Annotated in this window: 41 protein-coding genes (1 of these 41 cut by a window edge); 18 read left to right on the top strand and 23 right to left on the bottom strand. The window is 44.8% G+C overall.

Annotated elements, in window-relative coordinates; genetic code table 11:
• Positions 1-277: 277 nt before the first annotated feature.
• Positions 278-1,378, bottom strand: a complete 1,101-nt coding sequence (gene pdxA, locus EGI32_RS16675; protein ID WP_255156489.1) for a 4-hydroxythreonine-4-phosphate dehydrogenase PdxA — start codon at positions 1,376-1,378, stop codon at positions 278-280.
• A 285-nt stretch (positions 1,379-1,663) separates the two neighbouring features.
• On the opposite strand from pdxA, the gene EGI32_RS16680 reads away from it, so the two are divergent.
• From EGI32_RS16680 to acs, 6 genes are all read left to right on the top strand, one after another.
• The gene (locus tag EGI32_RS16680; RefSeq protein ID WP_255156490.1) at positions 1,664-4,192 is read left to right on the top strand and encodes a GEVED domain-containing protein; all 2,529 of its coding nucleotides are present in this window, start codon (positions 1,664-1,666) and stop codon (positions 4,190-4,192) included.
• A 33-nt stretch (positions 4,193-4,225) separates the two neighbouring features.
• Positions 4,226-7,021: a M14 family zinc carboxypeptidase gene (locus EGI32_RS16685; RefSeq protein WP_255156491.1), complete on the top strand. Its 2,796-nt coding sequence runs from the start codon at positions 4,226-4,228 to the stop codon at positions 7,019-7,021.
• 163 nt (positions 7,022-7,184) lie between these two features.
• Positions 7,185-7,949, top strand: a complete 765-nt coding sequence (gene rsmA / locus EGI32_RS16690) for a 16S rRNA (adenine(1518)-N(6)/adenine(1519)-N(6))-dimethyltransferase RsmA (protein WP_255156492.1) — start codon at positions 7,185-7,187, stop codon at positions 7,947-7,949.
• A gap of 21 nt (positions 7,950-7,970) precedes the next feature.
• Positions 7,971-8,801 carry a hypothetical protein gene (locus EGI32_RS16695; RefSeq protein WP_255156493.1) on the top strand — a complete coding sequence of 277 codons (831 nt, stop codon included), beginning with the start codon at positions 7,971-7,973 and terminating at the stop codon, positions 8,799-8,801.
• A gap of 184 nt (positions 8,802-8,985) precedes the next feature.
• Positions 8,986-12,390 (top strand): methylmalonyl-CoA mutase family protein, encoded by a 3,405-nt coding sequence (locus EGI32_RS16700; protein WP_255156494.1) that lies wholly within the window; start codon positions 8,986-8,988, stop codon positions 12,388-12,390.
• A 236-nt stretch (positions 12,391-12,626) separates the two neighbouring features.
• Complete coding sequence (gene acs / locus EGI32_RS16705; RefSeq protein ID WP_255156495.1) at positions 12,627-14,564, top strand: acetate--CoA ligase; 1,938 nt, start codon at positions 12,627-12,629, stop codon at positions 14,562-14,564.
• 158 nt (positions 14,565-14,722) lie between these two features.
• On the opposite strand, the gene EGI32_RS16710 is transcribed toward acs, so the two are convergent.
• From EGI32_RS16710 to EGI32_RS16725, 4 genes are all read right to left on the bottom strand, one after another.
• Complete coding sequence (locus EGI32_RS16710; protein WP_255156496.1) at positions 14,723-15,424, bottom strand: FAD-binding oxidoreductase; 702 nt, start codon at positions 15,422-15,424, stop codon at positions 14,723-14,725.
• A 74-nt stretch (positions 15,425-15,498) separates the two neighbouring features.
• Complete coding sequence (locus EGI32_RS16715; protein ID WP_255156497.1) at positions 15,499-16,068, bottom strand: Crp/Fnr family transcriptional regulator; 570 nt, start codon at positions 16,066-16,068, stop codon at positions 15,499-15,501.
• A gap of 44 nt (positions 16,069-16,112) precedes the next feature.
• Positions 16,113-16,337, bottom strand: coding sequence for a DUF2798 domain-containing protein (locus EGI32_RS16720; RefSeq protein ID WP_255156498.1), 225 nt, complete (start codon positions 16,335-16,337; stop codon positions 16,113-16,115).
• A gap of 253 nt (positions 16,338-16,590) precedes the next feature.
• The gene (locus tag EGI32_RS16725) at positions 16,591-19,515 is read right to left on the bottom strand and encodes a pitrilysin family protein (protein ID WP_255156499.1); all 2,925 of its coding nucleotides are present in this window, start codon (positions 19,513-19,515) and stop codon (positions 16,591-16,593) included.
• 109 nt (positions 19,516-19,624) lie between these two features.
• Between EGI32_RS16725 and EGI32_RS16730 the strand changes: the two genes are divergently transcribed.
• Together EGI32_RS16730 and EGI32_RS16735 are read left to right on the top strand one after the other, a co-directional pair.
• Positions 19,625-20,560, top strand: coding sequence for an alpha/beta hydrolase (locus EGI32_RS16730; protein ID WP_255156500.1), 936 nt, complete (start codon positions 19,625-19,627; stop codon positions 20,558-20,560).
• Entirely contained in the window at positions 20,560-21,786 is a 1,227-nt protein-coding gene (locus tag EGI32_RS16735) for an S-adenosylmethionine:tRNA ribosyltransferase-isomerase (protein ID WP_255156501.1), read from the top strand. The genes EGI32_RS16730 and EGI32_RS16735 overlap by 1 nt, the downstream gene beginning before the upstream one ends.
• A gap of 239 nt (positions 21,787-22,025) precedes the next feature.
• Here the strand turns inward: EGI32_RS16735 and EGI32_RS16740 are convergent, their stop codons facing one another.
• The 5 genes from EGI32_RS16740 to EGI32_RS16760 form a co-directional block, all read right to left on the bottom strand.
• The gene (locus tag EGI32_RS16740) at positions 22,026-22,574 is read right to left on the bottom strand and encodes a murein L,D-transpeptidase family protein (RefSeq protein WP_255156502.1); all 549 of its coding nucleotides are present in this window, start codon (positions 22,572-22,574) and stop codon (positions 22,026-22,028) included.
• A 399-nt stretch (positions 22,575-22,973) separates the two neighbouring features.
• A complete protein-coding gene (locus EGI32_RS16745) occupies positions 22,974-23,858 on the bottom strand; it encodes an outer membrane beta-barrel protein (protein WP_255156503.1) in 885 nt (294 codons plus the stop codon).
• Between the two features lie 23 nt (positions 23,859-23,881).
• Positions 23,882-24,979 (bottom strand): anti-sigma factor, encoded by a 1,098-nt coding sequence (locus tag EGI32_RS16750; RefSeq protein WP_255156504.1) that lies wholly within the window; start codon positions 24,977-24,979, stop codon positions 23,882-23,884.
• 26 nt (positions 24,980-25,005) lie between these two features.
• The gene (locus EGI32_RS16755) at positions 25,006-25,491 is read right to left on the bottom strand and encodes an RNA polymerase sigma factor (protein ID WP_255156505.1); all 486 of its coding nucleotides are present in this window, start codon (positions 25,489-25,491) and stop codon (positions 25,006-25,008) included.
• A 93-nt stretch (positions 25,492-25,584) separates the two neighbouring features.
• Complete coding sequence (locus EGI32_RS16760; protein ID WP_255156506.1) at positions 25,585-25,800, bottom strand: hypothetical protein; 216 nt, start codon at positions 25,798-25,800, stop codon at positions 25,585-25,587.
• Between the two features lie 265 nt (positions 25,801-26,065).
• Between EGI32_RS16760 and kbl the strand changes: the two genes are divergently transcribed.
• Positions 26,066-27,253, top strand: a complete 1,188-nt coding sequence (gene kbl / locus EGI32_RS16765) for a glycine C-acetyltransferase (protein WP_369681679.1) — start codon at positions 26,066-26,068, stop codon at positions 27,251-27,253.
• Between the two features lie 67 nt (positions 27,254-27,320).
• Here the strand turns inward: kbl and EGI32_RS16770 are convergent, their stop codons facing one another.
• A complete protein-coding gene (locus tag EGI32_RS16770) occupies positions 27,321-28,799 on the bottom strand; it encodes a T9SS type A sorting domain-containing protein (RefSeq protein WP_255156508.1) in 1,479 nt (492 codons plus the stop codon).
• 392 nt (positions 28,800-29,191) lie between these two features.
• On the opposite strand from EGI32_RS16770, the gene EGI32_RS16775 reads away from it, so the two are divergent.
• From EGI32_RS16775 to EGI32_RS16785, 3 genes are all read left to right on the top strand, one after another.
• Entirely contained in the window at positions 29,192-32,236 is a 3,045-nt protein-coding gene (locus tag EGI32_RS16775; RefSeq protein ID WP_255156509.1) for a TonB-dependent receptor, read from the top strand.
• Positions 32,237-32,264: 28 nt separating this feature from the next.
• Complete coding sequence (locus EGI32_RS16780; RefSeq protein ID WP_255156510.1) at positions 32,265-33,608, top strand: RagB/SusD family nutrient uptake outer membrane protein; 1,344 nt, start codon at positions 32,265-32,267, stop codon at positions 33,606-33,608.
• 125 nt (positions 33,609-33,733) lie between these two features.
• On the top strand, positions 33,734-36,271 hold the full coding sequence (locus EGI32_RS16785) for a M14 family metallopeptidase (RefSeq protein WP_255156511.1): 2,538 nt from the start codon (positions 33,734-33,736) through the stop codon (positions 36,269-36,271).
• Between the two features lie 251 nt (positions 36,272-36,522).
• Here EGI32_RS16785 and EGI32_RS16790 read toward each other — a convergent pair whose 3' ends face one another.
• From EGI32_RS16790 to EGI32_RS16805, 4 genes are all read right to left on the bottom strand, one after another.
• A complete protein-coding gene (locus EGI32_RS16790) occupies positions 36,523-37,917 on the bottom strand; it encodes a hypothetical protein (RefSeq protein ID WP_255156512.1) in 1,395 nt (464 codons plus the stop codon).
• A 179-nt stretch (positions 37,918-38,096) separates the two neighbouring features.
• Positions 38,097-39,035, bottom strand: coding sequence for a DUF6607 family protein (locus tag EGI32_RS16795; RefSeq protein WP_255156513.1), 939 nt, complete (start codon positions 39,033-39,035; stop codon positions 38,097-38,099).
• Between the two features lie 137 nt (positions 39,036-39,172).
• The gene (locus EGI32_RS16800; protein ID WP_255156514.1) at positions 39,173-40,573 is read right to left on the bottom strand and encodes an HmuY family protein; all 1,401 of its coding nucleotides are present in this window, start codon (positions 40,571-40,573) and stop codon (positions 39,173-39,175) included.
• 53 nt (positions 40,574-40,626) lie between these two features.
• Complete coding sequence (locus EGI32_RS16805; protein WP_255156515.1) at positions 40,627-42,639, bottom strand: TonB-dependent siderophore receptor; 2,013 nt, start codon at positions 42,637-42,639, stop codon at positions 40,627-40,629.
• Positions 42,640-42,822: 183 nt separating this feature from the next.
• Between EGI32_RS16805 and EGI32_RS16810 the strand changes: the two genes are divergently transcribed.
• The 3 genes from EGI32_RS16810 to EGI32_RS16820 all read left to right on the top strand — a co-directional run bounded on the left by EGI32_RS16810 (position 42,823) and on the right by EGI32_RS16820 (position 46,131).
• Positions 42,823-43,344 carry a GNAT family N-acetyltransferase gene (locus EGI32_RS16810; protein WP_255156516.1) on the top strand — a complete coding sequence of 174 codons (522 nt, stop codon included), beginning with the start codon at positions 42,823-42,825 and terminating at the stop codon, positions 43,342-43,344.
• A gap of 115 nt (positions 43,345-43,459) precedes the next feature.
• Positions 43,460-44,836 (top strand): LutB/LldF family L-lactate oxidation iron-sulfur protein, encoded by a 1,377-nt coding sequence (locus tag EGI32_RS16815; protein ID WP_255156517.1) that lies wholly within the window; start codon positions 43,460-43,462, stop codon positions 44,834-44,836.
• An 8-nt stretch (positions 44,837-44,844) separates the two neighbouring features.
• The gene (locus tag EGI32_RS16820) at positions 44,845-46,131 is read left to right on the top strand and encodes a polysaccharide deacetylase family protein (protein ID WP_255156518.1); all 1,287 of its coding nucleotides are present in this window, start codon (positions 44,845-44,847) and stop codon (positions 46,129-46,131) included.
• Here the strand turns inward: EGI32_RS16820 and EGI32_RS16825 are convergent.
• The 3 genes from EGI32_RS16825 to EGI32_RS16835 form a co-directional block, all read right to left on the bottom strand.
• A complete protein-coding gene (locus tag EGI32_RS16825; protein WP_255156519.1) occupies positions 46,109-47,029 on the bottom strand; it encodes a DMT family transporter in 921 nt (306 codons plus the stop codon). The genes EGI32_RS16820 and EGI32_RS16825 overlap by 23 nt on opposite strands.
• Before the next feature lie 75 nt (positions 47,030-47,104).
• Positions 47,105-48,619, bottom strand: coding sequence for a bifunctional phosphoribosylaminoimidazolecarboxamide formyltransferase/IMP cyclohydrolase (gene purH, locus EGI32_RS16830; RefSeq protein WP_255156520.1), 1,515 nt, complete (start codon positions 48,617-48,619; stop codon positions 47,105-47,107).
• A gap of 71 nt (positions 48,620-48,690) precedes the next feature.
• Positions 48,691-50,796: a ComEC/Rec2 family competence protein gene (locus EGI32_RS16835; RefSeq protein WP_255156521.1), complete on the bottom strand. Its 2,106-nt coding sequence runs from the start codon at positions 50,794-50,796 to the stop codon at positions 48,691-48,693.
• Positions 50,797-50,919: 123 nt separating this feature from the next.
• Between EGI32_RS16835 and EGI32_RS16840 the strand changes: the two genes are divergently transcribed.
• Positions 50,920-51,174, top strand: a complete 255-nt coding sequence (locus EGI32_RS16840; protein WP_255156522.1) for a GlsB/YeaQ/YmgE family stress response membrane protein — start codon at positions 50,920-50,922, stop codon at positions 51,172-51,174.
• A 105-nt stretch (positions 51,175-51,279) separates the two neighbouring features.
• Positions 51,280-52,101, top strand: coding sequence for an N-acetylmuramoyl-L-alanine amidase (locus EGI32_RS16845; RefSeq protein WP_255156523.1), 822 nt, complete (start codon positions 51,280-51,282; stop codon positions 52,099-52,101).
• A 110-nt stretch (positions 52,102-52,211) separates the two neighbouring features.
• Here EGI32_RS16845 and EGI32_RS16850 read toward each other — a convergent pair whose 3' ends face one another.
• Genes EGI32_RS16850 through arfB form a run of 5 tightly spaced genes read right to left on the bottom strand, consistent with a single transcriptional unit; the run spans position 52,212 to position 56,946 of the window.
• Entirely contained in the window at positions 52,212-53,231 is a 1,020-nt protein-coding gene (locus EGI32_RS16850) for a metallophosphoesterase (protein WP_255156524.1), read from the bottom strand.
• Complete coding sequence (locus EGI32_RS16855) at positions 53,228-54,739, bottom strand: oligosaccharide flippase family protein (protein WP_255156525.1); 1,512 nt, start codon at positions 54,737-54,739, stop codon at positions 53,228-53,230. The genes EGI32_RS16850 and EGI32_RS16855 overlap by 4 nt, the downstream gene beginning before the upstream one ends.
• A 42-nt stretch (positions 54,740-54,781) precedes the next feature.
• On the bottom strand, positions 54,782-55,846 hold the full coding sequence (locus EGI32_RS16860; protein ID WP_255156526.1) for a cytochrome-c peroxidase: 1,065 nt from the start codon (positions 55,844-55,846) through the stop codon (positions 54,782-54,784).
• A gap of 1 nt (position 55,847) precedes the next feature.
• Positions 55,848-56,552: an MbnP family protein gene (locus EGI32_RS16865; protein WP_255156527.1), complete on the bottom strand. Its 705-nt coding sequence runs from the start codon at positions 56,550-56,552 to the stop codon at positions 55,848-55,850.
• Positions 56,545-56,946 (bottom strand): alternative ribosome rescue aminoacyl-tRNA hydrolase ArfB, encoded by a 402-nt coding sequence (gene arfB / locus EGI32_RS16870; RefSeq protein ID WP_369681678.1) that lies wholly within the window; start codon positions 56,944-56,946, stop codon positions 56,545-56,547. Before arfB ends, EGI32_RS16865 begins: the two co-directional genes overlap by 8 nt.
• A gap of 93 nt (positions 56,947-57,039) precedes the next feature.
• Here arfB and EGI32_RS16875 point away from each other — a divergent pair, with 93 nt between their 5' ends.
• Positions 57,040-57,671: the 5' portion of a geranylgeranylglyceryl/heptaprenylglyceryl phosphate synthase gene (locus EGI32_RS16875; protein ID WP_255156528.1), read on the top strand. The gene runs 148 nt beyond the window's last position; the window shows 632 of its 780 coding nt (coding positions 1-632); its start codon is at positions 57,040-57,042; its stop codon lies off the right edge, out of view.

Consider the following 57,671-nt stretch of genomic DNA (forward strand, 5'->3'; position numbering starts at 1 on the left):
ATTACGAATTACGAATTACGAATTACGAATTACGAATTACGAATTACGAATTACGAATTACGAATTACGAATTACGAATTACGAATTACGAATTACGAATTACGAATTACGAATTACGAATTACGAATTACGAATTACGAATTACGAATTACGAATTACGAATTACGAATTACGAATTAATTTTTAGCGCCGCAAGGTAATTAGATTCCAAAGAAATTAATAAATACCAAACTGAACAAACCCATTCGTAATTCGTAATTGCCCATTTTTAATTGACTTAGTTTTCATCCAGCGCAATCTTCTCATCCACCGCATTCCTCAGTACATTTGCACTCAGCTTCCTCAATGGATTGGCTTTTTGCGTAGTGATCTCCTTGCGCATATTGATGATGTCGATACATTTGTAAATGGCTTCCCTGAAAGACGATTCATCAACAGTGCCTTTGCCGGCGATATCGAAAGCGGTGCCATGATCCGGCGAAGTGCGTACCACACTTAACCCGGCAGTATAATTAACCCCTTCGCCTATGGCGAGCGATTTGAAAGGGATCAGCCCCTGGTCGTGGTACATGGCCAGCACAGCATCAAATTTTTCGTGTTGCCCACGGGCAAAGAATGCATCGGCGCTGTAAGGCCCAAAGCAGAAGATGTCTTTTTTGCGGGCTTCTGTTACGGCCGGCTTGATGATCTCGATCTCTTCCTTGCCGATCAATCCTTCATCACCTGCATGCGGGTTAAGCGCGAGCACGGCAATCCTGGGCTTGGTGATGCCGAAGTCTTTCTTCAGGGAATGGTTGATGATCTGCAGTTTGGTGTGAATATTTTCTTTGGTGATATATTTCGCCACATCGTGCACAGGTACATGTTCGGTCAATAAGGCGATCCGCATATTTTCCGCTACCATGAACATCACCACATCCTTTGCCTGGAAACTGTGCTTCAGGAAAGGAGTATGTCCGGTGAAATTAAATTCTGCCGATTGCACGTTCATTTTATGAATAGGGGCGGTTACCAGCCCGTCGATCTTTCCGGCTTTCAACGCTTCGGTGGCGATGGAAAGGCTCATTACGGCATATTTTCCGCCGAGCTCGTTCAACTGGCCGGGTGTAACCGCGATCTCTTCTTCCCAGCAATTATATACATTCACCTGCTTATGGTTGATCTTCGTAGAATCTTTGGCTGCGCTGAAACTGAAGTTGAGATCGGGCAATCCTTTGCGGTAAAAGTTGATGACTTTATTATTGGCGAAAATAACCGGCGTGCAGAATTCCAGCAGCCGTGAATCGCTGAGGGTTTTTATGATCAGTTCGATGCCTACTCCGTTTATATCTCCGCTGGTGAAACCGATGACCGGTTTGTTATCAGGTATGTTGCTCATTCTTATTCTTTTCGGGCATAAAAGTACGACTTTTCGAGTTGACATCCCGCTCTCATGAGTTGACTACTCGCGGGAGTTGTCAACTCATGGGAGTAGTCAACCCGGAACCTCGTACTTACCCCATTATTTACCAGCATTCAGCATAGTAATACTACTGCGCAATTTTACTATAAAAAAATAAATGTAGTTTTTTAGCCACAAATAAACAATAATATGCTAAAAACCACGTATTTATATTATCCAAAATTCTGTGTTCAAAAATTAATAAGTCCAAATTAATAACAAATGAGAAATCTTTACGTATCCATCATTCTCTGTTTGCTCTGTAACAGCAGCCAGGCGCAATGCCCGACCGGTTACACGAATCATACACTGGATTGGGATTATGCAGACTTCATGGTGTCTGATGGCGACTACAATGGTTATGTATCATTGGCGCAGGCCCAGACCCAGCGTTTTGCTTTTGGCACACAGCGCCTTACCATCACACATAATTACGCCGCAGGCAGTAATAAAGGGGATAATACCACCAATACCGGTGAAACAGGTTCTTATGGAACCGGCGCCGATGTGAACTTCAGTGGTGATGGGACTATCACCCTTACCTTCGATGTAGCAGTGCAGAATGTGAAATTTTCGATGTATGATATAGATCGTAATCAAAGGGTAGTATTTGGAGCCACAGATGGTGCTACCCAAAGAAATATTGCACTGACGAGGTTGGGGGGAGGGTCTTCCGTGCTTACAATCAGCAACAATAACTCTACCAATGCAAGGGTGGATGCCAGTAATACTTCTGTGAATAATACAGACAACTTCGGTACTGTAAACGTAGATATTGCCGGACCGGTAAGAACTATCACCATCACTGTAACGAACACCGGCACCAGTGCCGACTTCTGGGTTTCTGATATCACAGCCTGTACAACAGGGTCCTTCACCAATAATTATTACAACACTTCAAGGCCATTTACCGGCCAGCCAGCTTATGTATTGGCTTCACGAAACGACAGCGTGTATTATGTGAACGTTACCAACGGCGCTTCCAAATTCCTTTTTGCGGATTATGGTCACGACAGGATCAATTCCATGGCATATGATCCATACAGGCACCTGGTATATTATACTTACAGCCTCAGTGGCCCGGGAGGCACTATCAACCCCAATGAAAGGGCGTTGCGCCGTTATGATTACGAAAACAATACCCTGAGTGTTGTTACAACTGATGTACGCACACTCGGGATACCGGTATTCGACCAGGGGGTCGAATCCGGAGGAGCTGCTTTTTACGATGGTAAACTTTATCTGGGAATTGAAGGTGGTACCTCCTCTAATCGCGAATCCGTGATCTGGAGGATAGACTTCAACGGTTCATACGTTCCGCAAAATCCCGCTTCACAATTGTGGGCGGTAGAAGGAACTACGCATGACTGGTCCGATTTGGGAATCAACGATGGTATGCTGTACGACTTTGATGGTGATGCCGGAAGTGGCTTCCAGGAAGATTTTTATGTGATGAACATGGCTACTGGTGCCAACACCAATTATAAACCTAACCCTACTACATTGGTGCCACGCCAGACAGGGGTAGATTGGAACGGTAATGTATATAATATCGGTTCGCCAAACGCAATTGCTGCGGCAACTTTACAGATGTATAATAAAACATCCGGTGTTACAGGTACGGCATATAATATCACCTTCAATGGCGTAGCCGAAGTAGGTAGCTGGGGTGATGCTGGTGAAGCTTTCAAACCGAAAACGGATTTCGGAGATGCTCCGGCGTCTTATGATCCTTCCGGTGTAGATCCTGCCACACACGAGATCGTTTCAAATCTGCGCCTCGGTAATGCGGTGGGGATCGAATTTGCGAAAAAGACATCTGCCAATGCAACAGGAGATGGCTCTGAAGAAGATGGTATCTCCGGCACACCTGCGATCGGAACAATGATCTCGAATTTCACTTTACCGGTATCGGTATTCAACAATACAGGCACAACCGCTACATTAGCCGGCTGGATCGACCGCAACGGTAATGGTGTATATGAGGCTGTTGAAGGAACTACTATTACGGTGCCATCAAGCGCCAGCCAGCAGACTGTCAACCTTCTCTGGAATAATATCAACGTGACCCTGCCTCCCGGAAGTACTACTTTCCTGCGTTTGAGGATCACTACCGGTACAATGACCACCGCGAACATGACCGGTTATTACGAAAACGGGGAAGTGGAAGATCATGTGATCAACGTGACATTCGTGTTGCCTGACCAGAAAGTTTCCCTGGATGCGCAAAAGACAAACAGCGATAAAGTAACACTTACCTGGAAAGTAAGCCACGAAGAAGGGTATAAAACGTATGAGCTTCAAAAAAGCAAAGATGGTTCTACCGACTGGAACGACATCCATACACGGCCTGCAACCGGCAGCCTTACAGCGCTCAACTTCAGCTTTATTGATGTATCCCCGCTGCAACCGGTTTCTTACTATCGGGTAAAGATCACCAGCAATACAGGAGCCATCACTTATACCAACATCAGGAGAGTCGACTTCAGTACGGCCAACTCTATGACCATTTCGCCGAACCCGGCAAATAGTTATGCTGTTGTAAATATTCATGCGGCCAAGGCCGGCACCACACAATTGAACATCATCGATTTCTCCGGCCGCACCGTGCATTCGGAAAATCTGAAACTGGTTGCAGGCAGCAACGATATAAGGTTGCCCGTGATACAGAAATTGAGTGATGGTATTTACAAAGTGAGAGTGATGGTAGACAAACAGGTGATGGTATCATCGCTTGTAGTCATCAAATAATACTTCCAATAAATCCTAATAAAACCACTGTTTATGAATTTCAAAAAGAAATGGCTGCTCTCGGTGTGTGCCGCCGTCCTTTGTATCTCTTCAAACGCACAGGAAAAATATACCAAAGTAAAAATTGCCACGCCAACTCAGTCTGTAAGAAGCCTGATGATCAATTCGCTTGGTCTTGATCACTATGAAAGAGATGCTACCTCCATTACCGCTGTCATCAACAGCAGCGAGCTGGAAGATCTGCGTCACACGGGCCAGTCTTTCGAAATATTGGTAGACGATGTAGTTAAAAATACTATCGAAAGAAATAAGAATGCAGTACCTTCTATCGACAATGACCTCATGCCGATACAGGGTTCCAGCTGCCAGAAAATTGGTGTCATTGTGAAAACCCCTACCGCTTTTGGTACCGGAGGTTCATTGAGGCTTGGTGCAGCAGCAGGAAATCCCGGGTACCTTACCTATGCGGAAATGTACAATGCGATGAATGCGCTTGCTACCGCAAACCCAAACCTGGTAAAGCTTTACAGCATCGGTAAATCGGATGGGGGCCTGGATATCTGGGGAGTAAAAATATCTGACAATGCCGGTTCGGATGAGAGTGAACCGGAAGTTTTATACACAGGATTGCAGCATGCAAGGGAAGCCATCGGCGGAACCAGCCTGGTCTTTTTCATGCAGTACCTGATAGAGAATTATGTTACAAATCCTAATCCACGTATCAAAGAATTGGTTGACAGCCGGGAAATTTTTATCATACCATGCCTGAACCCCGATGGTTATACTTTTAACTACGGCGGTTCAAGCGGCTCTTATCCTACAACGGGCGGCGGACTCTGGCGCAAGAACAGGCGTAACACCGGTGGGGGCGCTTCCAACATCGGGGTGGATCTGAACAGGAACTACGGTGTTGACTGGGGTAACTGTGCAGGCGCGAGCAGTTCCTGCGGTTCTACCAACAAAACGGCGGATACTTATTTTGGTACAAGTGCGTTTTCTGAACCTGAAACACAGGCACTGCGTGCTTTCGTTTACTCACATAGCTTCGTAAATGCGATCGATCAGCATTGCTTCGGTCCATACTATTCTCTGCCTTACGGAAGGCCTTCCCTGCACACACCATTGAACCATGCTGACTCAGCTTATTATACTTATATACCTGCTTTGATGGGTATGTACAATGGCCACAGGGCAGGTAACAGCCCCGAAACAGTGAATTACGAAGTGGCAGGTGGTATCAAGGACTGGTTGCTGATGGGCGACATCGGCGCAGGTACTGTTCCAAAAACAAAGATCTACGGGATGACCGGTGAAGCAGGTGGTGGCGAGTTCTGGGCACCCGTGGCAGAACTTATCCAGCTTTGTAAGGAAAATACCTTTCAAAACCTGCAACTGGCATACGCTGCCGGCGCTTACTTCGATCTGCAGGATAAAAACGATATCAGCATCAGCGCATACAACGGCAACTTTTCTTTCATCGTAAAAAGAGTTGGTCTTAAAAACAGCCCTTTTACAGTTTCTATCGTTCCACTGGAAAATATAGAAACGATCGGTGCACCGGTTACCGCTTCTATCCCGAATTACTATGATAGCTATACAGGAAATATCAGTTACGGATTGTCAAGCAATTTCCTGGGCGGACAAAAGATACGTTTCGTGTTGAAGCTGGAATCAGACGGCATTTCTATTGTAGATACAGTAACGAAATTCTTCAACCCGCTTACATTGTTATCGGATGATATGGAAGGTTCGTTCGCCACCAACTGGACAGCCACCATTTCTCCTTCAGTTGCAGGCGGATGGGGCTTTACCAACCTGTCGGCTTTTGAAGGAAACAATTCCATGACCGAATCGCCGAATGGCAACTACACTGCCAGCAGCACACGTACCGTTACCTGCAAAACCACTTTCAACATGGCAGATGCTTCTACGGCATACCTCAGCTTCTGGACCAGGCACCGGGCAGAAAATTTCAGGGATAAGTTACAGGTGCAGGTAACTACCGATGGCGGTACCACCTGGTTGCCGATCTGCGGATCAAATATGGTATCGGAAGACAATACCACCAACGACGGTTCTCTCGGCGGCAAGCCTGCACTCACCGGTATCAGGGATACCTGGACAAGGGAACTTTTTGACCTTACAGCCTTCAAAGGTACTGCAACACTGCAGTTCAGGTTCCAGTTCACTTCTGATAACGACGCCAGCGCTTTCGCTTTCGAAAAAGACGACGGGTTCTATATCGATAACGTTAAGCTGATCAAAACCGCGAAGATCACCACACTCAATGTTAAGTTTGTAAACTTCTTTGCGAAAATGCTCGCCAACAATACCGTTCAACTGGATTGGGAAGCATTTACAGATCTGAACCACTCCTATTTTGAAGTAGAAAAAGCAACTTCCGCAAACGGTACGTATACTGTTATTGCAAAAGTGCCGGGGCTGCCTCCTTATAAATCTTATGACCTCAATCCAACTGAAGGAAATAATTTTTACAGGATCAAACAGGTGAATAAAGATGGAACTGTTACCTATAGTAAAGTGATCACGATCAACTATACAAAAGGTAAAACATCTACCATCATCTATCCGAACCCGGTAAAAGACATACTTTCTGTAAAGATTGCCAACAGCGTGAAAAGGGAAGAGGTGGTATTGAGGTTGACCAACGTATCCGGACAAGTAGTGATGCAGCAGCCTGCGGTCATCAAAACCGGTGAAACCGAGATCAGGATGAACCTTTCAACATTGCCGGCGCAGGTTTATTTCCTCAAAGTGGTGAACAGCAATAATGAAACGCTGAGTATTGAGAAGGTGATAAAACAATAAGGTGGTGAATGGTGAAACATTCGAAGGTCTTCAGCTTTTCGAATAAATAATTACAACAAAAGGGGTGAAATTTTTTTCACCCCTTTTTCTTTTCAATATTAAGTAGGTTTGCATAACTATTAAAGTTCAAAGGTTTCACCATTCACTATTCACCATTCACTTCATGTACACACTCAAAAAATCACTCGGCCAGCATTTCCTGAAAGACAAAGACATCATCCACAAAATTGTTGATGTGCTGAAGGAAGACGCTTTTACGCAATTGCTGGAAGTGGGCCCGGGTGGTGGTGCATTGACCAATGAGCTGATAAAGATCCCGGGTGTAGATTTCCTGGCGGTGGAACTCGATGAAGAAAAAGTGGCTTATCTGCAAAAGCAATATCCTTCGCTGAAAGATAAGATCATCAGCCGCAGTTTTCTCGATATCGATCAGCCTTTTAAAACCACTTTCACCATCATAGGCAATTTTCCTTACAACATTTCTACACAGATACTCTTCAAGATACTCGATTGGAAAGACGATGTGCCGGTCGTGATCGGCATGTTTCAAAAAGAAGTGGCCGAAAGGGCCGCCGCCAGGCCTGGCAGCAAAACTTATGGCGTGTTGAGTGCGTTACTGCAGCCGTATTACGAGATCGGGTATCTGTTTGATGTTCCTCCCGAAAGTTTCAATCCACCACCAAAAGTGATGAGCGGCGTTATCCGCCTGCGGCGGAAAAAAGAAATGCTGAATGTGAAGTCGGAAAAAGCATATTGGCTGTTGGTGAAAACCGCTTTCAACCAACGGAGAAAAACATTGCGGAACGCTACCAAAAGCCTTTTCTCGCCTGAAGTACTCACCGATGAGATTTTTATGAAAAGGGCGGAAATGCTCAGCATAGAAGACTTTGCGGCGCTTACTTTTAAAATGACAGGATTTGGGAACTGATTCACCTACACCTACAACCCGATGAAAATACTGCCTGTTTTATTTTTGATACTGGTATTTACAAGTTGTTATTCACCACGATACGTATACAGTCCGGCAGCGCATAATGTGCCTGTGCTGACTGCAAAAAAAGACAGCAAACTGGGAATCAATTATTCCACAAACATTGCGCAAAGAGCAAGGAATTCCGAAGATAATCACGCCAGCACTGGGGCAGGGATAGATGTACAAGGCGCTTATGCATTCAGCAAACATATGGCAGTACAGGCCGCTTATTACTGGCGTAAAGAAATGAATGAAGGCAATTTTACTTTTACCGCTGTTGATAATTCTATCTTACGTTACCGTCGCAATCTCACAGAAGCAGGGCTCGGTTATTATACCAAAATGAACGATAGCGGTACTTCATGGTTCCAGCTTTTTGGCGGCATGGGGGTTGGCGATTTCAGGTTTACGGACAAACCGATACCTGGTTCTGCAAACACGAATGAATTTTTTTACAAGACGAAACTCACTAAATTTTACATCCAGCCTGTAGTGATGGTTTTATATGATAAGTCGATATCGCTCTCCTTCTCTTCAAGATTCAGTTTTCTGAAGTTTCATCATGTGCGAACCGATTATTCCTCTACGGAGTTAAACAATTATAAACTCGACAGCATCACCCATCGTCCTGTTATTTTCTGGGAACCTGCATTTGTCAACTCTTTTGAATTCAAAAAGCTCAAAGGAGTAAAATTTGAATACCAACTCGGATTGAGCCTGCTGATGAGCAAAAGCTTTGTAGATGCCCGTGCATTTAATTTTTCCGCCGGGGCATTCGTGGATATTCCCAAAATGCTGAGGAAATAGTTGTTGCATGCCGGATGTTAGTTGTTAGAAGTTTATTCGGCAGCAGGAAGCCGGTCGTCTGTTGTCTGTTGTCTGTCGTCAGTTGTCTGTCGTCTGCCGTCTGTCGTCTGTCGTCTGTGGTCTGTGGTCTTTTTTCTGTAAATTTGCCTGCCCGATTGCACTATCAAAGTAAAATAAAGTTCATATGAGTTTTTCTATTCAGAATAAGGTAAGGATCGTAACGGCTGCGGCTTTGTTCGACGGTCACGATGCCGCTATCAATATCATGCGCAGGATACTGCAGAGTAAAGGCGCGGAGATCATCCATCTCGGCCACAACAGGAGTGTAGCGGAAATTGTGGAATGTGCCATCGAGGAAGACGTTCAGGGGATTGCTATTACCAGTTACCAGGGCGGACATGTGGAGTTTTTTAAATACATGAAAGATTTGCTGGAAGAAAACGGTTGCGGCCACATAAAAATATTCGGCGGTGGCGGTGGTACCATCCTTCCCTCGGAGATAGAAGAGCTGCAGAATTATGGCATCACAAGAATTTATAGTCCGGACGATGGAAGAAAAATGGGCCTCGAAGGAATGATCGAAGATGTGGTGCAACAATGTGATTTTGTATTGAACGGTACGGGTGATTACAAAACACCCATGACATTGGGCGAAGTGAAAGATGTTCGCAGGATCGCCAGAAAGATCACCAATGCGGAGAACGGAGTGGCAAATGAAACAGAAATTACAAAAGAAAATACCGAAAAAAAATCGCCTGTTCTTGGTATCACCGGAACGGGTGGCGCAGGTAAATCTTCGGTGACTGATGAGATCGTCCGCCGCTTTTTAAATGAATATGAAGACAAGACCATCGCTGTGATATCAGTCGATCCCAGCAAGAAAAAAACCGGCGGCGCTTTACTCGGCGATCGTATCCGGATGAATTCCATTTCCAACAACAGGGCCTATATGCGCAGCCTTGCTACCCGCGAAAGTGATAAGGCGCTCAGCCAGTATGTGGAAGAGGCGATCAGCATTTGCAAAGCAGATGAATACGATTTTATCATCTTGGAAAGTGCCGGTGTAGGGCAAAGCGATGCTTCGATCCTCGATTATTGCGATATCAGCATGTATGTGATGACGCCTGAATATGGCGCACCATCGCAGCTGGAAAAGATCAACATGCTTGATTATGCCGATGTGATCTGCCTGAATAAATTTGATAAAGCCGGAGCCCTCGATGCATTGCACGATGTACGCAAACAATACAAACGTAATCATGGATTGTGGGATGCAAAGGATGGCGAACTGCCCGTAGTTGGTACCATTGCTGCGCAATTCAACGACGCGGGTGTAAATGAATTATTCGAAAGGCTGATGGAAAAAGTAGCCGAAAAGACCGGTGTGAAATTCCACGGCGATATCGAACATCACGCACATACAACTGAAACTGCCAGCCAGTCTACCATCATTCCGCCAAAGCGTGTACGTTACCTGTCGGAAATTGCCGAAACTGTCTCCGAATATGATGCGTGGGTGAAAGAACAAAGTGAGATAGCGACTAAATTATACCAGGTCGATGGTGTTGAAAACATCCTTTCGGGATTACAAACCCCAAAAGAGGTGGAAGCTGAATTAAAAAAACTAAAAAACGCTCTCGAAGAAAAACTCGATATACCTAATAAAAAACTCCTCGACAACTGGGCGGCTACCCGTGACCGTTATAGTAAAGAATTTTATGAATTTACGGTACGAGATAAAGTGATCAGACAACCGCTTACCTACAAAAGCCTTTCCGGCAGCGTGATCTCGAAAGTATACCTTCCAAAATACAGCGACTGGGGAGATATTTTAAAATGGCAGTTACAGGAAAATGTTCCGGGAGAATTTCCTTTCACCGCAGGTGTGTTTCCACTCAAGCGTGAGGGTGAAGACCCTACGAGGATGTTTGCCGGTGAAGGTGGCCCCGAAAGGACGAACAGGCGTTTTCATTACGTGAGCGTTGGGCAACCTGCAAAGCGCCTCAGTACAGCATTCGACAGTGTTACGCTTTATGGCGAAGACCCTGCTTACCGTCCCGATATTTATGGAAAAGTGGGTAATAGCGGGGTGAGTATCGCTACCGTGGATGATGCGAAAAAATTGTACAGCGGTTTTGATCTGTGCGATCCCAAGACATCCGTAAGTATGACGATCAACGGTCCGGCGCCGATGCTCCTGGCATTTTTCATGAATGCAGCCATCGATCAGCAGTGTGAAAAATACATCATCGGGAATGGATTGAAAGATGAAGTGAATAAGATCATCGAGGCAAAATACAACATCGCGGATCTGCCCAAATATGTAGGCACAGATGGAGGCCCGGTTTCGCCACTCAAAGGGGATTTTGAAGGTAATCTGCCGGAAGGTAACGACGGCCTTGGTTTGCGCCTGCTTGGCCTGAGCGGGAAAGACGTATTGCCGCCAGATGTATATGCCACAATAAAAGCGAAGGCTTTGGCTACCGTTAGAGGTACGGTACAGGCAGATATCTTAAAAGAGGACCAAGCGCAGAATACCTGTATTTTCTCTACCGAGTTTGCATTGAAACTGATGGGTGATGTGCAGGAATATTTTATCGACCAGAAAGTGCAGAATTTTTACAGCGTAAGTATCAGCGGCTATCATATTGCTGAGGCGGGCGCCAATCCCATCACACAGCTGGCCTTTACGTTGGCCAACGGATTTACGTATGTGGAATATTATCTCAGCCGCGGCATGAAGATCGATGATTTTGCTCCCAACCTTTCCTTCTTCTTCAGCAATGGAATGGATCCCGAATACAGCGTGATCGGCCGTGTGGCCCGCCGTATCTGGGCGAAAGCAATGAAGAATAAATATAAAGCCAATGACCGTAGCCAGAAACTGAAATATCATATCCAGACAAGCGGCCGTTCGTTGCATGCGCAAGAGATCGATTTCAATGATATCCGTACCACACTGCAGGCGCTGTATGCGATATACGACAACTGTAATTCTCTTCATACAAACGCGTATGACGAAGCCATTACCACACCTACCGAAGAAAGTGTGCGCAGGGCGATGGCCATTCAGCTCATCATCAACCGCGAACTTGGTACGGCCAAAAATGAAAACCCCAACCAGGGAGCTTTCCTTATAGAAGAACTGACCGACCTGGTAGAAGATGCTGTGATGGCGGAATTCAACAGGCTTACTGAACGCGGGGGTGTATTGGGCGCCATGGAGCGTATGTACCAGCGCAATAAGATCCAGGAAGAAAGCCTTTATTACGAAACCTTGAAACATACCGGAGAATACCCGATCGTAGGGGTGAATACTTTTTTAAGTAAAAACGGGTCGCCGACAATATTACCAACCGAAGTGATCCGCAGTACCACAGAAGAAAAAGAATCACAGATCAAAACACTGGAAGCATTTCATCGGCGCCATGAGGATAAAGCAGCCTCCATGCTGAAACAATTGCAAAAAGTAGCGGTGAACAATGGTAACCTTTTCGAAGAGTTGATGGAAACGGTAAAATATTGTTCCCTCGGACAGATCACCAATGCATTGTATAGTGTGGGCGGGCAATATCGCCGCAGCATGTAAAAAGCAATTACGAATTAAAAATTAAGAATTAAGAATATTAGCACGCGTCTTCGACGCGTGTTTTCTTTGAACACAGACAATCATGATTTTTGCAAAAAAGGTCATAACACATCATAATCATCCTGAAGATCTGTGTTGCGTCCTGCGCAAACGATAGCACAATTGTATTGAATTCTTCTTTCAATAAAAAATACCATCAGATTATTGCGTAAATTGTCTTTCAAAAAAAGATGGTTATGCCTTATCCTTATCAGATAAAAAGTTTGGAAGAATACAGATCCGCGTATAAAAAAAGTGTGGAAGAGCCGGAAGCTTTTTGGGCGGATATCGCCGAAAATTTTCAATGGCGCCGCAAATGGGATGAGGTATTGAACTGGAATTTCAAAGAGCCTAAGATCGAGTGGTTCAAAGGCGCAAAGTTGAACATCACTGAAAACTGTATAGATCGTTATCTCCCCGAAATGGCTGAAAAACCTGCCATTATCTGGGAGCCGAACAATCCGGAAGAACGTACCCGTGTGGTAACGTATGCAAGGTTGCACAAGAGGGTTTGCCAGTTTGCACAGGTATTAAAAAACAATGGGGTAAAAAAAGGCGACCGTGTTTGCATCTACATGGGAATGGTGCCGGAGCTGGCTTATGCGGTGCTGGGTTGTGCAAGGATCGGGGCCATACATAGCGTGATCTTCGGCGGGTTCAGTGCACAAAGCATTGCCGACAGGCTGGAAGATGCGCAGGCTGAATTCATTGTAACGTGCGATGGTGCTTATCGCGGAGCAAAAGATATTCCTTTAAAAAGTGTGATCGATGATGCTTTGATCGGAAATAAGCTGGTGAAGAAAGTGATCGTTTATACCCGTACCCGCATCCCGGTATCGATGATCAAAGGCCGCGATGTGTGGTGGGAAGATGAAATGGAATATGCGGAAACACAGGTGGAAAAAGATGGCGTGGTCAGTTTTCCGGCAGAAGAAATGGATGCGGAAGATCCGCTGTTTATTTTATATACCTCCGGCAGCACCGGAAAACCTAAAGGTGTGGTGCATACCTGTGGTGGATATATGGTGTGGACGAATTACAGCTTTGTGAATGTTTTTCAATATCAACCCGGTGATGTGCATTTTTGTACTGCCGATATCGGCTGGATCACCGGGCATAGTTACATCGTCTATGGCCCGCTTTCGGCCGGAGCCACCAGCCTGATGTTTGAAGGGATCCCAACATGGCCTGATGCCGGAAGGTTTTGGGATATTGTCGATAAGCATAAAGTGAATATCCTGTACACCGCACCCACAGCCATCCGCAGCCTGATCGGTTTTGGAGAAGGGCCATTAAAGGGAAAAGATCTTTCTTCTTTAAAAACTTTGGGTACGGTGGGAGAACCGATCAATGAAGAAGCCTGGCATTGGTACGATGAAAATATCGGCCGCAAAAAATGCCCGATCGTAGATACCTGGTGGCAGACGGAAACGGGGGGCATCCTCATATCAAACCTTGCGGGTATCACACCGTCGAGGCCGGGTTGGGCTACGTTGCCTTTGCCAGGTGTGCAGCCGGTACTGGTGGATGAGAACGGTAAAGAAATTACAGAAAAAGATGAAGAAGGATTATATAAAGGAAATCTTTGTATCAAAGCGCCCTGGCCGGGGATACTGCGTACCACTTATGGCGACCATGAAAGATGCCGGACAAATTATTTTGCTACCTACGAAAATTTATATTTCACCGGGGATGGCTGCATGAAAGATGAAGAAGGCAATTACCGCATTACCGGAAGGGTGGATGACGTATTGAATGTAAGCGGCCACCGCATCGGTCCGGCCGAAGTGGAAAACGCCATCAACATGCACACAGGCGTGGTAGAAAGTGCCGTGGTAGGCTATCCGCACGATATCAAAGGACAGGGCATTTACGCCTATGTGATCTTCAATGGCCGCGGCACCCCCGATGAACAAACCAAAAAGGATATCAACCAGACGGTTGCCCGTATCATTGGCCCGATAGCCAAACCGGATAAGATACAGTTTGTTTCAGGCTTGCCGAAAACCCGTAGCGGAAAGATCATGCGGAGGATATTGAGAAAGATCGCCGAAGGGGAAATTAGTAATATCGGTGATATATCAACGTTGCTCGATCCTGCTGTGGTAGATGAAATTAAAAACGGGAAAGTATAATGCGTCCCTTACCCTTTGGAATAAAAACACGGTTCGATTGTTTTATCGTACTTATTTATGCTGTCGATAAAGAAAAAGAAAGGTAGTGAAAATTACAAATATTCCACTTTGCACTTCAGCGTCAATATTGCCAACCCGATATTACCTGCTGGCTATTGTCAAGCAATAACTTTCCAAAAAGGTTTTGTCTTCAGGCTTTTAGAGTCCCAATGTTTTTCATTCTTGAAATAGTGTTGTAATGCAATGCAAGTTTCTGGCTCACCTAATATATAGGCAATTCCTTTGCCTTCAAATTTAGGTAAAACTTGGATGATTTTACTTTTGACAGCATCTGCGGAAAGTGGGTTAATAATATAATAATTGAAAGGGAAACTGCCGTCAATGTCAGCAAAAATATCTTGTCGGCGATACGTATATATGAAACTGAAAGTTTTTTTGGTTTGGGGGAGGTTGCGATTGATTTCATACAAATGCGATAAAGCGGTTATGTTGCCAATCATTAAATAATAACCGGCATTATTATCTACTAAAAGTTTTCCTTTGGGTGGTTTAAAATAAATTATATCGCCTTGTTGTAGCTTTTGAATCCATGAGGCACCTTTCCCTTGTGAAAAAGTACAAATAGCAAAATCGGCAACATTGTTAAGAGGCTCGTAATTCCAAAAAGAATATTTCCTGTCTTCACAATCAAGTTGGCTGAGCGGGTTCCCTAAAAAAATATCCACTGTAAAGCCCGCCACATATTGCATTTGGTTAAAATCATTGCTCTGGATTTTTAAATGAAAAGTATGTCCGGCAATTTGTTTCTTGTCTAAAACAATACCGCTTTGTATGATTGAATTTTCTCTCAAAGGACTCATGATTTTTAATTTTTATGAGCGCAAAATTCCCGATAAAAAATTACTCGGGCTTTGATCTGTATCAAAAAATATAATTAAATTTTTGACTTTAGCCTACTCAATGTTTCCTGCGAAATATTGAGGTAGGTAGCTACAATTTTGTTTGGCAAACGCTGCACAATTTTCGGGTTAGTGCTCAACAATTGCCTGTATCTCTCTGTTGCATCTAGCGTTAGGAACGACATTAGCCTGTTAGTATTATTTACATAAGCATTTTCCAAATAATGGCGATAAAAATTTTCCCAGGAAGGAATTATCTCGAGCAGATGATAAAAGTCTTTGTGCGAAATGTAAAGTAAAGACGTTGGTTCTAATGCCTGAATAAATTCTAATGATGGTTCTTTTGAAATAAAACTACATAACGCTGTCGCAAAGTTATTTTCAAACGCTAAATAACGTGTTACCTCTTGTCCGTCTTCGGTAATAAAGAATATGCGTAAACAACCATTGCCAACGAAAAAAGTTCGTTGGCTGGTTTGACCGTGAATTACTAACAGCTCATTTTTCTCCACTTTCATGGGCTTGAAAAAAGAGAGGATTTTGTCTAACTCTTCATCTTTAACTGTTATAATTCCTTTGATGTACCTGGTAAGTTGTTCTTGCATTGTAAAATTGGGAAATAACAAATTTACAAAACCAATTTTGTTTGTTACGATTTAGAAGTTGTTTTCTCCGCTAGTTTCCTTGCGTTTGGAATGATAATAAAAGCTGCAATATATGCAACCGGCAACATCACGCTCCATGCCTTCAGGAATTTCAAAAACCAATCTTCTCTAAAACCATAATTACGCATTAGTCCTACAAACGCCATGATCAGCGTCATTGGAATTACCACAAATAATGTGTTGATGTACTTAAAATACTTTTTGTTCATTTTTTAAATTTTTGTTTGAATGTTTAATTGACGATGCAAAAGTGGGTAAATAAAAAAGCATGGTCTTTGATGTAGGTCAAAAAAAAATAGCAGGTCGAAAATAAGGCTGTCTCTGGAAAGTTTTATAGTGGTTCATTAAGTTTGCATCAACATGCAGATGGACGGTGATATTTGCAGCACCGCTTTAAAAACAAAAGCGCCCCGAAGTATTTCGGGGCGCTTTTGCATTTTATCTTTCCATCTTAGCGCGAGATCAATATCCGAAAATCTCTTCCAGCGTCAGTTTCTTCACTTCGCCATATTTTTTCAGATCATCCTGTTTCAGATTTGATTCTGAAGCCACGATGCAGTAAGTGTAAGGCTTGTTAGCAATATTTTTGCTATGGAAAGTTTTCAGTTCATTATAACCGATGTTGTCTACCGTAGTGTAAATATTCTTACGGATATCATAATTCAACCCTTTCTGCTGTGCAGTGAGGTAATTGTAGATGATGCCATCCTGCGTGATGCGTTCGGTTTCGATATCTTTTTTGATACCGGCTTTCGCAAATTCAATATTCGCCTGCACATTCGGAAGGTCGTTCAGCAATTCGTTCATCGCCAATACTGCTTCATTGAATTTATCGGCCTGGCTGCCCACATAAGCGATCGTGTAGAACGGATCTTCTTTTTTATCAGGCGATACAAAACTTGCAAAAGTAGAATAAGCCAGCGCCTTGCTTTCGCGGATCGTCTGGAATACCAATGCACCCATACCACCACCGAAATAATTGTTGAACATCGCTACATACGGCTCTTCTGCCGGGTTGTATGTGTTGCCATTCCTGATCCACCTTGTTTCCGCCTGCACCATTTTGTAATCGGCAAACAACACCTGGTTAGATGACTGCGTTGTTGGCGCAAACGAAGCTTTGGCCGGGGCTGCTGCAAATGCTGCCGGCAGTTTGTGGGCTTTTTTCAAAGAAGCAGTCAACGCTGCCAATGGTTTCGGGCCGTAGTACAATATCTTATGAGAATATTTGTACAGGTCGTGCAAAGTATTTACCAGTTCTTCAGAAGTGATTTTACCCAGTTCGTCATTACTTAAAGTATAGTTGTATGGGTTTTTTGCACCAAAACGAGCGTAAGAAGTAAGGCCTCCCAAAATGGCGCCTTTGTTCAGCTTCGCATCCGTCCTGCTTTTAGCGAGCCTGGCTTTTAAAGATTTCAACGCCGTTTCATCGGCTTTACAATTTGCCAATACATTTTCAAATAACACAACCGCTTTGTCGAAGTTTTCCTGAAGGCCTTCAATGGTTACAGTTGTGTATTCTGCACCAGCACTGATGTTGAAGCTACAGGCTATCTTATAGAATTCTTTGGTGATCTCTTCAGCACTCATTTTATCAGTTCCCAGGAACTGCAGGTATTGGGCTGCAATGCCCAGTTTTTTATCATTCCAGGTGCCATAGTCGAAGCGGTAGCGCATGCGGAAAATGCTGTTATCTTTATTCTGTACATACAACACCTGTGCAGGCCCAACATTCGCTTTTTGCAGGTCTTTATTGTAATCCAGCCAAACAGGTTTTACTGCATTAGATGGCATTTTGTTGACCATCTTCACAAAATCCGATTGTTTGTTGGCATTGGTCTCTACCGGGGTGATGATCGGTTTTTCAACTTTCACCACATTGGCTTCACCTTTTCTTTTGAAAATAACCACATAATTATCCTGCAGGTATTTGTTCGCGAAAGCGATGATATCCTGTTTGGTAATTTTAGAAAGATTGTCAACATAAGCCACCTGCTTTTGCCAATCCAGTTCGTTGGTAAATGCGTCCATCAGGTCAGAAGCCCGTGAACCGTAGCTTTCCGAAGCCTGGATCACCGTTTTCTTCTGGTTGTTGATGATAGACGTGATGAGGTTGTCGTCGAAATTTCCTTTTTTCAGGTTCTCAATTTCACCCAGCATCAATGCTTTTACATCTTCCAGCGATTGGTTTTGCGTAGCATTTCCACTCATGTACAGGATGCCGTAATCGATCAGGGTGAAAGCTGATGCAGATGCACGAAGCAGTTTTTGTTTCTTCACCAGGTTAAGGTCCATCAGGCCGGCTTTGCCATTGGTGAGGATCTGCCCGACAAGGTCTGCCAGCAATACATCCTTATCCTTGTTGCCTGGCAACCTGAACCCGATGGTCACGCTTTCCGCATCCGGGCCAACCACTTCGGCTGTGACAGGTGCTGTGATAGGCGCTTCCGGCTGAAAGGCATATTTCGTTACCGGTTTATTTTGCATGTAAGAAAAAGCGGCATCTACTTTTTTGATCATCACGTCAGGGTTAAAATCGCCGGACATGATCACCCCCATGTTGTTTGGAACATAGTAGGTACGAAAATATTTTTCGATTTCGATCAACGATGGGTTTTTCAGATGTTCGATCGTACCGATGGTTGTCTGAAGGCCGTAGTTATGTTTTTTGAAAAGTTCTGCGAATAATTTTTCAAAGACTTTTCTGCCGTCGTTATCGAGTGTACGGTTTTTTTCTTCATACACCGCTTCCAGTTCGGTATGGAAGATCCTCAGCTGAGGGTTTCGGAAACGTTCGGCCTGTACAGCAAGGTATTTGTCGATAGAGCTTGCCGGCACATCATCCGTGTAAACTGTCTGTTCAAATGAAGTGAATGCATTCGTACCCTGTGCACCCATCGAGCTCATCATTTTATCATATTCATTCGCTATCGCAAACTTGCTGGCAACGCCGCTCACACTGTCGATGCGGTGATAGATCGCTTTGCGTTGTTCGGGATCGGTCGTTTTATTGTATTCTTCATAAAGCGCCGTGATCTTGTCCAGCTCCGGCTTTTCCTTCGACCAGTCGAGTGAACCGTATTTGTCGGTTCCTTTGAAGATCATATGTTCCAGGTAATGCGCCAGCCCGGTGTGAGTGGCGGGATCGGTTTTGCTACCGGCTTTCACCGCTACATAACATTGTATCCGCGGGTCTTTGTTGGTCGGGCTCAAAATAACGGTCAGCCCGTTCTTGAGGGTATAAAACCTGGCTTTGTCGGGGTCATTGGTTACATACTTATAGGTGTAACCGCCGCTGGTGGCTTCTTTCCACTCAATGGGCTTTGTTTGCGCAGTAGCGCATACAGTTGTAATGCCTAACAAAAAGGCCATTCCTGTTTTGATCATGTCTATATATTTTTCTGGTTATTTTACGGGGCTAAATTTAGTCATATTAATAGAACTATCTTTCAATTTTATTAAGGCTTTCGCCTAATTTTGAAAATATTACTTTAAGATGAAAAAAACACTGCGGCGCGTTCTCAAGGTTATCCTTGTACTATTTATCCTGCTGAATATTGTGGTGATATTTCATGCGTATAAATTCACCCATTTTTACAATTATGGGGAGGTGACGGTAAAGCCTGCCAACCAAAAGACCGGCTGGGACAAAACGAAAGAGATCCTTTTCGGTTTCAATACTGCCAAGCGGCCCGATAGTGTTCCCGCGGGCAATTTCTCTACTATCTACTTTAGTACAAAAGATAACCTTAAACTTCAGGCATGGGATTTTAAAGTGGATTCTGCAAAAGGAACCGTGGTGATGTTTCACGGACATGGCAGCAACAAAGCGGCTATATTGACCGAGGCGGAAGGCTTTCGCCACCTGGGATACAATACCCTGCTCGTCGATTTCAGGGCGCATGGCAACAGCGAGGGAAATACTACTACCATTGGTTACAAGGAAGCGGAAGATATAAAACTGGCGTATGATCATGTAAAGATCTCGGGAGAAAAAAATATCATTCTCTGGGGTATATCCATGGGCGCTGCCAGCATCACGAAAGCCATGCACGATTATAAGCTGGAGCCATCCAGGGTGATCCTCGAAATGCCTTTCGGTTCATTGCCGGATGCCGTGAGGGGGCGTATCAAAATGATGCATTTGCCGGCAGAGCCATTAAGTACGCTGCTGACATTCTGGGGTGGAACTATCCGTGGTTTCTGGGCGTATAACCTGAAACCCGAAGAATATGTGAAAGACATCAAATGCCCCGTGTTGCTGCAATGGGGAAAGAATGATCCGCGGGTGACAGAAAAAGAAACCAATGCGGTATATGCAAATATTAAAACTGCCAAAAAACTGGTGGTGTACGAAAACAGCGGCCACGAAAGCCTTTGCAAGAAAGAGCACGAAAAATGGATGGCCGAAATAACCGCATTTTTACCATAATGAAACCATCAGAGATCTCCATACTGGATTATACCTATGACCTGCCGGATGACAGGGTCGCATTGCACCCGCTCGAACAAAGGGATGCGTCTAAATTACTCAGTTATAAAAAAGGAAAAATATCAGAAGATGTATTTTCCAACATCGGTGATCATTTACCCGAAGGGTGCCTGCTTGTTTTCAACAATACCAAAGTGATCAATGCACGCATCAGTTTTTTTAAAAGTACGGGGGCCCGTATCGAGGTGTTTTGCCTGGAGCCTTACGAAAGTGTAAATGAGTACGTTACGGTGATGAGTAAAACGGGAAGTGTGAAATGGAAATGTTTTGTCGGCGGTGCCGCAAAGTGGAAAGAAGAGCGTATTCAAAAAGATATTGTTGTCAATGGAAAGCCTGTTTCACTTTATGCAGCCAGGTCTGGAAAGGAAGGAGAGGCTTATATTGTAGAATTTAGCTGGGAACCGGCAGATATCAGCTTTGCTGCCATTTTACAATCAGCCGGTAATGTGCCATTGCCGCCTTATATCAAACGTACCACCGATGACGAGGATGTATCCCGCTACCAGACCATCTTTGCGGAGCATGAAGGATCCGTGGCGGCGCCTACGGCAGGGATTCATTTCACCGAAAGTATTTTTGAAAAATTAACAGCAAAAAGCATTCAGCGGTTGTTTGTTACGCTGCATGTGGGTGCCGGTACATTCAAGCCGGTAAAAGCCGAAAAGATGGAAGGGCATGAAATGCATGCGGAATATATCGATGTGAGCAGGGGAGCTATTGAAGAATTGTTGTGTTACGAAACTGTAGCTGCTGTTGGTACCACATCCTTGCGCACGCTCGAATCTTTGTACTGGCTTGGCGTGAAAGCCTCACTGGATCCTTCAGCAAAACAACTCGACATCAGACAATGGGATGTATATGAACCTCGCCTGCGGGATATGGCATTGCCGGCCAAAGACGCACTTACTGCTTTACTCAGCTGGATGGAGGAAAACGGGCAGTCAAACATTTTTACCCGTACACAATTGCTGATCGCACCGGGATATCGCTTCCGGATTGTCAAAATACTCATTACTAATTTTCATCAGCCACAGTCCACATTACTGTTACTCGTAGCGGCGGCCATCGGCGATGACTGGAAAAAAATGTATGCGTATGCAATGGAGAATGGGTTCAGGTTTTTGAGTTATGGGGATGGGAACGTGATTGAAGTCAATGGTGAATAGTGAATGGTGAATGGTGAATGGTGAAATCTTCGGGGCATGTAAATTAGCTTGAATTTTATGCAATCAGGAATTTTTTAGATAACAAAAAGCGCAATCATTTCGATTGCGCTTTTTGTTATACCAGTATTAAAAACTTCTGTAAATAAAAACTTGATTTAAAAACAACCTTCGAAGGTTTCACTATTCACTATTCACTATTCACTATTCACTATTCACTATTCACCATTCACTTACCAATCCTATGGTTGAATGGTAACGTTGGTGCCTACTGGTATGTAACTGAACAGGTCCTTCATCTCCGTATATTTTACCGACACACATCCATCGGTCCAGTTGTAAAAATTATCTACGGTCCATTCTTCTTCGGGCCGGGTGGCGTGAATTGCTATCCCATCGCCGATGCGGGCATTTTTAGGGATCAATCCCTGTGCTTTACGCTCGTTGAATCTTTTATAACTTTCGTTGGTAGGATAATCCAGGAGTAGTTCCGGGCCCCATTTCGGATGGATCTTTTTGAGGATGATCTTGAAACTGCCGGTAGGCGTACGTTTATCACCTTCCCTCATTTTGTCGCTCAGGTCTTTGCTGCCAAATACGATGGGGTAAGTGGCATACCAGCCTTCATCGTCGAATACTTTCAATTCGTAATCGCTTTTGTCGACGATGATGTAATAAGGGTTTTCTGAAGTGCTTACTTTTTTCAGTTTGGTCGATCGGGCGGGCATATAACCCATCAAAAGGCTCATCGGAACCAAAGCCAGCAGAGGAAGATAAAAGCGGTGTTTCATTTTTCAGGAGAATTTTGCTTTGATTGTCAACGCCCGGTCACCGTTAAATATTTTATCGTGTGGGTAACATTGACAATCTGTCGTGAAAATAAATATTTTTTTATACCGGCAAGCTAAAAAAAGGTGAAAATTTTTAAATGTGGAAAGCTAGGGTACGGGTGTCGGGTGACGGGTTTGTTGATCGTGTAAAAGGCTTAACCGCGGAGAACATGAGGGAGCAGAGTTTTGGCAGAGATAAACTGAATTCTGTGAGAACTTCTTCCCGTCTTCCCGGCTAATTTGTCGGGAAGACGGGAAGAAAAAGAATTGAGTTGATAACCCATCAGCTGCGGTTGCCTTTTCAATAAAAAACCCCTCGCCTGCAAGCGAAGGGTTTACCCAAAAAGTAATAAAAAACTATTACCAGTTACTTAACCTGATACCAACGGTGTATGGTTTGATATCAAGTGTATGTTCAAACATAGATTTCGGACTGTAAGAACCGTACAACCTTACCGGGCCAAGGCCAAGCTCTGCTACATAACTCAGCTTGAATCTTTCCAGGTCGTATTCGCCTTTGTTCTTTTCTTTACCACGTTCGTCGCTGCGTTGTTTGTTGCGCTGGCTGTAAAGATATCCGGCACTAACGCCTACGCTTAAACTAACCCCTTTTTTAGAACTGGCCCTGTTGGAAGCGAAGTTCAGCATCAGCGGCACTGTGAGGTAATCGGCCGCAAGTTTGTTTTTGCTGAACGAAATGGAATCGCGGAAAATGAACGCGCCGGTTGTTTGTGCACCGCCGCTGTATGGGATCACTCCATTTTCCTTAAAGCTGATATTAGATTTAAAACGGTAGTTGTTCAACTCCAGTCCAAGTCCGTATTTCAGGTTGATATTTCTTTTCACCAGGCTCAGGCGCTGCATGAAGAACCAGATATTCACATTCACACTTTTGCCTGTGCGTAGCTTGAAATCGTTGCCGGAAAATGCCGGAGACCCTGGCCTGTTTACAAGATACCCGCCGGGGTTGGCATAATTCGTCTGATCGTTGTAGTTAGCAAAACCAAGATCGAGAACGAAGAAATTGGTACTTACTTTTGAATTCGATCTCCTGCTGGAATAAGTGCGCTTCATTACGATGGAGCTGCTGTCATTTCCGCTGCCTCTTTTTCCTTTTTTGATGATGAGTATGTTGCCGATACGCATGGTGTCATTGCGTTCTTTAATTACTCTTACAGTGTCATTTTGGGCATACGCTACTGTGCAAAGCATTGCCATTGCTAATAAAAGTGTTAGCCTTTTCATATACGTTGTTTTAATTGTGCTGATTATTTTAGTGCGATTTCAAAGCCTGCGATCTTTAATCCGTTCCCGGTTTTGATGTTGGCTTTACGGGTAATGGTTCTTTTTATTTTTCTAAAAAATCCTGCAGCTTTTGTCCGGGAGACGTCTTCCTCGTTCAAATACAGGATGCGGTCATCATTGGTTTCTTCGGTCAGGCTCGCTGTTGAGGCAATGCTGTTCTTCTGCACATCGAGCATATTGATATCCCTCAGGTCCGGTTTCTTTTGAAGGGCGCTGATGGCCATTTCTTCATTCGTTTTTTCCGGGCTTATCTTTTCTACCTGCTGGCTTTTGTGAACGGCCAGCAAAGGGGTTTCTTCAGGTATTTCTTTTTTGGTTAGCGGCAACACTTTTTCCACAGGTACTTTTACTTCTTTGTTGCTGGCCATCTGCTGCCGGGGCTTTCTTTCTTCCGCCTGTACATCGTCGGGTGTAATAGCTTTTACATCTGCTGTATTGCTGTTGGCGGTTTCAGGAGCAGTTGACGCACTGTTTTTTTGCTGGTCAACACTTTCCGTTTTTGTTGCCAGTTCGCTGCCGGAACCTTCTGTTTTAATACTGGCCGTGCCAGGGTTTGCTGTTTCTTTATTGTTGATAAAAGTGATGGTGGCAAAAAATCCTGCGCCTATCAATACCGCAGCTACTGCCCATCTTACAAATCTTCCTGCAACCACGTTGTCTTTTTCTTTGCGGTATAGCAGGTGTTTTTGTTCAAAGATCACTTTATCATCCGCATCTAGTGTTGCCAGTTGCAGGATGTTCCATTCTTTTTGCAGGTAGGCATCTGCGCCGATAGTTTTTTGCAATGCACCTGCTTCTTCCTCATCCAGTTCCTTATCCAGCAGCATCAGCATTTTTTCTTCCATCGTATCTTCTGCAAGCGAGGTCCTGAGCAGGCTGTTTTTATCAAATACCGGCAATTCATCCGGCGTAAGCACCACATCCTGCAACTGCTGCAATTCTGCCTGCAGGTCGGGATTTTGTGCTACGAATTCTTCCACGGTTTTTCTTTCCGCTACAGACAACTCGTTGTCGATGTAGAGAAGAAAGATTGTTTCGTAATTATCGCGGTTGATGTTCATTTAATTAATTGTTTGACCAGGTTTCCTCAGATCACATTTTCCGGTTTGATGATATATGCCTTCAGCTGCAAACGGGCCCTGTGCAGGTAAACTTTCACCTGGCTCTCGTTCAGGCCGGTGATCTCCCCGATCTCTGCATAGTTATATCCTTCGTAATCTTTCAGCATCACCAGGCTCCGTTGGGTTTCGCTCAGCTGGCTGAGGGCTTCCTGGAGGATCCTTTTGGTATTGTTCTGCTGCTGGTTTACACCTAAAGCCGTTTCTGAAAATTCATCCTTATAACTCACCCTTTTGCTCTTGCGGATATGATCGATCATCTGGTTGTAGGCGATCGTGAATAAAAAACTCTTGCTTTTTTCAGTGATCACCTGCTCCCTGTTGATCCATAGTTTTTCAAATGCCCCCTGTATAACGTCCTTTGCATCCTCTTCGTTACGAAGATTCTTCAGGATAAAGCGGTAAACATTATCCGAGTAAAGGTTCACACATTCGTTATATTCTCTTTCAGTCATACAGTTTGTCAGAAGCGGTAAAGTTAATCCAGATCGTTCGTTTTAGGTTATACGAATAGAAAAAAGGAAAAGTTACAGGGAATTTAAAAAAAATTATGAAGGGATATGAAAAATGCCCCTGGTGATGAAATTCAGCGGGGAAGAGGCGCCCCCAGGTATATCTTTTTGTTCGGTGCATTTGCCGGCAGGATTTTCTTTGAGGCAGGAACCCATACAGGAAGGGGGTGTTGAAGCACGTCCGTTCATCAGCAACCACGTAAATACCAATGCCAGTACTAGAAAAAGGGGGATATCTTTTTTGATCTGCATGAGCGCTGTTTATTGGTAAAACGAAACTAAAGGTTAAATGTTACAGATTTTAGCCATTAATGTTAAAAATAACAGCTGTTTTTTAACTTATAGACGGTTTTGCTGCTTCATTGTTACTAGCTTTGTAACATATTTTTATTTATCATCCATTTAAGACCGTGCCATCTCCGGAAAAAAATAACGGATGGCACGCAACAAAACCAAAAGCACCGTGCCAGCTCATTTTAAAACGGCGGATGGCACGGTTGAAAAAAAAGTCGATCATATGAATACAAAATTTGCCAGCCGTATTGGTGCCGAAGTAGAAGAGATCAAATCTGCCGGACTTTTCAAAAAAGAAAGGATCATCAGCAGCGAACAAGGCGCTGAGATCATCGTGAACGGGAATACCGTATTGAATTTCTGCGCTAATAATTACCTGGGACTTTCTTCGCACCCAAAAGTGCTGGAAGCGGCAAAAAAATACATCGATTACCGTGGTTATGGCCTTAGCAGCGTGCGTTTCATTTGCGGTACGCAGGATATACATAAAGAATTGGAAACTAAAATTGCAGGTTTTCTCGGTACGGAAGATACCATCCTTTATGCAGCCGCCTTTGATGCCAATGGGGGTGTATTTGAACCATTGTTCAACGAAGAAGATGCCATCATCAGCGATGCGCTCAACCATGCGTCTATCATTGATGGGGTAAGGCTTTGTAAGGCACAACGCTACCGCTACGAGCATAACAATATGGACGACCTGGAAGCCAAACTGAAAGAAAGTGCCCATCTCCGCAGCCGCATCATCGTTACCGATGGTTCGTTCAGCATGGATGGTACCATTGCGCAGCTGGATAAGATCTGCGACCTGGCCGATCAATACGATGCTATCGTAATGATCGATGAATGCCACAGCAGCGGGTTCATCGGCAAAACAGGCCGCGGCACACACGAATACCGTGGTGTAATGGGGCGTGTGGATATCATTACCGGTACGCTGGGCAAAGCCCTCGGTGGTGCCAGCGGCGGATTTACCAGCGGTAAAAAAGAGATCATCGAAATGTTGCGCCAGCGCAGCCGGCCATACCTGTTTTCAAATACGGTGGCGCCAAGTATCGTAGGAGCTTCCATAGCGGTACTGGATATGCTGAGCAGCACTACCGAACTCCGGGACAAACTCGAATACAATACAAAATATTTCCGCGAAAAAATGACCGCCGCAGGTTTTGACATAAAACCCGGCGAGCACCCGATCGTTCCCATCATGCTGTACGATGCCGTAATAGCACAAAACTTTGCGGCAAAGCTGCTCGAAGAAGGCATTTATGTGATCGGGTTCTTCTTCCCGGTTGTAGCCAAAGGCCAGGCCCGTATCCGCGTGCAATTAAGCGCAGCGCATGAACAGAAACACCTGGATAAAGCCATAGAAGCATTTACAAAAGTAGGGAAGGAGTTGGGGGTCTTGAAATGAGGCGATCAAATGTATAAACAAAGCCCCGGGATCATCCCGGGGCTTTGTTGTAATATAGTATAAGGCTCTATTTTTTGATGACCCTAAAACTACCACTTACATAACTGCTCCCATCACCTTTGTACTGCATGATATAAGTACCTGATGAAAGTTTGGTTAAATTGAGAGAAGCGTTGACAATGCCGCTGTTGAATGATTCCTTTTGGATGGAAACCGGTCTGCCCGTAACATCCAGCATGGTAAAAGTGATCTGCTGGCGGCGGTCTGCCTGAACCTGTAAAGTGAGGATGTCCATTACAGGATTGGGATAAAGAGCGGTGATGGTGAACGTCTTTTGAGGACTTGAAAGTTTCACCACATCCGAGTATTTAATCGTCCCGTCATTGTCGGTGATCCTCAGGCGGTAAAATGATGTTCCGGAAAAAGGATAGGCATCGGTTGCCGCATAGTTGGCACCCTGGCCTGCAGAAGCTTTGGGCAAGATAGTGTTGAATTGTACAAACGATATTCCATCCTGGCTGCGTTCGAGCGTATAGCTGCGAAGGCTTATTTCAGCGGCAGATCTCCACGAAAGTTCAGCCTTCCCATTATTCATTACACCCCTGAAGCTTACAAGGGTAACAGGCAAGATGCCGCAGGATGGTAATGCCGGGCAGGAACGCGTTTTGGTTACGCCTGTGATAGTATTGTACGCATTGTCGAAATCATTTCCCCGCAAACAGATCCCTTTCAGGTAATAATCCAGGAATGGCAACAGCATCGTCTGTACTTTATTGAAAACAATGGGAGTGTTGATGGAAGAACTGTTGCACCCCGAAAATACCTGCCCGGTGGCACAAATACCATTGTTGCCGGCAAATTGACAATGCAGGGCGTTCGTGATATTAATATAAAATTTACAGGAGGCAATATTATTATACATGGCCTGTTGTACTGCGGGTGCTGCAATACAATCATTGCTTCCGCTGAATATGAGGGATGGTTTTGTTACACTCAAAGCTGCTGTGGTAGCAGAAGGATTTGTTTCGGCGGCGGCGAAATTAAATAAAACACTGATCGCACTATTATTTTGCGCAGCCGCTAAAAAGCTGGATCCGCCACCCATCGAATGACCTCCTACCGCTGCTTTTTTGATTACCCGCTGGTAAAGAAAGGAAGAGGATGAATCATTTAACGAAGTTATATAGCTGCAAAGAAATGACAGGTCGCTTCCAAACTGCCCATGAGAAGGCAAAACGCCGCCCTCCGTTGCCGGAAGGGCTACTATATACCCGTATTTCACCAGTGAATCTGCCAGCCATTGGTAAGAACCCGTTCCAATAAGAAACCCATGGCCAAAGACAATTACCGGAAACGAGGCAGTGCCACCCGCCAGTGGCGTATTCGATCCCGCCACTGTTGCAGGATAATTGATATCAGTCTGAATAACCCGGTTGCTACGGGAAGCGTCAGTGAAGGAGACCGTCCGCTTTCCTACGGGGTATGGCTGAGCCGACAAGGATATACTAAACAGCAATACAGCCAGAAGTGTAATAAATACTTTCATGAAAGTAATTTTAAAATGATAAAAAATGTGGGGAGGAGGTGGCTTTAATAAGGATGGATATGCTGTCACTTCAATAATAAAGCCGTGTATAGCTTTTTTGAAGAATTTATTACAAATGACAGGGATACAACTTATATCATTAAATCCTGGAAAAAAAATGTTGTTGAGGAGTAACCTGTAAAAAGTGAAAAATCTTCCACAAAATGCTCAACGGACTCCAGAAACCTGTAGCCTTCACTTCGCTGCCGAACGATTGTAAGGACTAAAATAATTGATCAGGGTCAATAAAAATCAAATTTTTAGCCGGTTTATGGAAGCTAAGTTAATTTGTAATCAACATTTCATTAACTTATCTTTAACATACACATTTATTCACCTTAAAACTCCTTCTTATGATGAAATCAACACTTCTGTTGTTGCTGGTGTTCCTGCTATCGGGTTCTATGGCCTGGGCGCAAACCACTACCAGCGGCAAGATCACCGATTCCAAATCGGGCGCCGCCATTTCCAATGCTTCCGTTATAGTAAAAGGTACTTCTTCGGGTACTTCTACCGGCCAGGATGGTTCTTTCCGTATCGACATCCCTTCGGGTGGCGCAACGCTTGTCATTTCTTCGCTGGGGTATACCAGCAAAGAGGTATCAGCAAGCGGAACTACTACCAATGTAACGCTTGATGCCAGCGGCACCAAAAACCTGGATGAAGTGGTGGTGGTTGGTTTTGGTACACGTATCAAAAAAGACCTTACCGGAAATATCGCCAAAGTGAAGGGCAGCGATGTCCAGAATATGCCTGTTACCAACCTCAACCAGGCTTTGCAGGGGCGTGCGGCCGGTGTGTTTGTAGAAGCCAACAGCGGTAAAGTAGGAGAAGGGGTGAAAGTGTTGATCAGGGGTTCCGGATCGATTTCGGCCTCCAATAGCCCACTATATGTCATCGACGGTATTCCTATCAGTAATAACTCTTACTCAGGAAGCCCTATTTCCGATATCAACTTCAACGACGTTGAATCATTCGACATTTTAAAAGATGCCTCTGCTGCCGCCATTTATGGTTCCAGGGCGGCCAATGGAGTAGTGCTCATCACCACTAAAAAAGGACGCTCCGGGAAAACCAATTTCCAGGTGAATTCACAATATGGTGTCAACAAGCCTACACATTACCGCGGGTTCCTGAATGCGCCCGAATATGTTGCCCTGTTGAGAGAAGCCGCAATCAACAGCGATAATCTCGATGGTATAGATCCGCTGGATCCGGCACAATACCCTGATTCCTGGCTGGAATTTGCCGAGGGCAGGCTGGATCGTTATTCGGGCTGGTCAGACTGGAGGACCAACCAGACCAATACCAACTGGGAAAAGAAAGCATTTGATCCCGATGCCATGACTTCCGCATTGGATATTTCTGCTTCCGGAGGTACCGACCGTACAAAATATTATCTCAGCCTTTCCTATCTTAACCAGGATGGTATCCTGATAGGTAACAGGCTTAAACGCCTTTCTTCGAGGATCAATCTCGAGCAGGCAGTTTCTGACAAATTCAAGATCGGGTTGAATATGAGCTTGTCGCAAACGAGCGCCGGCCGTGTACAGGTAGACAATGAATTTGCTACGCCAATGCAGATAGTGGCCCTGAGCCCGGTGACGCCTTTCTACGACCAGGATGGTAATTTATCTACCCTGCCGGTTACCACCTACAACAACCCATACATCGATTACGCCGAAGGTAAATTCAAAGCTGTTATCTACAGGAATATCGGGAATATCTTCGGACAATATAATTTCAGCCGGTCACTTTCTTTCCGGACCGAATTTGGGGTGGATATACAAAACCAGAACGATGATCAGTTCTATGGCCCTAACACTACCTATGGTACAGGTAGTAATGGTTACGGCGAATCAGATTGGTTCCGCGGGCTGACTTACAACACCAATAACTATTTTACTTTCAAAAAGAATTTTTCACAAAAGCACGACCTGGAAGCGGTGGCAGGTATGTCGTTCCAGGATTACAATTCTGAATTTGCCAATGTATATGGGGAGCAGTTCCCTAACCAGCAGTTGCAAAAACTGGCGAGTGCGGGGTTAATAAAAGGCGGTACTTCCAGGGAATCTAATTCTACGTTCCTTTCTTATTTCGCCAGGGCGAATTATAAATTCAATAACCGCTACCTCGTTACTTTGAGCGGACGGGTGGATGGCTCTTCTGTATTTGGCAACGACAACCGTTATGGTTTTTTCCCGGCGGCATCTCTTGGCTGGATCGTTTCTGAAGAAAATTTCATGCAGGGGCAAAAATTGCTCAGTTTCCTTAAACTCCGTGGTAGCTGGGGACTTACCGGCAACGCAGATGGTTTTGGCGATTTCGCTTCCCGCGGATTGTGGGGAGGTGTAGCGTATAACGGAACCGGTGGGCTGGCTTCCACCCAGCTGGCAAATCCTGATCTTAAATGGGAAAAATCCAACCAGTTGGATTTCGGTATCGACTTCGGATTTTTCAACAACAGGATCAGTGGTGAGATCGATGTGTACAAACGCAAAACCGAAGACCTGATCTATAGCGTTCCCGTTCCGGGAAATACCGGTTATTCCAACAAACTGGTGAACCTGGGAGCAATGGAAAACAAAGGGCTTGAGATCGTATTGAATTCGGATAATGTAAGCACCAGGAATTTCAAATGGAGCAGCAACCTGAACCTTGCCTTCAATAAAAATAAGATCACCAAGCTGGATGGCGATCAGACTTTGATTGCGGGTAACGATGGCCGTTATCTTAACTCACTTATCGTTGGCGAATCTATCGGCGTATTTTACGGGCCTAAGTTTGCCGGGGCAGATCCTGCCAATGGCGATGCGCTGTATTATTTGCAGGATGGGAAAACCACGACCAATGATTATAATGCAGCCGGGAACTTCATCGTCGGTAACCCTAATCCCAAGCTGATCGCCGGTTTTGGAAACAGCTTCAGCTACAAAGGTTTTGAGCTGAATGTATTGTTCCAGGGAGTATTCGGCAACCAGATACAGAATGGCGCCGGTGGTTTCATGAGTGCAAGTTTTGACTGGTTCGATAACCAGACAAGAGACCAGCTTGACAGGTGGCAGAAACCTGGTGATATCACCCAGGTACCTCAGCTTCGCCTTGGCGGGGGAAATGGTATTTCTGCTTCCAGCAGGTATGTGGAAGATGGTGATTATGTACGCCTGAAAAGTGTTACACTGGCTTACAATTTTCCTGCATCGCTCATCCGCAGGGCAAAACTTACCAGCGCCAAATTCTATGTTACCGGTGTAAACCTTCTCACTTTTACCGATTACAAAGGTTGGGATCCGGAAGTGAATACCGATTACAGGGCAGGCAACAGGAACCAGGGAAGCGATTTTTACGCTGCTCCGCAGATAAAGAATTTTTCTGTAGGGCTCAACCTTGGTTTCTAATTTAATTATCCAATTTAATTTTACAACAATGAAAAAATTATCGATCTATATAATAAGCGCCGCCCTGCTGGTCACCGGTTGTTCAAAAAAATTAGATGTACAGCCAACACAGAGCGTAGATGAAGAATTTGTATTCACTTCCGATGCCAATATTAAAGCAGCGCTCAATGGTACATATGATGTAGTATCCGGCGCTTCCCTGCTGGGTGGCGATGTACAGATGTACTCCGAATTGCTTGGTGCAGGCGATGAGATCACCTGGGTGGGAACGTTCAATCAGCCGGATGAGATTTACCGGAAGGAAATCCTTACCAACAACAGTTTCATATCAGATACTTACCTGCAAGGATACCGGGCCATCAATATCTGTAACAACATCCTGGCAAATATCAATACCGTAAATCCGGCAGACCGCGACAGGGTGAAAGGGCAGGCCCTTTTTCTCCGCGGGCTCGTATATTTTGAGCTGGTGGAATTGTTTGCAAAACCATACAGCGCCGGCAATGTGGGCACAAACCCCGGGCTTCAGATAATCCTCACACCAACGGTGAATGGTGAAGTGACAGCAGCGAACAGGGTTGCCCGCAGCAGTGTACAGGACACGTATGCACAGGTGGTCGCGGATCTTGTTGCCGCCAAACCGATCATTGGTGGCGAAGTGGGCGAGTATGGCAGTGAATATGCCGTATCGGCCATATTATCGAGGGTGTATCTGCAAATGGGTAACTATGCAGGGGCACGCGATGAAGCCAATAATGTGATTGAAAATTCAGGAGCTGAACTGGAAACTGATTATGCGAAAGTGTTCAACAATACCTCTGCTTCCAAAGAAGATATCTATGTGCTGCCGGTGACAGCGCAGGATGGCTCGAATGATCTGCAGGTTTATTTCTCCATTACCGATTATGGGGCACGCGATGGCGATATCGAGATCAATGAAGATCACATCGATCTATATGATGCATCTGATGCCCGTGGGGCATTATTCTATCTCGATGGAAGCGATATCTACCGCAGTGGAAAATGGAAATTCCAGTACAGGTTCTTACCGGTTGTCCGCCTCGGCGAAATGTACCTTACAAGGGCTGAAGCCAATTTCAGGCTGGGTACATCCATTGGAGCCACTCCCGCACAGGATATGCTTGCCATACGCAGCAGGGCAGGTCTTGGAGCGGTAGCTACTAACCTGGCAAACATCCGTTACGAACGCCGGCTCGAGCTGGCGCATGAAGGACAACGTATCCAGGATATCAAAAGGTTCCAGGAATCTATTGATGGGTTCTCTTACGATGCCAACGAACTCGTATTCCCTATTCCGCTCCGCGAAATAAATGCTGGTGGCGGGGTATTGACACAGAACCCAGGGTATTAAATAAGGTCGGCTACCCTTAAAGCGGTCACTCCGCCAAACGTTGGCCGACCCATTACAAAAGTCAGGTAGTTTGAAAAAATTACCTGACTTTTGCTTTTCCATTATTAACTCCTAAATGATCCATTGTGAAAAAAATCCTGTTGCTTTCCGCGGCACTTGTTATCACTTTAATTTCTGTAGCACAATTAAAATCACCGGAAGAATTTCTTGGTTATAAGATCGGCAGCAGGTACACGCCACATTATAAAGTGGTCAGTTATTTTCAATATGTGGCGCAGGCGGCATCCGCAAATGTAAAATTGCAGCAGTATGGAGAAACGAACGAACATCGTCCGTTATATCTTGCCTTCGTTGCCTCGCAGGAGAACATGGCGAACCTCGAAAATATCCGCCTCAACAATCTTCGGCTGGCCAATGTGGCAAAGGATAGGATGATGCCGTCGGAAACCGCACCGGCCATCGTCTGGCTGAGTTATAATGTGCACGGCAATGAAACATCTTCTTCGGAAGCGGCCATGCTCACGGTGTTTGCGTTAGCAGATCCGTCAAACGCCCAGTCGAAAGAATGGCTGAAAAATACGGTAGTGGTCATCGATCCATGCCTCAATCCCGATGGAAGGGAACGTTATATCAACTGGTTCAATTCCGTAGTGGGGAAGGATTACAACCCGGCAAGGATCGCCCGCGAACACAGGGAACCGTGGCCGGGAGGAAGAAGCAATCATTACAATTTCGATCTTAACCGCGACTGGTCGTGGCAGACACAGGTGGAAAGCCGCCAGCGCATTGCGCAATACAACCAATGGCTGCCGCAGGTACATGTGGATTTTCATGAGCAAGGCCCTAACCAGCCCTATTATTTTGCGCCGGCAGCGCAGCCTTATCACGAAGTGATCACCAAATGGCAAAGGGATTTCCAGGAGTCTATCGGAAAAAATCACGCGAAATATTTTGATAAGAACGGATGGCTGTATTTTACCAAAGAGATCTTCGATCTTTTGTACCCTTCTTACGGAGATACCTACCCGATCTACAACGGCTCCATCGGCATGACCTACGAACAAGGCGGCGGCCCGGCAGGCGGACTGGGCATAGATACCGACGAAGGCGATACGCTCACTTTATATGATCGTGCCATCCATCACTACACAACAGGAATGAGCACGGTAGAAATTGCTTCGCAAAATGCTGCGGAACTTGTAAAACAATACCGCAGATTTTTTAATGAAGCTGTGAGTGGCAATATCGGCGAATACAAATCATATGTGATAAAAAATAATCCTGAAGATGCACAACGTTTGGCGGCATTAATGGAACTACTGGATAAAAACGGCATCCAGTATGGCACCACGGGCACCGGCACCGGGAGAGGGTACAGCTACCAGCAAAAGAAAGAAATGGCATTCAACTTTGCCGCAGGCGACCTGGTGGTTTCTTCTGCACAACCTAAAGCTGCATTGGTAAAAGTTTTATTTGAACCGGAAACCAAACTGGTCGATTCTGCTACGTATGACATCACTGCATGGGCAATGCCTTATGTATATGGACTTACGGGTTATGCCAGCAAATTGGTAGTAAGCACAGGTACAGGTAAAGTGCTGCCCGATTTTACCGACAACCTTCCGCAGGATGCCTATGGTTATGTGATCCGCTGGGATGGGGTTGCCTCTGCAAAAGTGATGGCGCAGTTGCTGGCAAAAGGAGTGAAGGTTCGTTTTGCAGAAACGGGTTTCAAAGCAAACGGGCAAGCTTATGGCAATGGGTCGCTCATCATCGTGAAGAAAGCCAATGAACGTTTTGGAAATACTTTATGGAAAGTGGTGAGTGATGTTTGCAATGCCAATAAGGTTAAGATGAATATGGTCAATACCGGCATGGTAGAAAAAGGATACGACTTTGGAAGTTATTATGTACACCCGATGAATGCCGTTCGTGTGGCGATGCTGACGGGTGAAGGCACCAATGAAAATGCGGCAGGTGAGATCTGGAATTTCTTCGACAATGAATTGAAATATAAACTCACGCTCATCAATGCCAATGATGTGAGCCGTATCCGCTGGAGCGATATAGACGTGCTCATCCTGCCGGACGGACGATACAAATTTTTGAGCGACAAAGATCAGGCAGAGCAATTCCGTCAGTGGATCGATAACGGCGGAAGAGTGGTTGCTCTGGAAAATGCAGTTTCGCAATTGTCCAAACAGGATTGGAGCCTGCTGAAATCGAAGAACGAGCCGGATTCCAATGCAGATGCTAAAGACAAGGATAAAGATCCGTACGAAGCCATCAGGCAGTTTGATTGCAGGGAAAGGAACATGTTGTCGTACAGCACACCCGGGGCCATCTTCAAAGTGGATGTAGATAATACACATCCGCTGATGTTCGGTTATCCGAAATATTATTACACGCTTAAAATGGACAATAAGGTTTACGAATTCATGAAAGAAGGCGGCTGGAATGTAGGGGTGATGCGTAAAGAAAATCAACTGGCGGGATATGTCGGGTACAAGCTCAACCCGAAATTAAAAGACGGTTTACTCTTCGGCGTACAGGAACTCGGCGACGGAACCGTTACTTATATAACCGATAATGTGATGTTCCGAAATTTCTGGGAGAATGGAAAACTGATGTTGTGTAATGCGGTGTTTATGGTAGGACAGTAATCAATTAATAATTAACAATTAAGAATAGGAATGCGCCTGTGGCGCATTCTTTTAAAAAATGGCTCGTATTGCGAGCCATTTTTCGTTGAGTTGAAGTTGAGAACGTACTATGCGTAAGTTCTTTAATAAAGTTACGATTATTTACCGCAGAGACCGGGAGTTAAAGCATTTTCGCGGAGAAGAAAATTTATCTCTGCGAAAATGCTGCTTTCTCTGACTTTCTGCCGTCAAACGAGAGGTCGTTCTTTTCATTATTTGATTATTTTACCGGGAAAATATTTATTCATTAATGCTTCTACAGATGACAGATGCCTGTTAATGATAAAAAGTTTTGTATTGTCCTTTAGTGTAAAAACCCGGATGAATTCTTTTGTAAGATCTGGTGTACTATTTTTTAATTCATCAAAACTATTCTTTGCAATAGCATAAACTTCTTTGTGCCGTGAAGAAATAACCAGCACTTTTGTTACCGGCATTTCTTTTGCCCTGTCTATTTCTTGCTGGCTTACCGGGCTTCCGGTTCTGTTGTTGGAATAAAAGCGGTAATTTTTTCTGAAATAGGCAATATCATCCCGGTTGTCTGATATAATATACCGGTACATAAAAAGATGCGCCAGTTCTTTATTCCAGTCTCCAAATTTTGTATCGTACGTTTTTACATACGTTTTTACAAAAGCTTCATCGATAGGTTTTTCTTCTTCCACATATTTTTTTAGCAAGGCGTAAGTTTCTTTCGCCATGCCCGTAATATATTTATTCGCGTACCAATCCTCTTCATCTATCTTTCCATTTATCTTTTCCATGAGATAGCCATTGCCGAGGCCGGTAGCCAGTACTTCATTCAGCAACAACAACGCATACTGGCTGTTAGGCGAATGGGTATCACGGAACCATTTTGTAATATCTTTTTTTAAAGAAAGCGATTGGTTGTCGTACAGTATATGATAAATTTCGTGCATCGCCACGCTGAAAAAAGAAGTAAAATCCTTCAAATTGACGGGTGGCTCGCAAATGGCTACATTGATAAATGCCCTGGCACCAAGATTGCCTTTTTCGTATGACGGCAAAAGGCAGATGTCAAAGGGAATGGTGGGGTCCCACAAAACATCATAAAAAGCTATGCCCTTATCAAAAAAATCAGCGAATTTATTATTGTCAACATATTCCTGCAGGCTATTTTGTTGTTGGGTAAATGAAGCTTTATTAGGTTCGAAAACCAGTTCGCGATATATGGAGGTAAAAATTTCGATTGTTTTTGAAAAGGCAACAAGATCCTCGTTGGGTATTATTCCCGCAGACTTTTCTTTAAATTCTTCTATCGACTGGCTGATCGCGAGATTCTTTTCTATAAAATCACGCGACATAAAACCTACTTTCAGGGGCGAAGGATATTGGGCAAACGGGTAGGAGTAATCAATCCGGATTTGCGAAAAATCTTCGATCATTTTGAGGGCACCGGCGGTATTGTATAATGATTTTTCGAAAATGGTTTTCAGGTCATTGTCGGGATAGCCAGAGCTTATTTTTGTAAGGAAATCGTAAGTGGCATACAATTCAGAATAGTGCACTTTGAATTTTACGCTGTGTTGTGCAGACAAACAAAACGAATTGGCAAAAAAAACGATCAGGAGAATAACTCTTAGCATGTTAGAAGATTTGGTATTGCAACAAATGCAATGTACGAAAAGCTTCCTATATGGAATGGTTAAGGATTTCCTATTTTTTAAAGGTAGTAAACTTACTTGCGGTGTGATCTTTTATGAAGGTAACAATAACAGAAAGTCTCCCCAGGGAGACTTTCTGTTATAATATTTGAACCTGAAACTTATTTCGCCTGCGCTACAGTTTCATCATCATGCCCCAGGAATTTCCCGATGTTGGCTTTGATAGAAGCATCAATATCTTCGGGTTTTATTTTGCCTGTGCGGTAGTCTGCAGCAAGAGCATACAGGTATTCGTGTAATACTTTACCATCCACTTTTGTTTTCAATTCGATGGTACTGTTTTTTGCTACGTAATCAGCCCAGATCAATCTTACTTTTGTCCAGTAAGCCTTGTTCTTTTCCCAATAAGCCAATGCCGGTGCACATTTGGAGCTGTCGATCCTTTTGTAGGAGTTGATACCTTTTTCAGCAACCAGCAATTTTTCCGTATTCCCGCTGCGAAGGATCTTCTGGTTGTCCTGCTCGTGCAGGTAACCATCTTTGGTGATAGAGATCCTGTTGGTGCGCCTTAAGATATTGTAATCGCTCCTTACAGAATATTCCCTTCTTGGCAGAGGAGCATCGGTGGTATTGGTCCATACATTTTTGCCGTCTACAGTCAGCCATGGAGCAGTGCCCTGATAACGCGGCTCATCGCTCACTTCCCATACTGATTGAGTCCAGGTGCCTTTTACAGTTGATGCAGGCAATTTTTCTTTTTTCCAGGTCTTGTTTCCTTTGTAAGAAAAAATTTCATTGGCTTCGTATGTCCAGTCTTCACGCCAGTGCTTTACGATCATGGAATCAGTGATCACCAGCAAATGCTGCATCACGATCTTTTTATCACTTACTTCTACCGGGAAAACCAGCTCGGTTCCGCCACTGATCTCTTCACGGTTATGATATTTGTAAGATGGGTCAGGCGAAAATGTTTCCGCATATTTGAATTCCACATCGAAGCATCCACAAAGCTTTTCTACCTGTGGTTTGTCTTTTACGGCCTGGGCGCTGGCGGAAGCTGCCAAAACTACTCCCAGTATCAATCCTGCTATCTTTCTCATTGAAACTTGTTTTTTAGTTGAATGCAAAGCAACGCAATCTGACATTGACATGACTTTCCTAACGGGAAAACGGTTTACGCGAAAAGGAAAAAGCTCCGCAAACCTGCAGAGCTTTTTTGTGATATATTGTTCAGCTATTATCCTTTCTTAACAAGTGCATATTCAAATGCCGGGTAACCCCTTTCGCCGCCTTGCGTAAGCGCAGTGAAACGAAGTTTGTAATAATTATTTTCACCATCTTTTATAATGTAAAAGCGGTCTGTACGTACTGCCGGAGCGCTCGATGGGCCACCACCTGCACGCCAGTCTGAACCGATGTTAACCTGTGAGTTAGATAGTACGAGGCCTGTAAGATCGGCTTCTCCAAATGCTTCATAAGTTTTAGTGGCCGTCATTACCCTTACTGTGCTGGTATTGCGGTTCTGGATGATCATATCCTGGAACAGATACGGTACGGCACCTCCACCAAAGTCTGTCATGTTGGAAAAATAAGACCAGGCGATATCCCATTTTTCTTTAGCTGGTTCTACCGCTACTGCCCCGTTTTCAAACGAAGCGTAATTGAAAAAATACGCAGTTGTCTTCGGGATATCTATTGAAGTAAAAGTAGCAGAAGCAATATCAGCGTGTTGTAAAGTATAACCGCCGGAAGCATTCCGGATCACACGGATCTTTTTCCAACCCCTTGCAGGAGCAGGGTTTCCAACACCGGTACCACGGTTTACGATGTATACTTTGTTGTCAGTTGCGGTAGCAGAGATAGCAGCGATCGCTGTTTTTGTCAGGTCGCCTGTTGGGTAATCGATGTATGCCAGTGACTGTGTGGTTGGTGCGGTCTGATTGAAGAATACGTCTGCAGAGAAACCCAGTGTATCAGCAGCGGTAACGGTAGTAAGGTCATTCTTGTTGATCTGTTTTGCCATCATAGCAGTAGATGAATTGAGGATAACCCTCCAGTCGTCAGCGCCGCTGTAAAAACCAAGGTCCCATTTGGTACGCAATACGCTTTCCTGTGCATTGGCGCTAAGATCAAAGAAAACTTTATTGCCATAAGTGGCACCACCGCCATTACCTACGGTTGAAGCCCCTGTAGAAGTAATTTTGGAAAAGCTTAAAGTGAATTCATTCGTAGAACCGATCAATACCGGAGTACCGGAAGAGATGATCTTGAAAGTAACTTTTTCACTTCCGCTGTAAGCAGCGCCTGCAGATTTGGTTAAAGTAAAGCTGGCTTCGCTGCTGCCGCTTAATATTGTTACCGGAATATTCCCAGAAACCGCCGCAGGGCTTGTGGTGTAATTAACCGCACCTGTAAAACCTGTGGGAGTAACGCTTATCACTAAAGGAATGTCCCTGTCTGTTGCTCTTGATAACTGCACTTTCACGGTGATGCTGTTGGTACCTTCATCGATACCCTGCAGAGCAGCGGTAAATTGTACCAGGTTGTCCGGCAAAGGAGCATCTTCTTTTCTACATGCGGAGAATACCAGCACAGCAGAGAGCGCCAGCATAAATAATTTTGTCAGTTGTTGTTTCATTGATTCTGTTTTAGTGGGATAAAATATATTGATTTGCTAATGAGGACGAATGATTATTTGCTCCGGTTGAATGTCAGTCCTGCGAAATAAGAACGGCCATAACCTACCGAGCTGTAGCTGCCGGCCGTATGTGCGCCCCCCGAAACTGCGCTGCTCAGGATATTCGTTACATCAAACAGGTTGCGCACACCTGCATTGAGCGTAAACATTCCGAATAGTTTTTTATTCACCGTAAGATCGGCAGTATGGTAGCCCTCGGTTTCGGAAAGAACGATAACGTTGTTATTATCCGTTACATATTGCGGCAGTTTGCCCGTGAATTTGTAAAAAAGGTTGGCGTTGAGCCCTATCTTGGTGAAGTTGTATCCAACTGTCGCGTTGATCTCAGAAGCATATTTGAATTCAGGCAAAGATTTATCTTCTTCCCTCAGTTGGTTGTACCTGCCGGTGTGAGAATAACCCAATGCAGCAGTGAGGTTTTTGTTGTGCAACTCAACACCGGCTGTTCCACCAACCGTTTTAAATTTGTAAGCATTGATGTATTTGAATACAGAAGGATTGTTGACATCCAGCGCAATCGTGATATTGTCATTCACTTCATTATAAAAACCGCTCAAAGTAGCAGTCAATGAATAATCTTTATCAAGCCTTTTCTGCCAGCTGAGTGAACCGGTGTAACTGTTGGAATTTTCAGCTTTCAGATCAGGGTTACCGAGAATATTGTGGTTGGCATCATTGAAATCGAAATACAGTTCCCGGATAGATGGGGCCCTGAAGCCTCTTGCATATGCCAGGCGCAGGTCAAGGTCTTTGTTGAGCACGATCTTTGTGTTCAGGCTTGGAACCACTGGCGGCGCATCGTAGTCTGAGTTGTGGATGAAACGCAATCCCGGCCTGATGTTCAGCCAGCTCAATGGTTTTATTTCCGAGGTGATGAAGAACGCGTAATCTTCAATTGATTGTTTGCCATCTTTTACACGATCGCCTTCGCCGCTTTCAAGATTGATATCTACACCCGGTTGAAAAGAAATGAATTGTGATGGGGTATACACTACCGATCCGCGGAAAATGCCGCCATCAGTAGTGTTGAGGCTGTGCAGCCCGGGAGCCGTTGCTACCCGCACATCGCCGTTCGGATAATATAAAGTAGAATATACCTGGCGGGTGAAATGGGTATAAGAAGCCAAAGCATTTGCTACCAGCTTTGAATTGAAGGTATACGTACCCTGAACCTGGTGCATCGCCCTGTCGGTGATATAATCCTGGTCTACCGCAGGATTGTTATTTTCTGGATTGGCCGGGTTGTTGATGATCTCATCCAGTCCGTCGAAACGATAATAAACATTCAGTCCGCCTTTCCGGTAGCCGATCACGCCGTTGCCGGTGACCTGGTCTTTTTTGTGCCAGAGCAATTCCCTTCCGATAGCGGTATCTTTCCATCCCAGGAAAAGATTGCGGCCGACAGCGCCACTGAAATACCAGTTTTTGTAATTGTAACTCGCCCCAAGATATTGGTTGTGGATGCCACGGTTGAAATCATATTCTTTTCCTACCGTTTCTTCCTGAACCCTTGCAGTCACAGAAAATTTACTGCGGCCCGGTTTTTTGGTGATGATATTGATAACACCTGCCAATGCATCGGCTCCATAGATCACCGACATTGGTCCTTCCACTATTTCAATCCGTTCGATCGTATTTATATCTAGCTGGTTGATGTTGATCTCGTTGCCGGTTCCCTGGCGGCCGATAAATGGTACACCATCCAGCAGGATCTTTACATTTTGTCCGGAGAGGCCCATCATAGTAATACCGGCACCACCGGTAGCCGGATCCTGCGACCATTGAATATTCAATTGTTTGTTCAGCACATCCTGTACATTGGCAGGGGCCTGGCGCAGGATCTGCTCGTGAGAGATCACCCTTACCTGGTATACCGAACTTTTCAGGCTTTGTGGCTTGTATTGCCCGGTAACGATCACTTCTCCGAGCTTTTTCACAGTAGTATCTTCCTGTGCAAATGCATTCCCTGCAAACAAACCTGCCAGTACAAAACCGATTATTTTCATATCATTAATTTTGGAAATAAATTGCTGCGATTGGTAATCGCCACTCTGCAGCTTTTGAATTTGTGCAAATGTGACACTTAATGAAAGGAGTTGCTTTACAATATGGAAAAAGCATTTACGAGAAGAGTAAATAGAACTTTTTTTGTTGACAGTGTCATGACACTTCACTGATAATTATAAGTTATGGTAAACCTGTTATCTACACAAAGATTGACATTACGGAAGTTGACAACTGATGATGCACCATTTATCCTGGGGTTGCTCAATACCCCGGGATTTTTAAGATTCATCGGCGACCGCAAAGTGAGATCGGTAAAAGATGCGGAAACATATCTCATCAATGGCCCGTTGCGTAGCTATCATGAAAATGATTTCGGCCTCTGGCTTTTTTTATTGAAAAGCGGCGAACCGGTGGGTATGTGCGGATTGATACGGCGCGAAGGATTGGCGGATGTGGATATCGGCTTTGCCATGATGCCTGCGTTTGAAGGAAAAGGTTATGCCTTCGAGATCGCTTCGGCGGTAATGGAATATGGCAGAAAAAAATTCGCGTTGAAACGTATTGTGGCGATCACCACAGAAGACAATGAACAATCTATCCGGTTGCTCAAAAAGCTTGGGCTCATATTTGAAGAATTCATTTACCTGCCAAATGATGAGGAAAAGCTGATGTTGTTTGGGAACAGAAAAATAATGGATAATTGATAACGTTTTCGATCGAAAGGACTATCGATAATTTATTACAGTTTTCAGGGGAAAACATTATCCATTATCCATTCTCTCATTATCCATTACTTTTGCTTACACAATTTCACCTTGGATGTCAGAGAATTCAGAAACATTTTTAGCCAAGAGCACTATCCGGGCGGCTGATATGCAGCACCGCAAAACGATCAATTTCAATATTGGCCGTTACAATGCCGTTGTGCCGCAAGGCAAGCAGCAATTTGACGATGTGCACCTGGCGCGGGAGCGTGCGAAAAATATCAAGTGGCGGGCGATTGAAACACTGGATCAGCAACTGGAAGAGTTTGAACTCAATTTCAGCAAGCGGGGCGGTAAAGTGATCTGGGCGGAAACCACGGAGCAGGCCATTGAAGAGATCATACGCATCTGCAAAGAAAAAAACTGCAAGACGCTGGTGAAAAGCAAAAGCATGGCTACGGAGGAAATACACCTCAATGCGGCCATGGAAAAAAATGGCATCGAAAGTGTGGAAACGGATCTCGGCGAATACATTCAGCAACTCGATGGTGAGCCACCCTATCATATCGTAACGCCGGCCATGCACAAAAGCAAGGAAGATGTGGCGAAACTTTTCCATGAGAAATTAGGAACACCGATCAATTATACACCTGCAGAACTAACCCAGGTGGCCCGGCAGATACTGCGGGAAAAATACGTACAGGCCGAAGTGGGTGTTACCGGCGCCAATTTCATCATCAGCGATATCGGTGGTATAGCCGTAACCGAAAACGAAGGTAATGCCCGCCTGAGCTGCGCTTTCCCAAAAACACATATCGTGGTGGTGGGCATTGAAAAAATGATACCTTCTGTGACCGACCTGGCCTTGTTTTGGCCATTGCTGAGCACGTTTGGTACGGGGCAGAAAATAACAGTTTACAATAGCATCATCACCGGCCCGAGGCAGGAAAATGAGACCGATGGCCCGGAAGAAATGTATGTGATACTGCTCGACAACGGGCGCACGAATATTTTACAAAATCCTGTCCAACGCGAAAGCCTTTATTGTATCCGCTGCGGCGCCTGCCTCAACGCTTGTCCGGTGTATAAAAATATCGGCGGTCATACTTACGGTACCACTTACAGTGGCCCGATCGGGAGCGTGATCACGCCCAACCTGAAAGGGATGGAAGATTTCAGGCACCTGAGTTATGCGTCCTCTCTTTGCGGAAACTGCACGGAAGTATGTGCGGTGAAGATCAACCTGCATGAGCTGCTGCTCGATAACAGGAAGGAAGCGGTGGAAGAAGGATTGACCAGTTTTGCAGAACGTGCGGCATGGAAAATGTGGAAACTGGCAAGCCTCAAAAGAGGGATAATGAACCTGGGCAGCGGCCCGTTGAAGAACAAAGTGGTGAACGGATTGTTTAAAGATTGGAACAAACACAGAGCCAACCTCGATTTCAGCAAGAAAACCTTCAACCAGATGTGGAAGGAACGATATAAAAAATAATACCGCACATGCTATTGATCTACAGTGCTGTCACTTCTTACCGGTTGCAATATATCTGCCAGTTCATTTTTAAGGAGCAACTGGGGATCACTTACAGCCTTACCCTCGACGCGGATGGCTTTGCAGCACACGATGGGCCCAAGGTCAATTACAGCAAAGCGATATTTGCCAACAATGGTTTTGCCATTAGGAATACAGGTCTTCTTTTTGAAACAGGAGTAAAGGCGCAAGCCATCGAATGTTTTGAAGCGAATGGTAATAAAGCGTTTTTCAAAATTGAGGACAGCGATTTTCCATTTGATATTTTTGCGGCATCATTTTATCTGCTCAGCCGTTATGAAGAATATCTTCCCCACACAAAAGATATGTACGGGAGATATGCACATGAAAATTCATTGGCGTTTAAAGAAGGTTTTTTAAACAAGCCACTGGTGAATTTCTGGATACAGGATTTTGCGAAAGCGTTGCATACGAAATTCCCTGCCATCAGTTTTCAATTTCCTGAATTCAGCTTTACTCCTACTTACGATATTGATATCGCCTATTCTTATCGCAATAAAGGATTGCTGCGCAATCTTGGCGGTTTCATCAAATCGCCTTCAATGGAAAGAGTGAATGTATTGCTGCGGCTAAAGAAAGATCCCTACGATGCGTATGATTTTCTGGATAATCTTCACCGGTCGTATGGACTACAACCAGTTTATTTTTTCCTGGTAGCTACTTCGCAAGGTGAATACGATAAGAACCTTTCGCCATATGCTTATGCCATGTGGCAACTGATGCGGCAGCACGCAAAAAAATACCGGGTCGGTATTCATCCTTCATGGAGAAGTTTTGAAAAGCCGGAATTGATAAAAAAAGAAAAACGTATTGTAGAAACTGCGGGCAAAATGGAAGTGAATTTGTCACGACAGCATTACATAAAACTGGCATTACCCGATACTTTTCGCCATCTGCTCGATGCAGGGATCACTCATGAACATAGTATGGGCTACGGCAGCATCAACGGTTTCAGGGCATCGGTAGCATCGTCGTTCAATTGGTACGATCTTGATGCCGAACAGGTGACAAGGCTCAGGTTGCATCCGTTTTGTTTCATGGATGCGAACAGTTTTTTTGAACAGAAACAACAGGCCGCCGAGTCGTATGATGAACTGCAATATTACTACGATGCCTGCAAAGCCGCCAATGGCCGGCTGATCACGATATTTCACAATAATTTTTTAGGGACTTCCAGGCAATTTGATGGCTGGCGCGAAATGTACCAGCGGTTTATAACTCAGCTTCCGCGATGATCTTTTCATTCGTTTTTTTGATGCTGTAATTTACCAGGTAAACGCCGGACAGCGTTACGATGGATCCCCATAAGATGTTCATGGTAAGATGTTCGTTCAGCAGGAAAGAAGCTGCCAGCATGGCTACCAGCGGATTGATATATGCATACAATGAAGCGATTGCCGCGGGCAGCTTTTTCATGGAGTAAATGAATGCGATGAAAGCACCCACAGATCCCACCGCAACAAGATATGCGATGATGCCCCAGGTGTTGATGCTGATGGAAAATATGTTCACCGGTTTTTGCGTGGTATATGCCATGATGAATAAGATGACAGATCCGATCAGCATTTGCCAGCCTGTGCCATAATACGGATTCAGATTAGCCTTATTCCGCGAAAGAAAAACGGTACCGAGGCTCCAGGCCAGCATGGCAAAAATGGAAAGGCATAGCCCCAAAAAGAAATTAGGTCCCTGGTGTGCAAACGCGTGTTCGTAAAATACAATGGCGATGCCGGCGATGCCTAAAAAAAGCCCTATAAAAGTTATGGCTGTCATGTTTTTCTTTTTCAGAAAAACCCGTTCGATCACCACCACGCTTAATGGATAGAGGGCGCCGATCAAAGCGCCCAGCCCGGCAGGAATATATTGTATACCCCACATGCTGAATCCATTCGCAAAAACGAACATGAGAAATGCCATCACCAGCAGCCAGCGAAATTGCTTTGCCGTAGGCAAAGGCATTTTTTTATAAATAAGAAAAAAAGCTACCAGGAATGTACCGGCGAGGAACTGGCGTATGGAAGCCATCTGCAATGCAGGGACTTCTTTTACGCCGATCTTGCTGGCCACCCACGTAGTGCCCCACACGATGCTCGTGATGGAGAGTGCGATGTAACCTTTTCCTTTGCCGTTCATAAAATCTATGATCTGTGATGTATGATCTGAATTGTTCTATTGATCATAGATCGCAGATCATACATCATAGATTCTTTAGTGTTTAAAATGCCTCAAACCCGTGATCACCATCACCAGGCCATTGTCTTTGCAGTAAGCTATGCTGTCTGCATCGCGGATGGAGCCGCCCGGCTGGATGAATGCGCCAATGCCATTCTGGTGAGCGATCTTTACGCAGTCGTCAAACGGGAAGAACGCATCACTGCCTAATACAGCCCCATTCAGGTCTGCGCCAAATTGTTTGGCTTTTTCTATCGCCTGGCGCAGAGAATCGATGCGGCTGGTTTGTCCGCAACCTTTCCCGATCATCTGTTTGTTCTTCACCAGCGAAATGGAATTGCTCTTCAGATGTTTGGCAATGATGTTGGCAAATACCAGGTCTTCTTTTTCAGTGGCATTGGATTCGCGGCCACCCACTTCTTTCCATTCTGCATAATTGCCTTCATCGTTTTGCTGCAGCAACATCCCGTTCAGTAATGACTTGTATTGAATAGTTGCGGCAGGAAATTGTTTTACCTGCAACAGGATACGGTTTTTCTTTTGTTTCAACACTTCCAGTGCATCATTGTCAAATGCAGGAGCTATCAGTACTTCAAAAAACAATTCGTTGATAGCATTCGCTGTAGGCGGATCAACTGTTTTATTGCATACCAGTACACCACCAAAAGCGCTTTCCGGGTCGCCGGCCAAGGCGGTATCCCAGGCTTCTTTCAACGTGCCGCGGATAGCTACACCACATACGTTATTGTGCTTGATGATGGCAAAAACGGCTTCGTCGTTTTCCTGCAGGTCTTTCGACAATTGTATCGCCGCGTCCACATCAACGAGATTGTTATAGCTGAGTTCTTTGCCATGCAGTTGAGTAAATATTTCACCGAGGTTACCAAAATAAGTCGCCGACTGATGCGGGTTTTCGCCGTAGCGTAATGTCTTGGATTCTTTATTGAATGGCGTTTCAATGCTGATGCCATTGAAATATGAAGAGATAGCCGTGTCGTATTGTGTGCACACATCAAATGCTTTGATGGCGAATGTGCGGCGCTGAGCCAATGTGGTTTCGCCATTTTGCGAAGCCAGTATTTCTTCCAGTAAACTGTAATCTTTTTTTGCAGCAACCACTACCACAGATTGATGGTTTTTTGCAGCCGCCCGTATCATCGATGGGCCGCCAATATCGATCTTTTCAATGATGAGGCTTTCATCTGTAGTGGACTTTACGGTTTCTTCAAACGGGTACAGGTCTACGATCACAAGATCGATCTCAGGGATTTTATATTCCGCCATTTCTGCCAGGTGGGTAGTGTCTTCCCGTTTACCAAGGATGCCCCCAAAAACGGAAGGATGCAAAGTCTTCACCCTGCCGCCCAATATGGAAGGGTAAGAGGTCAATGATTCTACAGGCACACATTTTACGCCGAGTTTTTCGATGAAATCCTGGGTGCCGCCGGTGCTGTAAATGGTTACTCCTTGCTGGTCGAGCAGTTTTACGATATTTTCCAGGCCATCTTTGTAAAAAACAGAAATGAGGGCAGATTTGATTTTTTGTTGCATTGAATACCGGTTAATGATGAATGGTTAAAAAAGAAGCAGCAAACGAGGCTTTTGGTAGAGAAAACGTGCGGTCAGTCGGTTGTGTCGAGTATAAAAGCACCTTCATCCGCCACCGAAAAGTTCCGCAAAAGTAATTGTTCGCACTCTCTTTTCCATTGCGTTATTTTCCACAAGCTGTTAGAACCGTCAAAAACAACTACGGAAGGCCTGAAAGCATTGGTGATACCGGGTATTTTGAGCCGTGGGTTTTTTGAAATAAGCAGGATGTCGATAGGGATCCTGTTTTCCAACGGGGCAAAAGAAAGGGGGCTGTCAACGATCAGGATGCTGGATTTGCCACATTGCCACAGGTTTTTGTAATGACTGGCTTGACGCCAATTATTCATACGGTTTTTTAAATGAAATAATACGCGGCCGGGTTTCAGGTGAAAATTCTGTAACTGCCCATCTTTGCTCAGCATACTGTCGCCGATGAAATGGTAATCCATTCCCTGAACAAGATCGATCGCCTGGCATTTCGGCACATTATAAATAATGACCTTTTGTTGTTTTTGCGCAGCAATATCAGCGGCACTGTATACAGCTGTCATCGCCACCAGGCAGATCATCGAACCCATCAGCAGTTTTTTGTTTTTGTTCAGCCATCCTGCACAGCACAGTAACACCACTCCATAAAGCAGGTAAGTGGTTAATGCTGTTGAAAAAATATTATCCGTAACCGAATAAGGAATTGCAATGCTTTTGGTGATGAGGTAATTCATCAGTTGTATCAGCCATTCCGTTAACCGGGCGGTGATGGTGGCCAGCAATGGGATCCGGGAAAATGTCACCAATATTATTTCTATAAAAAGAATGAGTGTCGACAAAGGCACGGCCACCAGGTTGGTCAGCAGGAAAAGATTGGGGAACTGGTGAAAATAAAACAGGCAGGCAGGGAAAGTGATCAGCTGGGCGGCTATGGTAACAGCGGCCATTTCCCAGATCTTGCTCAGCCATTTGTTTTTAATGTACCAGGCATGATAGATCGGCTTTTGCAGCCATACGATCCCATATACGGCAAGGTAACTCAATTGAAAACCTACATCCCACAAAAAAAACGGATCATAACAAAGCAATAAAAATGCCGATGCCGCCAGCGAATTGTAAATGGATGCCTGCCGGAAATAATTTTTCCCGATGATGATGCAGGTGAACATGACGGCGCTGCGCAAAACAGAAGCCGATGCACCGGTAAGCAACGAAAACAGCCAGAGAAAAAGCAGCACCAGCATCACTTTCAAGAGCTTAGACCTTTTTATCAACGGTGCCCTGTCCAGCAACCATACCAGCAAAATATAGATCAGCCCGAGGTGAAGCCCCGAAATGGCGATGATATGCACCACGCCTGCATTGCTGTAGGCCTGCACCAGGTCTTTGTCGAGGTCGGCTTTATAGCCTATGAGCAAGGCTTCGGCGATACCCTGCACATTCCCTTTTTCGGGTAAATGTTTTTGCAAAGTGAAAATGATATGATCCCGTGCAGCAAAAAGCCATTGTTGAAAAACCGGCTGATTATTTTTACTTAATACACGGTAATCATTTTTTCTGAGATAGACCGTGTGATAGAGTTGCTGAAAACCTGCATACCGCCTGTAATCGAATGCACCGGGGTTGCCGGAATTTTTAATGACCTGCAAAGGTTTGGAAAAAATGATCCGGTCGCCATAAGCGATAACGGGAGCGCTGCTGTCCGATAAAAAATAGAGGATCATTTTTCCTGAAGCAGTCTGCATGGTATCGCCGGAGATCAATTGCTCCACGATGGCTTCAGCTTTCAGCGATCTCGCTTTTTGTACAGGAGGTTCGTTGATGGTTACTATGAGAGAAACGCTGTCGCGGTAAGCATTTCCATACCAGTGCAGCTGATGGCGGCCATCTTTTTGCCGGCCGATGAAAAGGGCGATGCTCATTATCACTCCATGTAGCAGCAGGCCTTGAAGCTTCCTGAATTTGTACCGTACTGAAAGTGGCAGATAATGAAATACCGCTATTGCAGCGCAGAAAAAGGAACAGCTGATCATTATTGAACTTAAGCTACACCTGGCATACCATTGCACCAATATCCCTGCGATGAGTGGCAGCAGCAAACGTATAAAAGGAGCCGTTTTCCAGAAGGGAATGACCAAAGAAATTTTCATTCCCAAGATTAAGCTGATCGCGGGATAAAAAAAGGGGAAAAACAACAACGGATCACGCTTTTTTACTGCCTTAAAGAGTATATTTAACGGGCCTTGTCATTTAATAAACCTAAACTCAACAACATGGGAATCTTATCATGGATCTTATTTGGTCTCATTGCCGGCGCTATCGCTAAAATGTTGCATCGGGGCGAAGATCCCGGTGGCTGGATCGTTACCATCATCGTAGGTATTGTAGGGGCTTTTGTGGGAGGAGCGATCGCAAAATATTTATTGGGCTGGAGGGATGCCATCGGCTGGAACTGGCATAGTTATGTAAGCTCAGTAGCCGGCGCCATCATCGTACTGGCGGTGTACAGGATGATGACTAAAAAATAAACAGACGATCTATTGCCACAGCAGCGGAGAAACAATTCATTGCTGTGGCTTTTTTTGGGATGGAATGTAACTAACTTTATACTTTTTTTACCATCATCTCTTTTTATGAAAAATACTTTCCTGTTCATCGCTTCCTGTACCATGTTGTTTTTCGCCTGCGCAAAAAATCCCTATTCGGCTACCAATAAAGTGTACAGGAAAAAAGCCAGTGAATATGCGAAGAACATCAGGTCGCAGCCGAAAGACTCTGTGGTGGCTGATTCGCTGAAATTGCCGCCATACTGGGCAGGCACCACCAATTTCGGGATGCGCAAACCCAATATGGTGATCATACATCATACGGCTCAAAACAGCTGTGAGCAAACGCTGCAGACTTTTACGCTCGAACGCACGCAGGTGAGCGCACATTATGTGATCTGCAAGGATGGTACATTACATCATATGCTCAACGATTACCTGAGAGCATGGCATGCAGGTTCGGCAAAATGGGGCAGCAATACAGATGTCAACTCCTCGTCCATTGGTATAGAAATAGACAATAATGGAATAGATACTTTTTCTGCTGCGCAACTCAATACGCTGATGGGCCTGCTGGCAACTTTGAAAAAAACTTACGGCATTCCCGCGATGAATTTCATCGGCCACGGCGATATTGCCCCCACACGCAAGAACGACCCTAATGTGACTTTTCCCTGGAAGAAGCTGGCTGATAAGGGATTCGGGCTCTGGTATTCAGATACAACAGGCATGGTTGTTCCACCGGATTTCAACAGCGTCTATGCGTTACGGGTAGTAGGGTATGATGTTTCAAAATTACCTTCGGCCATACAATCTTTTCGCAGGCATTTTATTGGGGAAGAAAAAGCAGGGGAGTTGAGTGAAGCAGAGAGGAAGGTTTTGTATTCTTTGGTGCAGAAATACTTATAATTAATGGATAATTGATAATGGATAATGGATAATGTATTCTTTCAAGCAGGAAATTGTTTCATTATTTAACAGGCTACAGGCTGAAGATATTATCCATTATCCATTATCAATTATCCATTACTCAGGTCTTTCAGCAATTCCCCGATCTCCTTTTCCTCCAGCACCATCCTTTTAGAAAACACTTCTTCATCATACCATTTTATCAGCCGGATAAATCCATCGGCGATCTCAATGCCGGTGATGTCGCCATCATCGTAGCAGCAGCAGCCTGTGTTGAAGTAAGAAGGTTTTACATCCTGCTGCGGACCTTTTACATCGATCTTGTTGGAAGGGTGATTGTAATATTTGCCGGAGGCAAAAACCGGCTGATGTGTATGCCCCGTCACAAGAATAAGATTAGTACGTTCGCTGCTCCATTCGTGCATCATTTTGTTGTGGTTATTGCGCAGCGAAAAATCTTTGCTGGGGGCATTGATGTTGAGCCGGAGAAAACGCTGCAATGGCATCCAGATATGTGCCACGATCCAGGTGCTGAAGGCGTTGTTGTCACTCATCATATCGCCCTGGTGACCATGCGTCAGGAAAATGTCGAAAGAAATATCACCATGACTGCATTTCAGCACGATGCCTTCGTGTACCGGCAATGGCATCTGGAAATATTTTTTGAGCAAAAAACTTACATCCAGTTTGTTCTTCCAGATGATGTCGTGATTGCCAAATGTCTTGTAATAACGGTCAGGCTGAAACGCAGATTCTGCGGCGAATGATCTTTCATTGGCCGGTAAAATTTCCCCTGCCTTGAACTTCCAGAGTTCTTCACTGTCGCCGAGATTGATGAAACTGTATCCTTGCTTGTAATAGTAATTCAATGCCGCCACATAGTTTGTTTCAGAGCCTTTGAAATCGTCGGCCCAGCTTTTATTTCCTTTATGCTGATCACTGAAAATGATGAACCTGTCTTTGCTGCAGGCAACCTCCATCACTTTGATGTTTTCATTTTTCGCCTCGCGGCTACTGGTGTACAATGTGGTGAGCGATTTGAATACGACTTCTTTTTTCGGGCTTGCGGCCAGTTTATTTCCCATCCACGTAAGCGGCCGCTTCAAAAGATATTGCAATACTTTTCTCATTTCTTACGGATGAAATATTTTCCAACATAAGGCAGTTTGGCAAACTCCTTGTGTTCTACCAGGCCAAGGAAACGACAATAAAGGAACAGTAATAAGGCGCCTGTGGCAAAGTGGAAATAGGTATTCGGGTAAATGCTGATCAATCCTTTGTGAATGAAAAACAATATCCCTACGATCACCAGGTATGCCACCAGTTTTTTCCATGCGTATGGTATGCGGTAATGCTTTTGTCCCCAGGTAAAAGATACCACCATCATGGTGCCATAACAAAGGAAAGTAGCCCATGAACAGGCTACAAAGCCATATTCAGGAATGAAGAAATAGTTTATAAGGATGGTGATGCCGGCGCCCAGCAGCGTTACCCACGCGCCATAGATGGTCTTGTTGCTGAGTTTGTACCAAACACTCAGGTTGTAATAGATGCCGAGAAATATATTCGCCATCAGCAGCACCGGCACTACGCCGAGCCCGCCCCAGTATTTGGGGCCGATGAAGTATTTCCATACCGGCACAAACAAACTTACCACCAGGAACATTACTGAAATGATGATGACAAAAAATTTCATCACACGGGCGTACACTTTTTGAGGGTTGACGCCTTCTGCCTGTTTGAAAAAGAAAGGCTCGGCGCTCATCTTGAAAGCCTGGATGAATAAGGTGATCAGGATAGATAATTTATAACAGGCGTTGTAAATACCTACCTGTTCTTCGCGGAATTTTTCGGTGCCGGGCAGCCACCAGCGGATCATCAGCCTGTCCATGGTTTCGTTGATCATTCCGCCCATTCCAACAAGGATCAAAGGCAGCGCATATATCATCATCTTCTTCCACAATTCCGTGTCGAATTCAAAACGCACCTGCATGATCTCACGGAAGAGGAACAGCAGGGTGATGATGGACTGGATCAGGTTTGCCAGCAATACATAGGTTATGGGGTTAAGTTTAGGGTCATACACCAGCGATACCCAGCCGGAATGATCTGCGGCATAATGTGAAGGGCAATAACCGATGAAGAACCAGGTAAGGATCACGTTTACGATGATGCCCAGCACTTTTGCAGCAGCAAATTTTCGTGGCCTTCCTTCCTGCCGGAGGCGGGCAAACGGAATGGCCGCGAGCGTATCTGTAGCAATGATGAGTATCATCAGCTTGATGATACCGGGATATTCTTCAAGCCCGATGGATTTACCCAACAGGTCTTTGTTGAACCAGAGGATAATGGTAAATAATATCGTAGAGAAGAACAAGGAAAGCGATGCGGTACTGTAGAGCTTGGTGCTTCCTTCCTTATTTCCGGAAAAACGGAAATAAGCGGTTTCAAATCCATAAGTGAAAATGATATTGAAAATGGGTATCAAGGCATACACCAGGCCATTCTTGCCATAATCGCTGGTATTGGCCAGCGTATAAGTAAGAAAAGGAGTCAGTAAAAGATTGATCAGCTTTGCCGCGATCGTACTTCCGCCATACCAGATTGTTTCACCCGCTAATTTTTTTATGCTGCTCAATGGATCCCTAAATTTTCATCAAATTTAAATGTATAATTTGATTTAGTGTTTGATTGTTATTGGTTGCGCAGGCGCAAAACGTTTATTCTTTGTAAAGCTGGTATCGGTGAGGGTATAAAGAAAATAGATCAGCTCCAGTTTTTGCCTTTCGGTAAATACGATCGGTTTTTGAAGAATACTATCTAAGGTTGGTTGCAGATAATTGATGCCGGATGTATAATGCGTGATCACTTTATCAAGATCGTTGAAACGGCCGTCGTGCATATAAGGCACGCTGTATTGCACATTGCGCAGGCTGGGTACTTTGAATTTCAATGAATCTGACGAAAGCCCTGTGATCCGCTGCCTGCCTGCATCGCCAAACCTGTTGAGCGGAAGGCCATTGTTGTGGAAACTGTTGTCGGTAAACAAAGGTTCCCGGTGGCACGAAGAGCAATTGGCTTTATACAATGCATAGCCCGATTCTTCTACCGGCGTAAATTTCAACGTACCGTTCTTCCATTGATCGTAACGGCTGTTGGAGCTGATGAGGCTACCGGTGAATTGCGCCAGCGCTTTTAAAATGCGTTGGCTGGTGATGGCCTTATCACCGAAAGCGGCTTTGAAATAACGGCTGTAGCTGCTGTCGGCATTGAGCTTCGCGATGATGTTCTCCAGCGTTTCCCCCATCTCGTTATGCGCAGTGATGGGGCTGAGTGGCTGCACTTCGATATGGTTTATGCCGCCATCCCAATGATAGGAAGTCATCCAGGCAAGATTTACAAGCGACGGTGCATTGCGATCGGTGAAGGTGTTGTTGATACCATGGCTAAGATCGTGATCGTACGTGCTGAATGCTGCAAACTGCTGATGGCAGCTGCCGCAACTGGTGGCGCCGTCTTTACTGAGGTTGCCATCGTAAAATAATTTTCTTCCAAGTTCAAAGCCTTCTTCGGTCAGTTTGTTTTTTGCAAAAATATCCGAATTAGGTTTTGGCCAGCCCTTTGGTATGGAGAGTTTCAGCGGGGTAGGTTTGTATGGGCCAAAGCCATCGTCTTTAGCTGCACCAAGCAATGCTGCCATCAGCGCTACTACAAGGGTCATCGATATGGTGACTTTGAATTTCAATTTATAAAATAGATTTTACCCGAAACATAAGAGGAAAATTATCTGCCGCCCGTTTTGCAAGTGTGCCGGGTATCACTATCACCGGGTTTGCAGAAATGGATGCTTTGTTCCAATATTTATCGAGGTCAACTTCAATTACGACCGTATGTGTTTTCTTTTGATCTATCACCAACTTTTCCGGCAGGTTGAGCGTGATGCGGCGCATCGTTTTGTTTTCGCCTTTGTAACCACCGATGTGCTGCTCAATCCGGTTGAGGTCAGCGTGAGAGCTGTCTGACTTTCCTTCCAGTTTGAACATCACGTAACCGCTGTTCCAGGTCCAGAACATATCCTTCAGCGGGTCGAGCGCTCCATCCTGTGCCCCGCTGCAATTGAGCAGGCTGTCTACACCCAGCAAAAAGGAAAGTTGCTGATAATGACCTGCCGGTAATTTCATTTCAATACTGTCGGGCCCAAACGCATCTACGAGAAAAATATTTCTGGATGGTTTCCCCGATCCGATTTCGCTTACGTAATACCTCAATTTGGAAATCGTGTAAGGCTCACCGTTAGGAGTGCTGTAAACGCTATCGTTGCGGATGATCTTTTTTTCATTGGCGAGATGTACAAACTTCAATATCAGTTTCCCATTTTGGGCGGTAAGCTTGCCGGGCAGCGCACATATTGCGACAATGGCAAATGCCTGCAGCAATATTCTCTTAATCATCTTTGGAGGGTTTGCGGCGGTTTTGTTTGATCGCCGAGTTTTTTTGTTTGCTTTCGAGCCGGCGAAGTTTGGCCGCTTTGCTCACTTTAGTGGCTTTACGGGCTTTTTGTACCAGCAATGCTTTTGCCACCAGCTCGTTCATTTTTTCAATCACCAGTTGTTTATTGCCCAGCTGGCTGCGCTCAGCCTGACTTTTCACCAGCAAAAAACCATCGAGATTGATCTTGTTTTTGAGCTTTTCCGATATCCTTTCCTTTTCTTCCGGCGAAAAAAGCGAAGAATTGGCCACCTGCCAATAACCTTCCACCATGGTTTCCACCTTGTTCACATTCTGGCCACCCTTGCCGCCGCTACGAGCCGTTTTAAATTTTATTTCGTAAGTTATATCGGGCATGATACCAAAATTACCAATAAAACAACCGAAATTGCCCCGTGACAACCTATTTATGGCGTTAATATTTCGGTAAGAACAAAAAAATATACATTTTTGCAGGAAACCAAACACCACTTCAATTTGAAAAATATTTATCATTCATTGAGCGAAAGGAAACAGCAGGGGAGAAAATCTTTTGCCGTACTGATCGACCCTGATAAAGTGAATGATGAGAGCATGGAGCAGCTGATCGAACTGGCGGCAGATGCCAGGGTCGACTACTTTTTCGTGGGTGGAAGCCTGGTTATTTCAAGTTATCTCGACGAATGTGTTCAGCTGATAAAAAAGCGTTGTAATATTCCCGTGATCCTGTTCCCCGGTAGTCCTTCCCAAGTGAGCAAATATGCCGATGCGTTATTATACCTGTCGCTGATCAGCGGCCGTAACCCGGAATTACTGATAGGCCAGCACGTGGTAAGCGCACCTGCGGTGAAAAAAAGCGGGTTGGAGATCATGCCAACCGGTTATATGGTGATCGATGGAGGCGCTCCCACCACCGTTTCTTACATCAGTAATGCTTCTCCGTTACCTTCCGATAAAAACGAAATAGCGATGTGTACTGCTATGGCAGGTGAAATGCTGGGTATGCGCCTCATCTACATGGATGCGGGCAGTGGTGCCAGAAGGGCTATTTCTGAAAATATGATCGAGAAGGTAGCCTCCTGCATCGATATTCCGCTGATCGT

It is taken from the genome of Ferruginibacter sp. HRS2-29 (genome assembly GCF_024343615.1).
Classification (GTDB): domain Bacteria; phylum Bacteroidota; class Bacteroidia; order Chitinophagales; family Chitinophagaceae; genus Ferruginibacter.

Bases quoted from the DNA above. Each gene is read 5' to 3' on its own strand.
- EGI32_RS16820 (WP_255156518.1), top strand. From the start codon at position 44,845: ATGCTATTGATCTACAGTGCTGTCACTTCTTACCGGTTGCAATATATC.
- EGI32_RS16825 (WP_255156519.1), bottom strand. From the start codon at position 47,029: ATGAACGGCAAAGGAAAAGGTTACATCGCACTCTCCATCACGAGCATC.
- EGI32_RS16715 (WP_255156497.1), bottom strand. From the start codon at position 16,068: ATGCAAGAACAACTTACCAGGTACATCAAAGGAATTATAACAGTTAAA.
- EGI32_RS16780 (WP_255156510.1), top strand. From the start codon at position 32,265: ATGAAAAAATTATCGATCTATATAATAAGCGCCGCCCTGCTGGTCACC.
- EGI32_RS16725 (WP_255156499.1), bottom strand. From the start codon at position 19,515: ATGATCAAAACAGGAATGGCCTTTTTGTTAGGCATTACAACTGTATGC.
- EGI32_RS16750 (WP_255156504.1), bottom strand. From the start codon at position 24,979: ATGAACATCAACCGCGATAATTACGAAACAATCTTTCTTCTCTACATC.
- arfB (WP_369681678.1), bottom strand. From the start codon at position 56,946: ATGCCCGATATAACTTACGAAATAAAATTTAAAACGGCTCGTAGCGGC.
- EGI32_RS16775 (WP_255156509.1), top strand. From the start codon at position 29,192: ATGATGAAATCAACACTTCTGTTGTTGCTGGTGTTCCTGCTATCGGGT.
- purH (WP_255156520.1), bottom strand. From the start codon at position 48,619: ATGCAACAAAAAATCAAATCTGCCCTCATTTCTGTTTTTTACAAAGAT.
- EGI32_RS16735 (WP_255156501.1), top strand. From the start codon at position 20,560: ATGAAACCATCAGAGATCTCCATACTGGATTATACCTATGACCTGCCG.
- EGI32_RS16865 (WP_255156527.1), bottom strand. From the start codon at position 56,552: ATGATTAAGAGAATATTGCTGCAGGCATTTGCCATTGTCGCAATATGT.
- EGI32_RS16720 (WP_255156498.1), bottom strand. From the start codon at position 16,337: ATGAACAAAAAGTATTTTAAGTACATCAACACATTATTTGTGGTAATT.
- EGI32_RS16770 (WP_255156508.1), bottom strand. From the start codon at position 28,799: ATGAAAGTATTTATTACACTTCTGGCTGTATTGCTGTTTAGTATATCC.
- EGI32_RS16680 (WP_255156490.1), top strand. From the start codon at position 1,664: ATGAGAAATCTTTACGTATCCATCATTCTCTGTTTGCTCTGTAACAGC.
- EGI32_RS16790 (WP_255156512.1), bottom strand. From the start codon at position 37,917: ATGCTAAGAGTTATTCTCCTGATCGTTTTTTTTGCCAATTCGTTTTGT.
- EGI32_RS16815 (WP_255156517.1), top strand. From the start codon at position 43,460: ATGTCAGAGAATTCAGAAACATTTTTAGCCAAGAGCACTATCCGGGCG.
- EGI32_RS16805 (WP_255156515.1), bottom strand. From the start codon at position 42,639: ATGAAAATAATCGGTTTTGTACTGGCAGGTTTGTTTGCAGGGAATGCA.
- EGI32_RS16760 (WP_255156506.1), bottom strand. From the start codon at position 25,800: ATGCAGATCAAAAAAGATATCCCCCTTTTTCTAGTACTGGCATTGGTA.
- EGI32_RS16840 (WP_255156522.1), top strand. From the start codon at position 50,920: ATGGGAATCTTATCATGGATCTTATTTGGTCTCATTGCCGGCGCTATC.
- EGI32_RS16745 (WP_255156503.1), bottom strand. From the start codon at position 23,858: ATGAAAAGGCTAACACTTTTATTAGCAATGGCAATGCTTTGCACAGTA.
- EGI32_RS16685 (WP_255156491.1), top strand. From the start codon at position 4,226: ATGAATTTCAAAAAGAAATGGCTGCTCTCGGTGTGTGCCGCCGTCCTT.
- EGI32_RS16835 (WP_255156521.1), bottom strand. From the start codon at position 50,796: ATGAAAATTTCTTTGGTCATTCCCTTCTGGAAAACGGCTCCTTTTATA.
- EGI32_RS16845 (WP_255156523.1), top strand. From the start codon at position 51,280: ATGAAAAATACTTTCCTGTTCATCGCTTCCTGTACCATGTTGTTTTTC.
- EGI32_RS16740 (WP_255156502.1), bottom strand. From the start codon at position 22,574: ATGAAACACCGCTTTTATCTTCCTCTGCTGGCTTTGGTTCCGATGAGC.
- acs (WP_255156495.1), top strand. From the start codon at position 12,627: ATGCCTTATCCTTATCAGATAAAAAGTTTGGAAGAATACAGATCCGCG.
- EGI32_RS16710 (WP_255156496.1), bottom strand. From the start codon at position 15,424: ATGAGTCCTTTGAGAGAAAATTCAATCATACAAAGCGGTATTGTTTTA.
- EGI32_RS16755 (WP_255156505.1), bottom strand. From the start codon at position 25,491: ATGACTGAAAGAGAATATAACGAATGTGTGAACCTTTACTCGGATAAT.
- kbl (WP_369681679.1), top strand. From the start codon at position 26,066: ATGAATACAAAATTTGCCAGCCGTATTGGTGCCGAAGTAGAAGAGATC.
- EGI32_RS16700 (WP_255156494.1), top strand. From the start codon at position 8,986: ATGAGTTTTTCTATTCAGAATAAGGTAAGGATCGTAACGGCTGCGGCT.
- pdxA (WP_255156489.1), bottom strand. From the start codon at position 1,378: ATGAGCAACATACCTGATAACAAACCGGTCATCGGTTTCACCAGCGGA.
- EGI32_RS16850 (WP_255156524.1), bottom strand. From the start codon at position 53,231: ATGAGAAAAGTATTGCAATATCTTTTGAAGCGGCCGCTTACGTGGATG.
- EGI32_RS16795 (WP_255156513.1), bottom strand. From the start codon at position 39,035: ATGAGAAAGATAGCAGGATTGATACTGGGAGTAGTTTTGGCAGCTTCC.
- EGI32_RS16695 (WP_255156493.1), top strand. From the start codon at position 7,971: ATGAAAATACTGCCTGTTTTATTTTTGATACTGGTATTTACAAGTTGT.
- EGI32_RS16730 (WP_255156500.1), top strand. From the start codon at position 19,625: ATGAAAAAAACACTGCGGCGCGTTCTCAAGGTTATCCTTGTACTATTT.
- EGI32_RS16810 (WP_255156516.1), top strand. From the start codon at position 42,823: ATGGTAAACCTGTTATCTACACAAAGATTGACATTACGGAAGTTGACA.
- EGI32_RS16800 (WP_255156514.1), bottom strand. From the start codon at position 40,573: ATGAAACAACAACTGACAAAATTATTTATGCTGGCGCTCTCTGCTGTG.
- rsmA (WP_255156492.1), top strand. From the start codon at position 7,185: ATGTACACACTCAAAAAATCACTCGGCCAGCATTTCCTGAAAGACAAA.